The sequence below is a fragment of the Alistipes intestinihominis genome (assembly GCF_040095975.1).
Lineage (GTDB): Bacteria > Bacteroidota > Bacteroidia > Bacteroidales > Rikenellaceae > Alistipes > Alistipes senegalensis.
In genome coordinates this window covers 1-57,671 of record NZ_JBBMFL010000003.1, presented here as the reverse complement: position 1 = coordinate 57,671, position 57,671 = coordinate 1, and the positions used below count along the sequence as shown (strand labels likewise).

Here is a 57,671-nt window from a genome sequence, read left to right as displayed (position 1 = left end):
CATCGACTCGGCGATCGCCCGCCACGGAGTGAGCGAATGGCGTGCGGGCGTGCTGACCAACGAACTGCACGGTCATCTGGGAATATACGCCACGATCGGCGTCAAGATGGGAATCCGCGCCCGTGAATATTTCAATATCGGAGTGGACGATATTCTGGTGACGACTTATGCGGGGCATAACCCGCCGATAAGCTGCATGAACGACGGCTTGCAGGTAGGTACGGGAGCCTCCGTGGGACACGGGCTGATTACCGTCGCGGAAAACGTCACGCCGCGTCCCGAAGCCCGTTTCACCTTCAAGAACAAGACGGTACGACTGGTGCTGAAACCCGGGTACGCCGACCGTATCCGCCGGGACGTGAAACGGGGAATCGAACTTTACGGCAATCTGACAGAGCCCTACTGGCAATACGTGCGGGCCCTGGCGCTGCAATACTGGCTCGACTTCGACCGGCACGAGATATTCGACATGTACGTCGGGGAGAACACGCCCTGAAAACGGGCCGAACCCCGGATACGAAACATTCCCGGAGTCCAGCCCGCTATGCAGCGGTCTCGCTGCGTCGTAAACTCGACCAGCAAGATGTCGCAAAGAAGCCCGGGACGATGCGGCGGAGATCCGGAAACAATCGTACGGCGTTATTCGGACGCCCGGAAACGCCCGGGCAGGAACCGCTCCTGCAAATACCGGAAGATGATGAACAACGCCGGCACGATAAAGAGCAGTGCCAGCGTGCCGGTCAGCATGCCGCCGACCGTACCCACGCCGACCGAAATGTTGCCGTTGGCGCCGACACCCTGAGCGAACATCAGCGGCAACATGCCGAAAATCATCGTGAGCGAGGTCATCAAGATAGGACGCAGCCGGGCTTTGGCCGCCGACATGGCCGCAGCCGCGATACCCATGCCCTGCTGTCGGCGGTCGGAGGCGTACTCCGTAAGCAGAATGGCCGTTTTGGCGAGCAGGCCGATCAGCATGATCAGCCCCGTCTGCATATAGATATTGTTTTCAAGCCCCCACAACTGCGCGAAGACGAAGCTGCCGGCCAAACCGAACGGCACGGCGAGGATGACGGCGAACGGGATGAAGAGGCTTTCGTAAAGTGCGCAGAGAATCAGATAAATGAAGAGGATGCAGACGATGAAGACCATCGTGGTGGCGTTGCTCGTCGAAGCCTCCTCACGCGACATGCCGCCGAACTCGTAGCCGTATCCTTCGGGCAAGGCGCTCTTCGACACCTCCCCGATCGCCCGAATGGCCTGTCCCGAACTGTACCCTTCGGCCGGTGCGCCGTAGACGGCGACAGCCGAAAAGAGATTGAATCGCGAAAGGCTCTCCGAGCCGTAGACCTTCGTGAGCGTCAGGTATTGCGACAGGGGCGACATCCCGCCCGCGGCATTGCGCACGAACAGATCGTTCAGCGCCTCGGTGTCGAGCCGGTATTCGGGCGAAGCCTGCACCATGACGCGGTAGAGTTTGGTGAAGCGGTTCAGATTCGACGAATAGCTGCCGCCCACATACCCCGCAAGGGTGCTGAGGACATCGGCGGGCGACACGCCGTTGCGCTTGCACAAGGCCGCATCCACCTCGACCCGGTACTGCGGGAATTTGGTATCGAACGTCGTGTAGGCGCGCGATATTTCCGGTCGTGCGTTCAGGGCGTCGATAAATGCGCGGGTATATCGCAGCAGATCTTCCACGCTGCCGCCCTTGCGGTCCTGCACGTAAAGTTCGAAACCGTCGCTTTGGCCGTATCCGGAGATCATCGGAGTGGTGGAGACACGTATCTGCGCCGTCTTGATGCCGTCGGTGCGGCGGTAGATCTCCGCCATGACCGAGGCTATGTCATCGCCCTTCTTCGTGCGCTCGCTCCAATTTTTCAGCCGGACGGAAAACGATCCGGCCGACGACGACTGGTTGTGCCGGGTGTCCTTGCCCGTAACGCGCGAATAGATCTGGATTTGCGGAATGTCGCGGATGGCCGCTTCGATTTCGTCCATGATGCGGTCGGTCTCTTCCAGACTGCTGCCGGGCGATGTCTGCACGCCCACGTTGATCGTGCCCATGTCCTCCTGCGGCACGAGGCCCGTTTTGGTAATGCTCATCAGCCAGACCAGTACGCCGCACGCCGCGACGATGCTCCCGACGGCGATTGCCTTGCGGCGGAACAAAAAGGACACGCCCCGCAGGTATTTCTGCTGTACGCGGCGGAACGAACGGTCGAAAGCCGCATGGAATCGGTCGGAGAAACCCGGCATCTCCCCGCTCGCGGCATCGGCGCGGGGCCGCAGGATGAGCGCGCAGAGCGCCGGGCTGAGCGTCATGGCATTGAGCAGCGAGATGGCGACGGCGACGGCCATCGTCAGTCCGAATTGCGTGTAGAACGTTCCGGTCGTACCGCCCATGAAGCTGACGGGGATGAACACGGCCATGAAAACGATCGTCGTGGTCATCAGCGCCGAGGTCAGCCCGCCCATCGCATCCTCCGTGGCCCGATAGGCGGAGACGTATCCTTCGTCGAACTTCGCCTGCACGGCCTCTACGACCACGATGCTGTCGTCCACCACGGTGCCGATGACCAGCACCAAGGCGAAAAGCGTCAGCAGGTTCAGGCTGAATCCGACGACGTAAAGGAATGCGAACGTCCCGATCAGCGACACGACGATGGCCAGCGACGGAATGAGCGTGGCCCGCAGGTCGTGGAGGAAGAGATAGACCACCAGGACCACCAGAACGATGGCGATAAGGAGCGTCTCGACCACATTGGCAATCGAGGCGTCGAGGAAATCCTTCGTGCTGGTGATGTCGGTCAGCACCATGCCTTTGGGGAGCGACGAGGCGATGTCGGCCGACACTTCGTCGATCTCTTCGATGATCTCGTTGGCGTTCGAGCCGGAGGTCTGGGCCATCATGCAGTTGGCGCCGGGGTGTCCGCTCGTCTGACTGAGCATCGTATAGTTCTCGGCACCGAGTTCGATGCGGGCCACGTCTTTCAGCCTCAGCACGCTGCCGTCGGGCAGCGAGCGTATGACCATGTTCTCGTAGTCGGCCTCCTCCTCGTAACGGCCGCGGTATTTCAGCACATACTGAAACGTATTTGCCGATTCGGCCCCCAGCGTCCCCGTCGGGGATTCCACATTCTGCTCGGCCAGCACCGCGGCGATGTCCGAGGGCATCAGTCCGTACTGCGCCATCTTCGACGGATCGAGCCAGATGCGCAGCGAATAGCTGGCGCCCCAGATATTCACCTCGCCCACGCCCGCGATACGCGACATCCGAGGCTCGATGTTGATCTTCATGTAGTTGGTCAAGAAGTTGGCATCGTAACGGTCGTCGGGCGAATAGAGCGATATGGCCTTCAGCGAATTGTTCTGACGCTTGCGCACCATCACGCCCGCCTTCGTGACTTCGGCCGGAAGCAGTCCCTGCGCCGAAGCCACGCGGTTCTGCACGTTGACCACCGACATGTCGGGGTCGGTGCCCTGCCGGAAGTAGACGTTGATGGTGGCCGCACCGGTGTTGGTGGCCGTCGAGGTCATATAGATCATGTTCTCCACGCCGTTGAGCTGCTCTTCGAGGGGCGTGACGACGCTCTTCATCACCGTCTCGGCGTTGGCTCCGGTGTAGGTGGCGCTGACGCGCACGGTGGGAGGGGCGATGTCGGGAAACTGTTCGACGGGCAGACGGCTCAGGCCGATCAGCCCGACGATGACAATGGCCACGGAGATGACGCCCGAAAGGATCGGACGGTTTATGAATGTGCGAACGTCCATGATTGCATTTTTTGTCGTATGACAAAAATAGTCATAAGCGTCACCTCCCGGCCATCGATCCCGCGATCCGGGGGTAAAGCGGCCCGATCCGGGGGTGAACGGCCGGACGCTTTTGCCGGCTTTCCTGAAAAAAGGAAGTATCTTTGCATCACAGGATGCGTCATTCAAAATTACGGAACCATGAAAAAGAGAACTATTTTCACGCTGCTCCTGACAGGAGCCGCAGGTTTGGCGCAAGCCGCCGCCCCGACCGGACACGTACAATCCGCCACGGCCGTCAGCCGCGTACTGGGCGACGGCCGCAAGGTGGAAACCGTCGTGCTGGAGTACGACGCCCCCGTCCGCGACAAGAGCCTGACGGCCGAAAGCTATGCGGTCGAGGGCCGGGAGGTGACGCGCATTTACGCCAACACAGTCCCCGAACGGGCCAAAAAGGGGACGGACGGACGCTATGTCGTTATCGAACTGAAGACGGAAGTCGATCTGAATGCACAGCCCGAGCAGCCCACCGAAGCCGACATGGAAAAGAAGCGGGAGCGCGACCGGATGCAGGGAGGCCCCGGACTGCGGGCCGGCTGGAGCACGGGCGGCGACGACGAATATCCGGGCGACGCCACGGCGTATCAGGTTGCGGACATCAAGACGGCGAAGGGCAAGACCTATGCGGCGAGCGACGCCCCCATCAAGACCACCGAAGAGATCTGCCTGGTGGCCGACGACTTCCGGCAGGAGGAGTTCGTGAGCCCCTATACGGGTCAGACGCTGCCCTACAACATCTACCTGCCCGAAGACTACGACCCGGCGGAAAAATATCCGCTGGTGCTCTTCATCCACGACGCCGGGGCGGCGAGCGGCCCCGTCACGCAGACGCTCTACCAGGGCAACGGCGCAACCTCGTGGGCCGAGCCCGAGGCGCAGGCCCGACATAAGTGCATCGTCGTAGCTCCCGAATATCCGGTCATTACCGTTGACGACAACTGGAATTACAGCCACCACCTCGACACCACGATCGAATTGCTGAAAGACCTGCAAACGCGCTATTCCGTCGATCCCGACCGGATCTACGCCACCGGACAGTCAATGGGCTGCATGTCGTCGATCGTGATGATGCTCAAGGAGCCCGACCTCTTCGCCGGAGCGCTGCTCGTGGCCGGCAAATGGAATCCCGAACAGATGGGCCCGCTCGCCGACCAAAACATCTGGATCATTTCATGCGAGGGCGACGCATCGTCGAACACCCTGCAAAGCCGGGCCGTCGAGAAGTGGCGCGGGCAGGGCCATAGCGTCTCAGAGGCCACGTGGGACCTGACAGCCTCGCCCGAAGAGCTCTCCGCCGAAGCCGACAAGATGCGCGCCGGGGGCGACCACCTGCTTTTCACCCACCTCACGGGCGGCAGCCACCGCGCCACGTGGTTCGTGGCCTACGGCATCGAAGGAGTGCAGGAGTGGCTTTTCGAGCAGCACAAATAGCTTTCTCCGGACGATGAAAAACGCCTCTCTGTATATCGACCTCGCTTTTTGCCTCGGGTTCCTGCCGCTGATGATCTTCGCCTTTCCGGTGGAGCGGTGGTGGGGAACCTATCCCGTGTTTTTCTGCTCGTTCGTCGGCTGGCTCTATGCCACCTATTTCTCCTACAAATACTTCATCGTTCCGCGGCTGTTCCACAAAGGCAGACCGCGCATGTACGCCCTGACGGCGATTGCCGTCTCCCTGCTGGTCACGTTCCTCTTCTCGTCCTACGAAATATCGTCGCCGTTCTACCATGTCCGGCAGCAGCTGGCGGCGATTCCCGTTCCGAGCTGGGGCGCGCGGCAGAATCAGCAGGCCATCTGGCTGCATTATATCATCGTCGTGATCTTCTGCTTCGCCGTCGGCATGCTGACGGAAGCCTACCGCCAGCGGCTGGCCCGCGAGGAGGTGGAGTACGAACGCAACAAGGCCGAACTGGCGCTCTACAAGGCGCAGATCAACCCGCATTTTCTGTTCAACACGCTCAACGCACTCTACGGATTGCTCATCACCCGTTCCGACAAGACCGAAGCGACGCTGGAACGCTTCATCAACCTGACGAAATATATGTACAACAACGCCAATCGAGATTTCATACCGCTCGGCGAGGAGGTGGAGTACATCGACCAGTATATCGCCTTGCAAACCTTGCGGCTGAACGGATTCGCCGAGGTCCGCTTCGACCGCACGGTCGAGCACGACGCGATGTCAGTGCCGCCCATGCTGCTGATTACGTTCGTGGAAAATGCGTTCAAGTACGGCATTTCGTCCAACGAACCTTGCTTCGTCCGTATCCGACTCCGCCAGCAGGGCTCCACGCTCCGTTTCGAAGTGGAAAACTCCGTTTTCGGGCGGGAGTCGCAAAACTCGAAACGCATGGGCATCGCCAACTGCCGTAAACGCCTCGCGCTGCTCTATCCCGACCGGCACCGGCTGGAAACCGGCACGGATGCCGACGGTCTGTTTCGCGTCCGGCTCGAAATTCAATCCCCCGCCCTATGATCCGCTGTATCGCCATCGACGACGAACCCATCGCCCTGAGCATCGTCCGCCAGTACTGCGAACGCCGGGGCGGCATCGAGCTGGAAACTTACAGCTCGCCGCGGGCCGGCATGGCCCGCGTGAAAGAGTGGCGGCCCGACGTGGTTTTCCTCGACATCGAAATGAACGGCACGTCGGGCATCGAACTCGCCCGCGAACTGCCGCCCGCCTGCTGCCTCGTCTTCACCACCGCATACGCCCATTACGCACTCGACGGCTTCGAGGTCGATGCCGTCGATTTCCTGCACAAGCCCTATTTCTACGAACGCTTCGAGCGGGCCATGCAGAAAGCGGAAGAGTGGCTGCGGATGCACGACCTGCTGCGGATCGCGGAGTCGGCCTCCCGCAGTCTGGTTCTGAAAGCGGATTACAAGAACGTATCGGTCGCTGTCGATACGATTCTCTACATCGAATCGCTGGACAACTACGTCCGGGTACACACCATCGACGGCGCGACCGTTACGTCGAAAATCTCCCTGCGCGCCGTCGAGGAGCAGCTTCCGGACGGGGAGTTCATCCGCATCCACCGCTCGTTCGTCGTGCCCGAGAAGCGTATTGCGAAGTTCTCGAGCACCGAAGTCGTGCTGTCGAAATGCGGCAAACGGCTGCCGGTGGGCAAAACCTATTCGGAAGCGGCAATGGCCGTCTTGAGCCGGGAAAAGTGATTTTTCAGACCCTGATGCTTGGCGGGTCGAATATTTTTCGTTACTTTTGTGCCGCAAAGCAATATGTAGTGTCCGAACACGTAAGTCTAATTGGCTTTTATGTGTTCGGACACTCTTTTTTTGTCGGAACCTTTTGATAAACCCAAATAAACAACGAACATGAAATCTTGGATTGTAAAGATTTTAGGAGCCATGTCGTTGACATGCCTCCTTGCGATGTCGTCGTGCAGCAGCGACGAGCAACCGATCGTGGAGAACGGGATTCTGCCCGAGAATGTTCCCGCATCCGTTTATGAAGATTTCCGGGCCAGCTTCCCGGACGCTGCGGATGTCAGCTGGTCCGTGGCCGACGGCTATGCCGTGGCTACTTTTACACTCTCCGAGACCCGGAGCGCCACCGGCAAAACGTCCGTATGGTACGAACTGAAAGATGCGCAGAAGAAGATGCAGTGTCGGACGATTGCGTTCGAGACTCTGCCCGAAGCGGTCAGGGCCGCTTTCGCCGGAAGCGAATACGGTGCGGATGCGGAGGATGCGACGGCCGGCATGCTGACGCGTTACGCGGCCGGGACGGTGGAGACCGTTTACTTCCTGCGGGTGACGACGACGACCGACGGAGCCGAGACGGCGGAAACGACACTGTATTATACAGCCGACGGCGTTCTGGTGAAGCTGACTTCCGAGGTCGTTTACGACAGCAGCTACGGCGACATGGGTCCGAACCACCGCGACTGGCTGCCTCGGACTTCGCCCGACTATGTGGCTGAATTCGTGAGCCGCAACTATCCGCAGGCGGAATACCTCTATATCTACGAGGGCAGGGAGCTGACCAAAGTGAAAATACTCGACGGACGAAAAGCCCGCATGCTGCTGTTCGACGCCGAAGGGAACTGGCTCTCTACCCAGACGCAACTTCATACCGACGAATTGCCGGAGGCTGTGCTCGCCGCTTTCCGCTTTTCGGATTATGCCGATCGGCGGATCGACGGTGCCGAGGAATACTTCACGGCCGACGACGAGCACTACTATGTGCTGACGGTCAAGGATCGCTTCGGCAAGCAGGAGATCCGCATCGACGAGGACGGTACGTTGAGTAACCGGGGAGACCTGAATGATCCCGTGCAACCCGATGACGACGGGCAGGCCGGAAGCACCGGTTATCTTTCGAAAACGGAGATCGGGGCGTTCGTCCGGCAACGCTATCCCGAAGCGACGATCGTCGCGCTGACACACGATGACAAGGGAGCGGAAGCAGAGTTGTCCTGCCCCGGAGCCAAAATTAAGGTTCGCTTCGACTTCCGTCCGCAGGGTTATCTTTGGACGGAGAGCGAATGGGATCTGGATATCCGCGATACATCGGCCGTTCCCGCATCCGTCCGGGCGACGCTCGATGCCTCTTACGCCGATTATCGGCTCAACTTCCTCAAATATGTCGAACCGGCATCGGCCGACAACTATTACGAAGCCGGTCTGAAGTCCGTTCAGACGAAACAGACCGTCAAGGTGAAATTGGACGAACAGGGCAGCATTCTCGCCGAATATGGAAAACACTGATCGGATGAACAAAAAGAGACTCGTTTTCATTTTGGGCAACCTGACGGCTTTCGGGCCATTCATCACCGATTTCTACCTCCCGTGCCTGCCCGAACTGACCGCTTATTTCGGAGGTTCGGCCTCCCTGATCCAGCTGAGCCTGACAGCCGGCATGCTGGGGCTGGCCGCCGGACAGCTTCTCGTCGGCCCCGTTACGGACAAATACGGCCGCCGGCGCCCGCTGCTGTGGTGCCTGCTGCTTTTCGTACTGGCCACGGCGGGCTGCATGCTCTCCACCCGGATTTCGGCCTTTATCCTCTTCCGGCTGTTGCAGGGACTGACGGGAGCCGCCGGACTGGTCATCTCGAAAGCGATCATCGCCGATTCGTTCACCGGGCAGGACGTGGCCCGCTACTTCGCCGTGCTCGCCGCCGTGCAGGGCGTGGCGCCCATCGTGGCACCGGTCGTCGGGGGCGTGGCATTCAGCCTGACCTCCTGGCAGGGGACGTTCGCCGTGCTGGGAATTTGGGCCCTGGGGCTGCTCGCCGTATGCCGCCGCATGCCGGAGTCGCTGGCTGAAAAAGACCGCCTGCAAATGCCCGTCTGGAAAACCTTCCGATGCTACGTACCCGTGGTAACGAACGGCAAATATCTGGTGATGAACCTGCTGCAAAGTTTTTCGGCGGCCGCGCTGATCGCCTACATCTCCGCCTCGCCTTTCATCTTCCAGCAACATTTCGGACTGACGCCCTTGCAGTACAGCATCTGCTTCGCCGGCAATGCGCTGGGACTGGTGGTCGGCAGCAGCGTCGTGATGAAAATCCGACGTTTGGCATCGGCTACGCCGTGGTGCTCCGTCGGGTTGTTCGTCACGGGACTGCTGATGTCGGTCGCCCTGTGGCTGGAGTGGCCGTTCGTTCTCTTCGAGCTGGTTCTCGTTCCGATGCTGTTTTGCGTCGGCATGATTACGCCGGTGGGCATCACATTGGCGCTGAACTCCGTGACGGAGCACCGGGGCATCGCCTCCGCTCTGCTGGGGGCCCTGCCGTTCCTGTTCGGCGGCATCGTGGCGCCGCTCACCGGACTCGGCGATATGATCCGCTCGATGACCACGCTCGTTCTGCTCTGCTCGGTCATCTGCCTGGGGCTTTATCTCTGTTCGCGCCGGTGGGACTACTCGGCGCCGGAAAACTGACCTCCCGGCACCTCTAAAATACCCGTCCCGGGGGAAGGTCATCTGTTTCGCAACCGTAGAACGGTGCATAGCGTTCGATCGCACAAGTCCGGCCGACTTGGCGGTCGGACGTTTTTTTTGCGCCGTATCCGCCCCGCCGCGGACCGGACAAAGCGGCCGGTTATAAATTCGTTCCGGGAAAAGGGCCTGAGATAAGAGATCGAATCTCCTTCTAAGAGATATGATTTCACGGGCAAAAATAGGCAAAAAATCGTTACGATCAATATTCGGACTTATAATTTTGAAGTTCCGGTTGCAGAAATGTTCGCATTAAAGGGCGATTGTTGGCCCAAAATCGGCCTCTGGAATCATTAACAGCCGTCCGTTCAGCGCTTACAATCCGTAATCATATCTCTTAGAAGGAGATATTAAAGGTTTATTAACTCAAACTTCAGGTTTATGAGAAAATTTGTACTATTCTTCATGGCCGTTTTCGGATGTTGCGTCTGCGCTCTCGCCCAGAACGGCAAAGTTTCCGGTACGGTCACCTCAGCCGACGGCAAGCCGATCGCAGGCGCTACGGTCGTCATCGAAGGTTCCCATGTCGGCACCAGTACGAATGCGGACGGCAAATATACGCTGAATGTCCGCCCCGGCGATGTTCTGCAAGTTTCATTTATCGGCATGCAGACTCAGCGCATTCCGGTCAACGGCAAAACGACCGTCGATGTCACCATGCAGGACGATGCGATAGGACTGGACAACGTCGTCATCACGGCTTTGGGCATCACGCGGCAGGAACGCACGCTCGGCTACGCCTCGACCACGATCAAGGCAGATGAGATCGCCAAGGGACACGCCGCCGACGCCATGACCGGTCTGATCGGCAAGGTCGCCGGCATGCAAATCTCCTCGTCGGGCGGCACGGGCACCTCGCAGAAGGTCATCGTCCGCGGCTATTCGTCGCTGGCCGGCAGCAACCAGCCGCTCTATGTCATCGACGGCGTTCCCGTATCCAACTCCACGATGGGAACGCAGGATCTGAACAACTCGATCGACTTCGGCAACCAGGCGGCCGATGTCAATCCGGAGGACATCGAGTCGATCACAGTCCTGAAGGGAGCCTCGGCGACGGCGCTCTACGGCTCGCGCGCCGGCAACGGCGTAATCATCATCACCACCAAGCGGGGACGCCAGAACGAGGATGTCACCGTCACCTACGACGGCTCGTTCATGGCCAGCACCGCGCTGCGCATCCCGCAGTTGCAGAACAAGTTCGGCCAGGGGTGGTACTACGATTACGACGGCGGTCATTTCGGCAACTTCTCGCCCACGGAAAACGGCTCCTGGGGCAACATCCTCGACGGGCGCGAAAACTACTGGCGTCCGGGAGCGACGTGGAACAACGGGGCCGAGATGTCCTACAAACCTTTTTCCTATGCCAAAAATTCGCTGAAAAACTTCTACGACACGGGCTTCGAAACGAACAACACGATCACCGTGCAGGGCGGCACGGCCAACAGCGGATTCGTGGCATCCTACGGCAACACCTATTCGAACGGCATTCTTCCGGGCAACGACGACTACTTCAAGCGCAACACCTTCTCGTTCCGCGGCAACACGAAGATCAAGGGAGGTCTCGCATGGCTGAACTACGGCGTGACCTACGTCCGCAAGGATGTGCGCAACGCCATGACGGGTCAGGGGCAGAACGGTTCGACGATCTATCAGAACATTCTCCAGTATCCGGTTGACATCGACTACGGCGATCTGAAAGACTACAACAGCATCTACAACAACGCCGACAACTATTATTCGCCCTATGCCCAGAACCCCTGGTGGACGCTCGACCACAACTACTCGACCTTCCAGGACGACCGCGTATACGGCAATATCGAGGTCGGCTTCCAGCTCTACAAAGGGCTGTCGCTGATCGGACGTTTGGGCGGCGATTTCAGCAACTCGCTGGAGAAGTACTATAACGACATCTGGGTCTTCTCGCCCGGGTCGTATACGGAGACCGAGGGCGGCAGCGCCGAACAGGGCTCCTACGAGGAGATCTCGCGCAAGAGCAATCAGATCGACGCCAACGTGCTGCTCAACGCCGATTACCGCTTCGGCAGGGACTGGTCGCTCCACGCCGCAGCCGGCTGGAACCTCAACCAGCGCACGGCTTCCTACCTCGACGGCTCGCTGACGGGACTGGCCGTCGAGAACTGGCCGAGCTTCGGCAATACGAGCGGAGCCACTCCGACCTCCGCCTCGCTCTACCAGCGCCGCCGTCTGATCGGTCTTTACGGACAAGCCGATCTGGGCTGGCGCGACGGCATCTACCTGACCCTCTCGGCCCGCAACGACTGGTCGTCCACGCTTCCTATCGACAGCAATTCGTTCTTCTACTGGGGCGTCAATGCCTCGGTGGTCCTCACCGACCTGTTTCCTTCGATGCGCAGCGACGTTTTGAGTTTCCTCAAACTCCGCGGCGGTTACGGAAAAACCGGTAACGACGCGTCCCCCTATTATACGTCGGGTTACTATGTGCTGGGGAGCGCCACGGGCGGCTTCGGCGACCTCACCTTCCCGCTGAACGGCTACTCCGGCCTGCTGCGCTCCACCCGCATGCCGGCATCGGACCTCAAACCGGAAATCTCGACCGAATGGGAGATCGGCGCGGACGTACGTCTGTTCCAGAACCGCATCAACCTCGACGTCGCCTACTACAACAAGGAGACGAAGAACCAGATCATCTCGGCGACGCTGGCTCCCGAAGCGGGCTACACGACCCGCGTCCGCAACGTGGGCAAGATCCAGAACCGCGGTGTCGAACTGACGCTGGGGCTGGTTCCCGTGCGCACCAAGGACTGGGAGTGGAATTTCACCTACACGTTCTCCAAGAACAACAACGAGGTGAAGGAGCTGTGGGACGATGTCACCGAAACGACCATCTACGGCCTCACCTCCGGTCCGCAGCTGAAAGCGATCGTCGGCGAGTCGCTCGGCACCTGGACTTTCTACAAGACCGAGACCGTGCAGGACGAGTCGAGCCCCCATTACGGCAAGACGATCGTCAACGCCACGAGCGGCTATCCGGTCGTCTCCACCACCGAGACGGAGATCATCGGCCATGCCGATCCCAAATTCACGATGGGCTTCAACAACACCGTCCGCTGGAAAGACCTTTCGCTGGGATTCTCGTTCGACTGGCGCTACGGCGGCAAGATGTATTCCGCGACCAAGAGCGTCATCTACTTCAACGGCAATGCGGAAGAGACCATGTACAACATGCGCGATCCGTTCGTCGTGCCCAATGCCGTATATATGGGATCGGACGGAGAGTACCACGAAAACAACATCCCGGTCACCGCCTACTACAACATGAACTACTATTGGTATTCGAACACCAACAGCGAGCGTTACCGCGACGATCTGATCGACAAAACCTATCTGAAACTCCGCGAAGTGAACCTCACCTACCGCCTGCCCCGCAAATGGTTCGCCGGCGTGAAATGGCTGTCGGGCATCGACATATCGTTCGTGGGACGCAACCTGCTGATGTGGACGCCGTCGCAGGGGCTGGTCGATCCCGACATGACCAACTATGGCAATGACCTCGAATCGCAGTTCGGCGAGTATTACTCCGCACCCACGACCCGCACGTTCGGAGGCAGCATCAAAATCGTATTCTAACGTCTAAATTCAAGGAGACTCAATCATGAAAAAGAATATCTTCACATTGCTCGTCTTCGTTTCGTTGACTCTGAGCGGTTGCCGGGATTGGTTGGACATCAACGAAAACCCGAACTATGTCAGCAAGGCGGACAAGACGACGCTGTTACCGACCGTAGCGCTCATGACCGCCGACAAAGTGGGCTATGAACTGACGCTGACGGGCTATTTCTGGGCGCAGTACACCGTTCAGAACAGGAACACCAGCCAGTACACCACCGTCATGAACTACGACCTGAACACGCAGTCGGCCTATTTCACCAGCCCGTGGTCGTATCTCTACGTCCGCGTACTGCCTTCCGTCAGGACGATCCTCGAACAGTGCGAGGGCGAGTCGGGCGTTTCCAATTTCGTGCTCGAAGCCAAGACGATGCTGGCCTACAATCTCTATCTGCTGACCAGTCTGTACGACAAGGTCGCCTATACGGACGGCTATCTGAACCCGGAGAACACAACCCCCGGATTCGACAGCGGCGAACAGATGCAGGGCATCATCACCGGCATCCTCGAAGAGATCCGGTCCATGAACGCCGGGCAGCTCGCAGCCGACGAACAGGCCAATACGTCCGTGAAGGCGGACATGATCTTCGGAGGCGATGTCGAACAGTGGGTGAAATTCGCCAATACGCTCTACCTGCGGGTTCTGCTGCGCGATTTCGACACCAACCGCAGCAAGATCCAGTCCCTGCTGGCGGAAAACAACCTGCTCGACACGCAGGATGCGGCCTTCGACAACTTCTCCAATGAAGCCGACAAGTCGAACCCGCTCTACGAGAGCGACCGCCGCCAGCTCAATACGGATCAGAACATCCGCTGCTGCTCGGACATACTCGGCGTACTGAGCGCAACCGATTCGCGGTTGTCCTACTACTACGAGGGCGGTGCAACGGGCGTCGCCTACGGAACGACCCCGACGCCTGCCGAAGCGAACCGGCTGCAACTCGGCGCCACCGATCCGGTCTATTTCGCCACGATCGACGAGGCTTGTTTCCTCAAGGCCGAAGCGTATGCCCGCCTGAACGACGCGGCCAATGCCAAGAGTAATTACGAAGAGGCCATCCGGGCTGCCTTCGCGCGCTGCGGCTGCACGGGAGCCGACGAGCTGATCGCCGGCGACTACGCATTCACGGACGGAACGGCCGAGCAGATGGTGGAGCAGATCATCAATCACAAATGGGCCTCGAACGTACGCTGCATGCCCATCGAATCGTGGTTCGACATGAACCGCACGGGCTATCCGACGCGCGGCACGACGATCACCGCTTCGGAAGGCGTGCTGGGCGGATTCCCCTGCCGCTTCCTCTATCCCTACAATTCGACGGACTACAACCCCAACGCCCCGCAGGTCGAACCGCTGACGGCCAAGATGTGGTGGCATAAATAGCAGCGACGAAGATTAATATCAAAAATGCAAGGATTATGAACAAAATACTGAAAATGCTGTTTGCAGGCGCTCTCGTCGCAATGGGATGCGCATCCTGCGAAACCTACGACGTGGATGATCCCGACATGACGGCCGTTGCCGATCTGGACGGCCAGTGGATCTGCTTCGCCTACGAATCGTCCGCTCCGGACACCCCCGTTACCGTATTCGACATTCTGGTGACCAATACGACCGACAACGCGGCGGATGCCATGTGGATGACCATCGCCGACTGCGATTATTCGGCAAGCGGAAACCCTCGCTATCTCGACGCCCTGCAATTCAAACTGAGTTGCGACAACAGCGCGCTGACCTTCTCCTGCACTTCGGCAGAGGCCGTTCAGCCCCGGACCTGCCACAACATCTATCTCGGACAGGGCTACTACACGGCCGGATACGCCGGGGCCGTCGCCTCCCAGGGCTATACCGTAACGGTGACCGGGGGCAAGGTGACGAAAAACGGCGTGGACACCAAGACCGGTTACAAAGCCGATGCGATCGAGTTCGGTTACACGCGCACGAATCCGGACGGCTCGACGGTCAGCTATACCGTCAAAGGCATGAAAAACACCGGCTGGGAAGAGGATATGAAAGATTACAGCGATTTCATCGATGCGAACTTTTAGAACGAACTGAACATTTCTTACCATAAGCAATCAAATAAAAAGTTCAAATTTGCAGAAATGTTCATCCGGAGGGGCGCCGCGACGGTAAGCCCCTCCTCTTTTTCATGTCATGGGATATGAGCCCGTACGCAGGGAGCGGCAGCCTACGTTCCCGGCCCCGGGAATCATCGGCTCAATAAAGCCGATTTTGCGGAGCCGGGACGCTTTTTCCGCCCCGGCAATATATGAGTCGCGGTTTCACGCCATGCGGCCCTAAAAGTCCGCTCCGGCGAGCTTCGCTTCGAGCCGCCCGACAGAAGTGTCTTTGAGAAGCACCCGCTTTTCTCGATCCAGCAAATAGAGCGTCGGCATGGCTTTCAGGTCGTAAACCGCCCCGCGCACCAGCCGCTCCCCGACATCGCAGCCGTCCGTCCAACCCTCCGGGACAGCCGCATCGCGCCACGCCCCGCTGTCGCCGGCGACGTTCACCGACAGCACGGCCAGCCGCCCTTCCCCGACCATCCCGCAAACGGCCGGCGATGCCGCCAGCCGCCCTTTCACCCGCCCGCATTCGTCGCAGGAGGGATCGTAAAAGCACAGCAGCGTATATTCCGCCTTCAGATGCGACATGCGCCGTTTCACTCCGTCGCGGCCCAGAAACTCGAAATCGGCCGCCTTGTCTCCCGGGCGATTCTTCGACACCGTCTCCAGCAGACGGCGCGGCCGCAGTTTGTCGGCCTCACCGATCCGGGGATTGGCCGTCAGCGCCCGCAGCACCAGGATGTAAAGCTCCTCGTCGCACATCGGGGAGTTGGGTTCGTAAAGATACTTGTCGCCCAGCCCGATGAAACAATAGAGCGTCTCGCTCCGCACGGCCGCCCGCGAATAGAGCGTATCGACCGCCGCGGCCGCCTCGCGGGCATGGGGCAGCACGCTCAAAAAATCGACGAAAGCCTGTTCGGTGATCTCCGGACACGAAAGCAGGACCGTATCGGCGAAGTCGAAACAGTCCCAATAGTGCAGGGCCAGATAGTCCGCCCGGTCGGCCGGATCGCGCAGGGCCTCCGGCACATCGGGCAGCCGGAAAGCCCGCCGCCCGGGAGTCCCGTCCGCGCTCTCGGAATCCGCCGTGTCTGCGGCGGGCTCCGCGGTTTCGGGGCACTCCGCGGTTTCGGGGCGCTCGGCGGTGCGGATCTCCGGACATCCGGCCAGCATGCACGCTCCGCAGAGCAGCAACAGCAGCAATTTGTCGGCCCGTGTCATGGGTTCAGTCAATCAGCGGCCGCATTCACCAATGTTATATCGGGCGACTGCACCAGACGGGCCAGCGTCAGCGGATTGTTCTCGTCGATCCGGTTCCGGTAAACCGCGCCGTCCTTCGTATAGCGGAGTTCGATGCGATCGAACCACCCGGGGTCATACTCCTTGCGCAACCGCAACTCGTAGCGGCCGTCCGCCGTCACGGTCATCGACCCGATGCGGCTCCCCGTTCCCGACTGTATGAACGACACGAACGCATTGCGCGGCACGGGAATCGCCCCGGTGCCCGGATCGTAGGTGATCCGCCCCGTGACCGACTCGTTCGCCACACGGAAGGTCTTCCGGAAGAAGACGACTTTCTCCTCGTTCGACGAAAGGGTGATGTCGCCGGCGCTCACCACACAGTTCGTCTTGAACGGCAGCCGCTTGCGCTCTCCCGACTGCGAAGGCGCAGGGCTTCCGGCGGCGGCCGGCGTCGTATCGGGGATCAGCGCGTCTGCGACACCGAATTTGCGCTCCTCCTCGCGCGAGGCATCGACCGTATAAACGAAACGCCCCTCGACCTCAGGGTCCGCTTTGAGTTTATCGGGCGTCAGATTGCACTCGGCCAGCCGCGATTCGTCCACGGTCAGCATCGGCGCATCGATATAGACCTCGAACGTCTCGCCGAAAGGATCGGCCGACCGGTCGTCCGAACCCCGGAAACTGGTCACGTCGAATTCGATGTCGATGTTCGTTTCGGCCGGATTCTCATAGTTCCACGTCAATTCCGTCACCGGCTCCGCGTCGCTTCCGGAGGCATCCCCGCCCGCGCCGTCTATGCGTGCCGCAAAACGGAAGGGGTTGTAGTTGGCCAGCTCGAACGAAGTCGAACGATAACCGCGGCCGGCATAGTCCCGGGCGACATCTTTCAATGACTTCTCGCCCGAAATATTGGAGGCTATGCGGACGACCTCGGCACTCTGCGGACGGTTGGTTCGCAGGTAAATCGAATAGACGCCCGTCCCCGACTGCGGCGTATCGCCGCCCGCGCGCGGGTAAAAGAGATACATGCGGCCATTCTCCGTCCACATATCCTCGTTGACGGGCGAGAACGTGCAGTCGAACGTAACGCCGTCGGGCTCCTCTCCGTCGGGAATGTGGTCGAGATACTGCGAATAGATCAGAAACTCGTCGTCGGCCGTGGCGTTGACGAATTCGCCGTAATCGCCGCCGGACGACGTTTCCGCCGAATTATCGTGCAGATGCATGGTGAACTGGACGAAAGCGCCCTTCTTCTGCGGCACCAGCCGGTAGAAGATCTTCTCGTCGTCGGCGAAATCGTCGTCGGGTCTGGCCGTATATTCGTTCAATCCGGCGACCTCGATCACATATCGGAGGCCGGTATAGGTCACCTCCTTCTCCTGCGTGGCGAAGTATCCGGCTTCGACCGAAACCTTGGTCTTCGCTCCGGAACCGCTCTGCGGCAGGATCGTGCGGAAATACACCCGCTGCACGCCTGGCTGTACGGCCGTATAGACGAACTTGTATTCGATCGGCTCCCCCTTTTCGTCGAGGATATTCTCTCCGAAGCCATCCTCGCCGCGGCGGATCACCGGCAGCGACATACCGGCCGCCGCGCGGACATCGAGATCCTCGACGCCGATCAGCACCCGCAGCGGAAACAGCTCCGCCGGACATGTCTCCGGAACGGTGAACATCAACGTCACATGTTCGCCGTACGTGCCTCCGCTCTCTCCGGCAGAGGGTGTGCCGAACACCTGCGACGCCACCCATGCGGGCCGGAACGACTGCGTTTTGATGAGGATGATCTTGATCTTGCGCTGCAAAAGCCCCTTTTTGACCAGCAGCGTCCCTTCGAGTTTTTCGTTGCCGCCCATTTCGCGCAGCACCACGGTGAGTTCGCCGTTCCCCACGCCGTCGCTTCCGACGACGAACGAATTGCCGACATTCTGCCCCGCCACGTTGTTGCCGTCGAGCCACGTCACCGACGGTTTGTCGGCCTCCGAGACCGCCGATCCGTCGTTCCTCCGGAGCGTGTAGCGAAGCGAATACTGCCGCCCCTCGTTGCTCTGGTCCAGCACATAGCTCGTCCGATCGACTTTCAGGGTAAAGGTGCCGTCCGAAACCTCGTCGATATTGTCCCGGATCGAGATCCAGACGTTGTTCGTCGCGGCGGCATCGAGCGCTTCGCCGAACGAACGCTGCCCGTAGGAAAGTTCGCCCTCGATATGGAGAATGTAATGGTGGTTGCGGCGGATGAGCAGCTGTTCGCCCTGCGCATCGATCAGCATCACGCGGTAATAAAGGTCGTCGGCCTCGGTTTCACCGGGGCGGTGTCCGCGCAGGATCACGCTGACGGGTTTGTCGGCCGTATTCTCGCACTCGAAGACATATTGCCGCATGTCGGTCGTCACGTCGAGGATGTCGCTCATCACCGACGTATTTTTCGGCAGCGTCACGAAAGGCTCCGTCCCCGGCCATACGAATCCCTGCTCGGGGTGATAGGGCGCCACGGTGCCGAACGCGCTGGTATTGCAGACGACGAACCCGGTCACGTCCAGACTGCCGTTGCCCGCGGGGTTGTCCACCGAGATCAGCGCATGGTTGCGGACGAGCTCTATCCCGCCCTGCGCTTTCAGCTGCTCGGCGACGGAGCGCGGATCGTCCTCGGCACAGGCGAAACGGGCCCAGTAGATCATCATGCCCGAGGAGCCTTCGAGCGCGGCCATCACCTGCGCCTCCGACTTGTTGTAGAAATCGCGTTCCTGAAATCCCAGCATGTTCTGGTTGCCCAGGAAATGGATCAGGCGCGTATTCTGCGGCACGCGGGCCGTGAACGTGCCTTCATGCAGGTCGTCCGATGTCGGCGCCAGCGTCGCCTGCGTCGTTGCGACGAAAAGTCCGTAGCTGTCGAAACAGAAGAGCGTCATGTTCTGCACGCCCGTGCCGTCGGGATCGACCGAGCGGGTGGCGACCACGGGCATCGGCGGAATATCGGCGTCGAAACGGATTTCGATGCAGCCGTCGTCCGGAACCTCCGCGCCGGGCAGGCCGTCGTGCGTGCAGGAGGTGCATGCGGCCAGCACGAACGACGACACGGCCGCAGCGTATATGATTCCTTTCATCATGTCAGTTGACTTTTATGATTCCTATTCGATGTCATACGCATCGTGAATGCAGCGGATGTTAGCGGAACCGCTTTCCGGCAGATTTTCCCAGTCAGCCCGGGCCACCCGGCCGCTCGCCGACCAATAATAATCGCCGGACATCACTTCGTCCATAGCTGCGGAAGAGTTCTGGAATCTGAGGATGATCCCCACCTCGTAGTGCGTCGGCAGACGCCAGTCGGTCAGTCTCCTCGTGACCTCCTTCCCCGATGCGTCCCTGGTCTTATAGACCTCGACATACTGTTTGCAATGCTCTTCGGCGGTCGCTCTCGCACTGGTCGCAGAGGTAGTTCCCAGCTGCGAAGCAATCAGGAACGAGGGAGATACGATCACCGAATTCTCGGAGCTCCGGTCCGTATTGCCCTCGTCATTCAGCCGCGGACGCCCCAGCGTATATTCGCCCGACGAAGCCGTGATCCGGACATGGTACATGCGGAAATTATCGTTGTTATCGACATTGTCGAACGTCCGGCGATAGGTGTAGGAAGGATTCCACCATCCCGACCTGTTTTGCTCCCAGGCATAGCGGCTGATTCCTCCGCTGTTATCGACGGCTTTCGATTTGAAAAGGCTGTTGGAAGTCGTCCGCTTCTCGGATGAGAACTGCTGCGAATCGTAGGACTGCCCCTCCACCTCCTCCGCCGGAATGCCGTCCAGATACTCCCAGTTCGTCCTGCCGCCGTTGAAATCGTCGCGGTACGAATACCAGCCGTGGATATTGGTGATGTATTCCAGCGGATACTGGACGATGACGATCTCGCGCGGCTGGGAGCCGTCCTCGTTTTCCACTTTCAATTTGACATAGCGCGGCGCATTGTTCGTCGGCACCGGGCTGTGCACTTTGATATGCCCGGACAGCCCCTCGTCCGGAGTCGCCGTGATTCCGGCGCTGCCGACATCGACGGACTGCCGGTCGTCGTTCTTGTCGAAATACCAGGCTTCGACAGGCGTCACGGTCACCTTCGACGACGATGCGAATTCGAGCGTCGTATCATCGTCGGCCATGTTGTGCATCTCCATCGAATCGGTATTCACCATCAGGTAGTGCGGACGTTCGGTTTCGCCGCCGATGCCGATCGTCTGCTCCTCCCAATCCCGGACCGAATAGCGGATCGGGCCCAGCTCGACCGGTTCCGACGCATCGGTGGCCCCCGCGGCATTCACCTCGACGGTCACCTCGTAGCAGCGGTTGCGTTCGAGCCGTTTCACCGACGGACGGCAGATCGGAATCTGGTAGTAGCTGTTCGCATGGAAATTGTCATCCTCCCTATCGGGATTGTACCCGGGCTCTCCCTCCCTGCCGTGGTACCACATCGGCAGGTTGACGACCAGACGGGGTTCCCAGTCGAGGGCGCTCCGGCCGTCCCAGTCGTGGCTGTAAGCATAGGCCGTGACGCGCACCTCCCCGATGAAGCTCTTGTCGTCGTCGATGCCCCACTGGAAATAGCCGGCGCTGTTCTTGCCGGGCGTAGCCACCTCGGCATTCTGCTGCGCTTCGGCGACGAGCGAGGTCGAGATCGGCATGTTGCGCAGGTAGTAGCCGCAGCCGTGTCCCGCCGCGGCCTCATAGTCGTCGAACGTGATGCTCGCGCCCTTCCTGATGCGCACCACGATCTTGGCGGCGGCCCGCCGCAGCGTCACCATCAGTTCGGTGTCGTTCGAACGGACTCCGTCGTACAGCTTCACGGGCGCCGGCGCCGCGGGTTCGGCCGAAGCGCCCTTCGGATAGGCGATGCCGTCCATCAGAAACGCTTTGGGGGCATTCTGCACCTCCGGGAGCCCCGTCATGTGGATGTTCGCATCCCGCTGCGTCATCGTCTGCAACCCCTCGCGCGTAGTCAGCGCCTCGAAATCCGCTTCGGGGTGCGACGTGTTGGCGATCAGGTAGACCCAGTAGTCCGCATTCGCCTCGAAATCGGTCCGCCTGGCCCGGAGCGTCACCACGCCCTGACTCACGCCGCCGGCCGAAACCCGCTCGTAGTGCCGTTTCACGCCCGCCGCATCGAATATCAGCACGTCGAGCCGATCGACGCGCGACTCGACGGCGGTGGATTCGGCGCGCGTCATCCGTTCGATCCCCGAAACGCCGAGGCGGATGCTGTCGCCGCCCGCCGCATCCGCCGGATCGTCGTCCTGCACGCAGGCCGCGAGGCCGCACGCCGCGCAGCAGAAGATCGCCCAATAGGATAAAATACGTTTCATCGTCGTTGAATTGTTTAGTCCCGGGTATCCGGTTCGCTACCCGGTCAATTAGCAACTTGTTTGATCTCGATCAATTCGGGGACCTGCCGGCCGTCGGAGTGGCAAGGCCATTTGATGTCGCCGTCCGAGCCGTTGATAAGCAGGAAACTGCCCGTGCCCATGCCCTCCCATGTCGGCGTGTAGGCGATCCCCAGCCGGATGATTCGGCCCACATAGGCGGGATCGTCGTTCAGCGCGCGCACGACGATCCGGTAGAACTCGTCCGACGCCTCCGGAATATCCGTCTTCCGGCCGGCGGCGTCATAGACCGTCACCGAATAGTCGGCCGCCGAGACATCGAGCAGCGTCGCCGTCCAGACCTGCCCCGAAGGGGCCGACAGCTGGAAAAAGAACGAACAGCTCCCCTGCGCCTCAAGCGCCCCCTCGACGAACGTGTCGTCATCCGAAGGGTCGTAATCGGGATTATAGAAGATCGTCGGGGCCTCTGCGGGCACCGTCGAGGCGGTCGGTTCGGCCGAAAGCGGATTGGTGTAGGAGGGGTAATCGAAGATCAGGTCGTCCCACGAATCGCCCTCCTCCCAGTCGGCCACCATGTACTCCACGGTGAATTTGCCCGTGTTGCTGATCAGGCAGCACACCGTATAGTAGCGGTTGCGCTCCATCGCCGGCAGGAAGATCAGCCCCGTGCGGCTCTCGCCCCCGAACTCGTAGTCGATCTTCAGCACATTGCCCTGTTCGTCGCCCGGGATGTCCCAGCTTCCGCCGTTGCCCCACGGGTTCTCGAAGGGGTAGAACGGCGTGTCGAGCACCGGCGTGTAGTTGGCCGGATTCCGGCGGGCCTCCTCCTCGGTCGCGGTCGCGGGAACCGTCAGTTCGCCGACCGCCGCCGTGACCGGGTCCAGTTCCAAGGGCGCCGACATCGACTGCACCTGCTCCAGCACCGCACGATCCTGCGGCATCAGGTAGTTGTGCATGCGCGTGCCCTGCTCCAGCATCGTCAGTCCGGTGATGCGCAGTTCGGCCGCCTCGCCCGGACGCTTGGCGGCGAAAACCCCCAGCTTCGCCACGGGCCGCCGGAGTTCGAATTCGAGCTTCTGCGCCAGCAGCGTATGGCCTTCGTGCCCCGGTTCGGCGGGAGGATTGTTCGGGTCGTCCGTGGCAACGTCGATCGTCTCCGTCGTCATGCAGTACATCGGCAGCCCCTTCGAAAGGTCGAGCTGCGTGAAGCGGAACTGCCTGAGCTGCGCGGGAGTCGTCGTCTCCGACAGGCCGCCGCTGACGCCGAGGGTCACCATCGCCGCCTCGTTGGCCACGACATAGAAATCCACCTTCTGACCGGATGTCGATTTCAGGGTCATATCCATCAGGAACGCAGCGGATGCCTCAAGGCCGCCGTCGCTGTAATAATAACCGACGCGCTCGTCGCCGATGAAGGCATAGACGCGAAGCGTGTGCAGAGCCGCCTCCGCGTCCGTCGGCGTTCCGTCCGCCGCATCGACGCTGCGGGTGCCGACCTTCATCAGCACCGAGACTCTCTTTTTCCCGGCAGAATCGGAGTCCGCGTCCTCTTTTCCGCAGCCGGACACCGCCCCGCCGCAACAGGCGGCGACGAACGCCGCAAGCAACAGATATCTGACTTTACGCATGGTCGTAATCGCTTAAAATTCGGGTTTCACCTCCTGAACGAACCAGTCCGGCACCGAAACCTCGACACCCGCCGAGGTGAATTCGATGCGGATCGGAATCAGCACCTCCTGTTTCGAACAATCTATGGCCGGATGCTCGGCCAGGAACTCCGCGAGATTGACCTCGACGAAAGTGCTTTCGCCCGAAGCGGTGCGCAGGCAGACGCTCACCGCCTCGTGATTCGTATGCCGCATGATATTGGTCTCGGAGGTCAACAGCATCTTGTCGGCATCGTACCTGGTTTCGAGCGTATAGTCGGCCGCCTCTCCGCATACGCGGTTCTCAAAGTCGGTGCAAGGCGCGACACCGCAGATTTCGAGCTTCGGCAGCAGGCCGGCTCTGACATCGGACCGGGGAATGCCGGCCACTTCGACCGACAGATCGTAGTGGGAGCAGACGAAGGGCACGAGGGTGGTCCGATCCCCCTCTTTTCCGGTGAATCCGGTCACCGTGACAGGCACCGACGCATAGTAGAGCGAGTCGTTGCCCGACGCAGCGCCCGTGTCCACATAATCCGCGTCGGCGAAGCGGATCGCATCGAAACTTCCGGCCGAAAGATTCACGGTCTTCGTGTGGTGCGTGTTGCCCAGACACACCACCCGGTAATCGCCGGGCGCGAGGGGCGGCAGCTCCGCGGTGCGGGCCGCGACCTGGCCGGCGGGAACGACGAAATCGGCCACGCAGCTGTTCATCGCATCGAAAACATACATCTCGACCCGGCAGATCTTATCGCCGAATATCTCGGTCTTCCCGTCCCCCAGGTAGCTCAGCACCAGTTCGTGCGCATTGCGGCACTGGCTCATGTCCTCCCGGATACACGACGCAGCCGCCCCTGCGAGCAACAGGCCCAAAGCGAAAATTCTGAATCTCATAGTCCGTATGTTTTTCGTCCGTAAAAAGTACGGGGGAGGAGGCGGAGCGGCCCCGGCCCTCCCCCGTGAAAATGCCGATGGAAAAATCTCAGAGCTGGGCGATGACCGGTACGACATCCCAGGCAACGACATCCACGCTGACCTCGACGCATTTCTGCGGATTCGCCAGATCGCCGTCGTCGAATTCGAATTTCACCTGATAGATCTTGGCAACGTCGGAGGTCACGGCAGGCGAGAAACCCTTCGTAGCCAGATAGAGCGCGGCCTTGTCGCCGTTGGCCTTCGTCCCGGTCAGCTTCACCACGAGCTGCGGATGGTCGTCTCCGGCGATTTTGGCAGCGTCGGGGAAGAAATGGTAGGCCGGACGTTTGGCGGCAGCCCCGTACGCCATCTTGTAGCCCGCCGCCTCGTCCAGATTGACTGCCGGCAGGTTCGTGCCGTCCAGCTTATCGTTCGTCCAGTCGCTCGCGGCATTTGCGAAGAATCCGAACACCGAACCGGCGTCGATCGTCGTATTCGTCTTAGCCCCCGAAACGGCGCCCGTCACGAACTCGGCCTGGCCGTAGTAGTTGTTCAGCACGATCTGCTCGACCTGAATGCTCTCGTAAAGACGCTCTTTCTCCGCCTGCGTGGCATCGTCCACCTCGGCCTTGTACTCGAAGCCGACCACCTCGATACGTGCGACGCGGGGTTCGAGCACCATCGCAGCCTTGTAAAGCGGGTGTCCGGCGGAGTCCTCGCCCACGACCGTAGTCAGCTCCACTTCGTCGTACAGGGCGAGATTCGCATCGTCCTGCTCGGCAGCGACCGTCAGCGTACGTTTCAGGTCGTCGGTGCTCCCGGCGGAAGCCAGGGCCGTCTTCAAATCTTCGGAAAGATTGCCCACGACGATCACCTTGGTCACCTCGGCGGGCAGGAAATGGAACACTTTGTTCTCGTCTTTGAAATCGGCGACCGCGAAATAGTGCTCCGCATCCGTGTTCTGCAACGTCTTGCCTTTCACCAGCGTCCCGTCGCTCTCGGCGAAGAACACCTGGAAATCGTTGAGCGTCACTTTGCTGTCGCCGGCCACGGGATCATCGGCAGCGCGGGTTCCGGGCACGACATTGGACAAAGTAAGGGTCACGCTTTTCGGCGACTTGTCGCCGTCCGCGCCGTTCTCCCCCTTATCGCAGGCCGCGAACGACACCGCCGCCATAAGGGTCAGAGCCAGATAGTTTTTGATTTTCATAATACGAATGGAATTAATGAATGTGAATATTGAAATGTCCGTTATCTCCGATTTCCGGTCGCGGATCACAGCTGGTCGATGACCAGCCGGAGCTGTTCCAGATTGTGACGCGCCTCGTCCGACCCCTGCCCCGCGGCGCGCCGGAACGCCTCCTCGGCCTTCCGCACCTCGCCGCTGCGGGCGTAGGCCACGCCGAGCGTATTGAGCAGCGAGGGGTGTTTCTCCGACAAGCCGCACTCCTCCAGCATGCCTATCGCAGCGGCGGCATCGCCCCGCCCGAGCGCCGCGAGCGCCCGGTCGTTCAGCACGGCCGGCCGATCGGGGTAGCAGCGTGCGGCGGTTTCCATCGCCCGCTCGTACCCGGCCGATCCCTTTTCATAGGACCCGGCGACCTTGTACATCTCCTCCAGACTCAGCAGGTCGGGCCGCTCGCCGATCATCCGCCGCGCCTCTTCCAGATCGAAATTGCGCACGTTGTATTCGATCCTGTACTCGTTGCGCCGCAGCGGGGGATAGACCTCGTTCAACAGCCGCCGGTAGATCGCCGGGGGCTCCAGCCGGCGGAATGCCAGCTCGCAATAGTCCCGGTTGCCGGGGTATTTCGCAATCAGTTCGCGGATGCGGTCGAGCCCCAGCAGCTGCGGATAGTCGTCCAATGCCTCGACGAACCCGTCCCAGTCCTCGCCGCGCCATTCGACATGCAGCAGTTCGGGGGCGATGCCGTCGTGACGACGGATATACCCGGCGAGCGCCTTGGCGCGGTTCTCCGAAAGCACGAGGTTATGCGCCTCCGACCCCTCGGGCGAGGCATAACCGGTGATGTAGATTCCCGTGATCTCCACGTCGCCGTTTCGCTTCACGAGCAGGATCGAGTTCGACACCGTGTCCAGCTCGGCCCGGTTGTTCCTGAACTCCGGCAGGATCGTATAGCTGTCCTGGCGGAATTGCAGCCGGGCGGTACGGGTTTCGGCACGGGCTTTCACCGGTTCGGGCTCGGGAAGAATCGCCGCGAAGCGGTATTCGGGCACGAATCCGGGCAATACGTCCGACATGAGCTCCTGCTCCGACTCGCCGGAAGCGCAGTTCACGCATCCGTGAACCTCCTCGCGCAGCTCCACCCGTCCGTCGAGCATCCACCGCTCGTAAGGCAGCGCGGCCGCATAGTCGTAGGTCTGCTCCGTGCCGTTCCTGCGGCGGATGACGACCTCCGCCCACCCGTCATGGCAGGGCGGCAGCTCCACGCTCTTCAGACGCTGTGCGCGCAGGTAGACCTTGCTGCGCGTGCCGCCGTCCACCACGACCGGCGGAAACGCCGCCTCGCGCCGTCCGTCGCGGGAGACCAGCACAGGGGTCAGCGACACCGTATGCTGGGTCCGGATACGCGCACCGCTCAGATCGACGACCATCGTCAGCTCCACGCTGCGTCCGTTCTTCCGCACCTCCTGATCCTTCATCCCGATCACCGGAAGATAGCTCACCGTCTTTCCGGTTTTTCCGGCATACGCCCGGACCGGGCCGTATGCCAGCACAACCAACAATATGTAAAAGATATGCTTCATCGCGTCGTCCCTCCTAATCTATGATGTATATGATGGAAATGCCGGCTTTCGTCGGTCCGAAATAATGCCGGTCGCCCGTCCCGCGGAATTTGCCGCAGGTCGCACATTCGTAGCGGTCGTAATTCGTATAGACGTATCCCGCACCGACGGTCGCCTCCAGATTCCAGCGCCGGCCCAGCAGCCACGAGTAACCGTAAGAGATGCCCAGTCCGGTCGCCCAGCCCTGGTAGCGGTGGTCCTTCACGGACTTTTTCAGGAAAGGGATGCGCACACCGCTGATATTGTATTCGCCGTAGCCGGAGTGCAGGCCGAAAAAATGGCCGTTGAAGCGTTCGCAGAGCCAATAGCGGAACTCCGGCATCACCGACCAGAATTTGAGTTTCCGGTTCTCGTCCCTGTCGAGCGTCCAGGGATTGTAATCGCCGGTCAGTTCGAGCGAGGTCCGCTTGCCCAGGCCGGCTTCGAGGCCCGCATTGAGCGTTCCGGCCGTCGCCCAATGCAGCGCATTGGTCTTGACTCCGAACCGCTGCGCAGCAGCCGGACCTGCCGAACAGCACGATAGAAACAATAGGATAAGAAGTTTCCTCATAGATGAATTTATTTGCATCATACGACAACAGACGACACCTTTCCGCCCGGTAACGCCGGGAAAAGACAAACCAGCCGAATGCCACAAAACGCGCCGGACGAACAGATCATGTCCGACAGTCTTTTCGGAAAAGACTGTCGGATGCAGGGGCTCCGATATATACTACTAAGAATCAAATTATTAAGCGATACATTCCGCAAGGAATCGCTTAATCATTGCGAATATTGTCACACGGGATGAAACCATAAATACAAAATGCTATAATTCAGCGAAATAGAAGTCAGACCAAAAAGGATAACGATGAAACAGCCATCAAACGCGGCCCACGACGCATGCGAAGCGCTCCGCACGGTCAACTGCCCTGTCGGTTGCGCGGAATGCTCCTATGACAACGACCGTTTTTCCGCCAGGTTTTCGAAGACGAGGCTCCAAGAGCGCCATTGGCTGCCCGGCGCAGCCCATCGTTCGCATCGGATTTTGTTTCTGCTTTCGGGGCATATCCACGTCTGCATGGACAGCCGCGACAACCATTACCTTTCCGGGGGCCAGTGCATATTCCTCGCAAAAAGCAGGACTGCGACGGTAATGGCACAAACCGAGAGCGAGGTCATCGCCCTCGACTTCAATAACCGGATCATATTTTGCCACAACGACATTCTGGCCCACGTTGCCGTGAAGAGCGGCGGCATGGAGTCGTTCTCTCCCGTGCTGGAGATCGTCCCGGAGCTGCTGTCGTTTCTTCGCGGGCTGGAACCGGCATTCGACCCGCACCGGCTGCACATTCCCTGCTATCACATCGTCAAGGAACATGAACTGTACCTGATGATGATATGTCTATACGGCGACAAACGTCTGGGCTGTTTCTTCCGCGATGTCCTGAAACCCAAAGACGATTTCACGCTCTTCGTCCTGAGTTCCTACCGCCAGGCCAAAACCGTCGAGGACATGGCGGCAATGGGACACATGAGCGGAAGGACCTTTACCCGCAAGTTCCGGGAGGCATTCCACGAGTCCTATCACAAATGGAGGATGAAACAAAAAGCCTCGGAAATAGAACAGGCGGTCCGCAACGGAATCACAAGCAACGAAGAGCTGATGCACATATTCGACTTCAGCAGTTATCTTGCTTTTTACCGATTCTGCCAGCGCCACCTGAATTGCACGCCCGCCGAATTAAGAACGAAGCACATCTCTGACCGATAACGGGTTAGAAATGCGCTTTTGGCATAAACGGGATATAAGAATGTCCGATTCCGGTCAGGGGGGGGGTAAATTCACATTCATATTTTTCCCGTATCTTTGCACCGGGAATTCGAGACGGATTCAGCTCAAAGCCGCAAGAAAAAGAAGCCCCCACAGTCTTTTCCGAAAAGACCGTATTTTTTTCCGCATCCCCGTGAAACACAAGAGCTGCGGTCCGATAGCAAAAATACTATTTTTTCGCTGATTTCAACTTTTTCTCCGCCCTTTTTCCCCGATCCGGAGCCGGAGCTTTCAGCAGTCCCGCCACCATAGCGTTCGCAGCGTCCACGGTGCTGTTGTCCAGTTCGTCGAGGTAAATTTGCGTGGTCTTTTCGGAAGTGTGCCCCAGTCCCGCGCTGATCACGGAAACGGAGACGCCGTGCTTGCGCGCGAGACTGGCCCAACTGTGGCGGGCGACGTTGAACGACAGTTTGACGGGCAGTTCCAGTTTTTTGCTCATATCCCGGTAAAAGCGCAGATAATGCGACAGGTTGTATTTATAGCGCAGATACAACCGCGCTTCGAAGCGCTTGCGGTCCTCCGCCGTCGCGCCCTCGTATACGAGAGGCCGCAAACGGCCCTCTCCGTCGAAGTCGAGCATCACGGGCAGCGCCCACGGAAAGCAGCGATCCCGATAGCGGTCGAGAATCTCCTGCACCTCCGGAATGATCTTGACCGTATAGGTCTGCCCCGTCTTGCGGCGGCGGTAGTAGATCATCCCTCCGTGAATATCCTCCTGCCGCAGATAGGCCATATCCACGAACGACATTCCCCGGCAGTAGAAGCTGAACATGAACAGATCCCGGGCGCAGGTCAGCTTCTCGGAATCCGGGAACCGGGCGTCGGCGACCTTGCGGAGCATCTCCTCGCTGACGGCCAGCTTGCGGGTCTTCCCGATGCGGATGGGCACGGCATCGAAAGGCGACCGGCTGCGGGTCACATACCCGCGTTTCTGGGCTTTGTTATACAGCGCCCGGAAATTGCTCAGGTAGAAGGATACCGTGTTGGGTTGCAGCGGAATCTGATGCAGATACCGTTCGAAATCCAACAACAGGTTCTCGTCGATGTCGTCGAAGTGGACCCGGCGGCTGCCGGCGAACTTCTCGAAAGCCACCAGCGTCGCATTGTATTTGTTCGCCGTACCCTGCGAACCCTCCTTGATCAGCTCCGCGATCTGATGCTGGAAAAAGGTGTGCACGTAGCGGTTGTCGTATCGCCGGCGGTAAGCCGAAGTAATATCGTGGACGGTGAAGGGTTTTCCGTCCCGTTCGAATTCGGCGAGGATGCGCGCGATCTCCTCCCGCTGTTTCTCCAGAAAGGCGTTGACATCCCTGATATGCGCCATGTGCGTCTTGCGCTGGTTGACGGCGACCGCCTTGCGTTTCCGGAGATCGAATTCCTCCGGCAGCAGGCGGTACGGCGTGAAGAGCACGCCGCGGCGTCTTTCGAGTATGAGCTGAATGACGAGCGTATAGCGTCCGTCGGGGCTGCCGGGGCGAATGTTGAGCATCGGCTTGATACTCATGTTCAATCGTTTTTTCGGATCGTTTCCTATGTTCATAATGCCTTCTTTTAACTGGTTTCGCTGTAACCGCAAAGATGGCATTTTGAAACAAATAGTTTGCCGGATGCGACCCGTAGAAAGCTCCCGGCCGAAACTTTTCACCCGGCGCCGTCCGCCGGCGGAGAACGGACGGAGCCGTGCGGAACGCCCGCGGAAGCGGCCGCACGCCGAAAACGCCGGCCAGCCCGGCGAAAACAAAAACCGGATGCCCCGTCGGGACATCCGGTTCTCTCTGATCGGTCCGCAGATTACTTGCGGTATACCTTCGTGTAGCCGTAGATAGCCTCGTCGCCGAGCTCCTCCTCGATGCGGAGCAACTGGTTGTACTTGGCCATACGGTCCGAACGCGAAGCCGAACCGGTCTTGATCTGGCCCGAGTTCGTAGCCACGGCGATGTCGGCGATCGTCGAATCCTCGGTCTCGCCCGAACGGTGCGACGTCACCGACGTGTAGCCGGCGCGGTGAGCCATCTCGATGGCGTCGAGCGTCTCGGTCAGCGTACCGATCTGGTTTACCTTGATGAGGATCGAGTTGGCGCAGCCCATCTCGATGCCCTTCTTCAGGAAGTCCACGTTCGTGACGAAGAGGTCGTCGCCCACGAGCTGGCACTTGTCGCCGATCTCCTTGGTGAGCATCTGCCAGCCTTCCCAGTCGTTCTCCGACATACCGTCCTCGATCGAGTCGATGGGGTATTTGGCAACGAGGCCCTTCAGGTACTCGACCTGCTCCTTCGACGAACGCTTGGCGCCCTTCGCACCCTCGAACTTGGTGTAGTCGTAAACGCCGTTCTCGAAGAACTCCGACGAAGCGCAGTCCATGCCGATCGACACGTCGCCGCCCTCGCACTTGCGGCCGGGCTTGTAGCCGGCCATCTTGATAGCCTCGATGATCGACTCGATGGCGTCCTCCGTGCCGTTGAGCGCGGGAGCGAAACCGCCCTCGTCGCCTACGGCCGTCGAGAGGTTGCGGTTGTGGAGCACCTTCTTAAGGTTGTGGAACACCTCGGCGCCCATGCGGATGCCCTCGTGGAACGAAGCGGCGCCTACGGGACGGATCATGAACTCCTGGAATGCGATCGGGGCGTCCGAGTGCGAACCGCCGTTGATGATGTTCATCATCGGAACGGGCAGCGTCTTGGCGTTCGAACCGCCGATATAACGATAGAGGGGCATGCCGAAGTAGTCGGCGGCGGCGCGGGCCACGGCCAGCGACACACCGAGGATGGCGTTGGCGCCCAGCTTCGACTTGGTCGGGGTGCCGTCGAGGGCGATCATGGCCTTGTCGATGCCCACCTGATCGGCGACGTTCATGCCGATGATGGCCGGGGCGATCACCTCGTTGACGTTCTTCACGGCGTTGAGCACGCCTTTGCCCAGGTAACGGCTCTTGTCGCCGTCACGAAGTTCGAGCGCCTCGTTCTCGCCGGTCGATGCGCCGCTCGGAACGGCAGCGCGGCCGAATGCGCCCGATACAGTCCGTACTTCGACCTCGACGGTCGGATTGCCTCGTGAGTCGAGGATCTCCCTTGCATGAATCTCTACAATCTGCATAGTTGTAATGGTTTGAATAATATGTGTTTGAAATACTAACTTCCTAAACGTCGCGGCAAAGGTACAAAATAATTGCGAATTGCGGTTTCTTTATTGTTAATTTTTTCACGATTGCGGCACGCCTTTTTCCGTTTCCGGCGCAAATATCGTATCTTTGCGCCGCTGCCTACGCGCAAAACCACGTAAACGACCGTCATTCAATGCGAAAAGTTCTTTCGTTCTCGCTCTTCCTGATGCTGGGCCTCGTCGCCTCGCAGCTGCTTCCCGGCGCACTGGGCGCATCCTATGCGGGCTTCAAGGCCGCGACCGACACGCTGCTCTACGTCTGTCTGGGGTTCATTATGATCAACGTCGGCCGGGAATTCGAGATCGACAAGTCCCGCTGGCGCTCCTACACCGCCGATTACTTCATCGCTATGGCCACCGCGGCGCTTCCGTGGCTGCTGATCGCCCTCTATTACGTCTTCGTGCTGCTGCCCTCCGACCTGTGGGGAAGCCCCGCGGCGTGGAAGGAGAACCTGCTGCTGAGCCGTTTCGCGGCCCCGACCTCGGCGGGCATCCTCTTCACGATGCTCGCGGCGCTGCACCTGAAACAGAGCTGGATATACCGTAAAATACAAGTGCTGGCGATCTTCGACGATCTGGACACCATCCTGCTGATGATCCCGCTGCAAATCCTGATGATCGGCCTCAAATGGCAGATGTTCGCCATCGTGGGCACGGTGAGCGTCCTGCTCGCCGTCGGGTGGCGGTGGCAGGCGGCTTGGAACGTGAAGCAGGACTGGAAACGCATCCTGGGCCTCTCCGTCGCGGTCTGCGCCCTGACGCAGCTGCTCTATCTGGCGACGGCCCACTGGTACGGCCCCGAAAACAGCATCCACATCGAGGTGCTGCTCCCGGCCTTCGTGATCGGCATGCTGATGAAGCACCGCGACCACGACACCCCCGCCGAACGCCGCGCCTCGACGGGCATCTCGTTCCTGTTCATGCTGCTGGTGGGAATGAGCATGCCGCTGGTGACGGGCTCCGCGGCGTCCGACGCTGCCGCGGCAGCCGGATCGGTCACCGCCGCGCAGCCGATGATGCCGTGGGGCGTCCTGCTACTGCACGTCATAGCCGTATCGGCACTTTCCAACCTCGGAAAGCTCGTCCCGGTCTTCTTCTACCGCGACCGGCAGCTGAGCGAACGGCTGGCCCTCTCGGTGGGCATGTTCACCCGCGGCGAGGTGGGAGCCGGGGTGATCTTCATCGCCCTCGGGTACAGCCTCGGCGGCCCGGCGCTCATCATCTCGGTGCTGACGCTGGTACTGAACCTCATCCTCACGGGCGGCTTCGTCGTCTGGGTCAAACGGCTGGCGCTCCGAAGCGCCGCCCCCGAAGAATAACCTCTTGCACGCATGAAAAGATACGCATTGATCCTGCTCGTCCTGCTGCTGGCGGGAAGCGTCCGGGCCCAGCAGCGCGAAAAGAACATCTTGGGCGTCCGCGCCGGCCTCAACGTCTCGAAACTCGCGGTTTCGGCCGAAGATATGCCGATCAGCATCGGCTGGCGCACGGGATTCCGTTTCGCCGTCTCGGATCAGGTGCTGCTGACCCGGAAGCTCCCCCTCTACCTCGAAACGGGGGTCGATTTTTCGAGCCGCGGCGGCAAAATCGCCCTTGCGCAATACGGCGAAGTCTACCGGACGACTCCGCGGCCATTCTACCTGCAAGTTCCCCTGCTCATCAACTGCCATTTCAACGTCCGCGACCTCCTCACGATACAGCCTTTCGCCGGCATTTACGGCGGCGTGGGACTGAGGGGCCGCATGGAGTTCGACTACCTCGGGACAGAGGAGCTGTTCGGCGACCGGGGAGTGCTTCACCGGCTGGACTTCGGGGTCCGGACAGGCGTCGGATTCGTCGTGAAACGCATCTATCTGGGCGTAAGCTACGACATCGGCTGCATGAACCAGTTCAAGGGCGGATCGCTCTTCAGTTACGAGTCCCGGACCCGGGCGATCGAAATCCGCAACGACTGCCTGTCCGTGACGATCGGATACAATTTCTGACATCAGAAGCGATCTTATTAATACAAAGGAATTTACGAACGATACCGCCGATTGCCCGTAAAAAAAATCGGGGGGGGGATTTTTCGAAAAAAATTATCCTATATTTGCCACGCAAACACCTCAAACTTTACAGCTATGAAAAAAGTATTACTCATCGTGGCCGCCATCCTGCTGGCGAACGCCGTTTCGGCACAGAATCACGAAAAGAACATCCTTGGCGTCCGCGCCGGTCTCAACCTGTCGAGCTACTCGATTTCAGAGAGCGGCGTATCGGTAAGCACCGACTCGCGGGCCGCATTCCATGTCGCCGTTTCGGACCAAATCCTGCTCTGCGACAGCCTGCCTTTCTACCTCGAAACCGGACTCGCCTTTTCGAGCCGCGGCGGCAAATTATCCGGAGTGAGCTTCCGCCCCTCCTACCTGCAAATTCCCGTGCTGGTAAACTACCACTTCAACATCAAAGACATCGTTACGATCCAGCCGTTCGCAGGTCTTTACTACGGTCTCGGCATCGGCGGCAAGATGAAAGCAAACGGCGAGAAAGACGACATCTTCGGCGACGACGGCATGCTCAAGCGCTCCGACCTCGGAGTGCGTCTGGGCGCAGGCGTCGTCTGGAACCGCATCTACTTCGGACTGGGCTACGACATCGGCTGTCTGAACCTGATTCAGAAAGATCTTGTCAACGGCGACGGCACGATACGCAACAACTGCTTCTCGATCAGCGTCGGATATAATTTCTAATCCGGCCTGCACCAAATAAAACAGGGACGCTGTTTTTCAGCGTCCCTGTTCTTTTTCTGCAAAACGGTCACTCCCGCATCAGCACCGACGAGTCGCCGTAGCTCAGGAAGCGGAAATCGTGCCCGAGGGCGTAGTCGTAGATCCGATGCCAGTCGTCGCCCGCGAAGGCCGAGACCAGCAGTAGCAGAGTCGATTTGGGCTGGTGGAAATTGGTGACGATGTTGCGCACGATGCGGAACTCGTAACCCAGCGGCGTGATCATGATCTGCGTCGCGGCTTTCAGCCGTTCGACCCCGTTCGCATCCATCCACCCCAACAGCTCCTCCAAGGCGTCGCGCCCCGAATAGTCAGCCGGAATGTCGTACAGCTCCCACTGTCCGACCACCCGTCCAGCGTCCGGCGTCCCGGCGGTACGGATGCGCCACGCAAGGGCCGCGAGCGATTCGAGCGTGCGGACCGAGGTGGTCCCCACGGCGGTGATGTGCCCCCACTTCTCCAGCAGGCGGGCCACCGTCGCACGGCGCACCTCGAAATGCTCGGTGTGCATCGGATGCTTCGCGGCATCGTCGTCCTTCACGGGCAGGAAAGTCCCCGCTCCGACGTGGAGCGTCACCTCCTCGAACCCGAACCCGCGGGACTTCATGGCGTCGATCAGCTCGGGCGTGAAGTGCAGGCCGGCGGTCGGCGCCGCCACCGACCCCTCGAATTTCGAATAGACCGTCTGGTAGCGCGTGTTGTCGATCTCCTCGCTCTCGCGGTTCAGGTAGGGCGGAATCGGAATCCGCCCGAGGTGCTCCAGCAGCTGCCCGAAGCTCATCGGGGCGCTCCACTCGAAGCGCACGACGCATTCGCGGCCGTGGTCCTCGACGATCCACGCCCGGAGGTGTTCGCCGTCGAAATTGATCTCCACATACCCCTCTTTCCACTTCTTGCGGTTGCCCACGATGCACGACCACGTGCAGCCGCCCGTGACGGCGAACGCCCGTTCGTAATCGGCCGGGTCGTGCGGCTCGAGGCAGAAGACCTCGATTCGCGCCCCCGAAGGCTTGTGCATGATGATCCGCGCCCGGATGACCTTCGTGTTGTTGAAGACCAGCAGTTCGCCCGCGGGCAGCACGTCGCCGATGTCGGCGAAATGCCGTTCGGAAATCCCGCCGCCGCGCCAGACGAGCAGTTTCGAGGCGCTGCGCTCGGCGAGGGGGAATTTGGCGATCCGCTCCTCCGGAAGGTCGTAGTCGTAGCGGTTTATGTCGATATGTCGTTCCATATTTTGCCGGAAATTATGCGGCAAAGTTACTATTTTTTGTAACTTTGCGGCGCTGCAAGGCAGCAGAAAAAGGAAAAACCCATGAAAACCGACTTTCTGGTTATCGGTTCCGGCGCTGCGGGGCTCTCGTTCGCGCTGAAAGCCGCGGCTCACGGACACGTTACGATCGTCACCAAAGGCGAGATCGAAGAGTGCAACACCAACTATGCCCAGGGCGGTATCTGCTCGGTGACATACGCCCCCGACACATTCGAAAAACACATCCGCGACACGCTGGTCTGCGGAGCGGGCAAGTGCGACGAAAAGGCCGTGGAGCTGGTCGTGCGGAGGGCTCCGGAGCTGATCCGGGACCTGATCGCCTGGGGCACGCGCTTCGACAAGACCCCCGACGGGCGTTTCGAACTCAACCGCGAGGGCGGCCACTCGGAACACCGCATCCTCCACCACGAGGACCTCACGGGAGCCGAGATCGAACGGGCTCTCGTGGAGTCGGTGAAAAAGCACCCGAACATCACGGTCCTCGAACACCGTTTCGCCATCGACCTGCTGACGCAGCACCATCTGGGCGAGTTCGTCACGCGCCACACGCGCGGACTGGCCTGTTTCGGAGCCTATGTGCTGAATCTCGAAACGAACGAGATCGAGACCATGCTTTCGAAATTCACCGTCGTCGCCACGGGCGGCTGCGGCAACGTCTATTCCGCCACCTCGAACCCCGTCGTCGCCACGGGCGACGGCATCGCCATGTGCCACCGCGCCAAGGCCATCACCGAGAACATGGAGTTCATCCAGTTCCACCCGACGACGCTCTACAACCCCGGCGAGAAGCCCAATTTCCTCATCACCGAGGCCATGCGCGGTTTCGGGGCCATCCTGCGGCTGCCCGACGGCCAGGAGTTCATGGACAAATACCACCCGATGAAGTCCCTCGCGCCGCGCGATGTCGTGGCCCGGGCCATCTACCGCGAGATGACCAAGCGGGGTTCGGATTTCGTCTACCTCGACGTGACGCACAAGGACCCCGACGCCGTCCGGAGCCACTTCCCGAACATCTACGAGAAATGCCGCTCGATCGGCATCGACATCACGAAGGACTGGATTCCCGTGACCCCCGCGGCACACTACTGCTGCGGCGGCGTGAAGGTCGATCTCAACGGCGAAACGTCGATCAAGCGGCTCTACGCGCTGGGTGAGACCTCGTGCACGGGGCTGCACGGCGCCAACCGCCTGGCCTCGAACTCGCTGATCGAAGCGGTCGTCTACGCCGACCAGGCCGCACGCCACACCGCGCCGCTGCTGGACAAGGTCGATTTCCAGGAGGGCATCCCCGACTGGGATTTCGAAGGCACGCAGCATACCGAAGAGATGCTGATGATCATCCAGTCGAAGCGCGAGATGCAGACCATCATGTCCAACTACGTGGGCATTGTGCGGTCGAACCTCTCGCTGAAGCGCGCCATGCGCCGGCTGGAGATACTCTGGCAGGAGACCGAGGAACTCTACAACAAGACCAAGCCCAACCGCGAACTGTGCGAACTGCGGAACATGATCGCCATCGCCTACCTGGTCATCAAACAGGGCCGCGAGATCAAGGAGTCCGTGGGATGCCACTACAACGCCGATTATCCGAAAGAATAACGCATGACACAACAGGAAGAGATAACCCGGCGGCGGACCTTCGCCGTCATCGCCCACCCCGACGCGGGCAAGACCACCCTCACCGAGAAACTGCTGCTCTTCGGCGGCGCCATCCACGTGGCCGGAGCCGTCAAGAGCAACAAGATCAAGAAAGGCGCAACGTCCGACTTCATGGAGATCGAGCGCCAGCGCGGCATCTCGGTGGCCACGGCCGTCATGGGCTTCGAATACCGGGGCTGCAAGATCAACATCCTCGACACCCCGGGCCACGAGGATTTCGCCGAGGACACCTACCGCACGCTGACGGCCGTGGACTCGGTCATCATCGTCATCGACGGCGCCAAGGGCGTCGAGACCCAGACCCGCAAACTGATGGAGGTCTGCCGCATGCGCAAAACCCCGGTGATCGTCTTCATCAACAAGCTGGACCGCCCCTCGAAGGAGCCGTTCGACCTGCTGGACGAGGTGGAGAAGGAATTGCGCATCCGCGTGCGGCCGCTGGCATTCCCGATCTCGAACGGCCCGACGTTCAAGGGCGTCTACAACCTCTACGAAAAGAACCTGTCGCTCTTCACGTCGGACGAGAAACTGACGGCCGACGCTTCGACGGCCGAGATTTCGGACCTCGCGTCGCCGGAGCTGGAGAGCTATATCGGCGCGAAATTCGCCGACCAGCTGCGGCAGGATGTCGAACTGGTCGAGGGCGTTTACGACGAATTCGACCGCGAAGCCTACCTCCGCGGCGAACTGGCTCCGGTCTTCTTCGGCTCGGCGGTCAACAATTTCGGCGTGCGCGAGTTGTTGGAGTGTTTCGTACGCATCGCCCCCTCGCCGCGCCCGGCCCCGACCGAGACCCGGCCGGTGGAGCCTTCGGAGCCGAAGATGACCGGCTTCATCTTCAAGATCCACGCCAACATGGACCCCAACCACCGCGACCGCATCGCATTCCTGAAGATCTGTTCGGGCACGTTCGAGCGCAACAGGAACTACCTGCACGTGCGCAGCGGCAAGCAGTTGAAGTTCTCGTCGCCGACGGCCTTCATGGCCGAGAAGAAGTCGGTGATCGATTTCGCCTATCCGGGCGACATCGTGGGCCTGCACGACACGGGCAACTTCAAAATCGGCGACACCTTCACCGAGGGCGAGAAGCTCCGTTTCACGGGCATCCCGTCGTTCGCCCCCGAGCAGTTCCGGTACATCGAGAATGCCGACCCGCTGAAATTCAAACAACTGGCCAAAGGAATCGACCAACTGATGGACGAGGGTGTGGCGCAGTTGTTCACTTCGTCGCTCAACGGCCGCAAGATCATCGGCACGGTAGGCGCGCTGCAATTCGAGGTCATCCAATACCGGCTGGAGCACGAGTACAGCGCTGCATGCCGCTGGGAGCCGATCTCGATCTACAAAGCCTGCTGGATCGACAGCGACAACGCCGCGCAGCTGGCCGACTTCAAACGCCGCAAGCACACCAACATGGCCGTCGATAAACACGGCCGCGACGTATTCCTCGCCGACACGAGCTACGGGCTCGCCCTCGCGCAGGAGAATTTCAAGGACATTCGTTTCCACTTCACCTCGGAGTTCTGAAGCACGAAAAATCCGCCGGAGTCTGCACTCCGGCGGCTGTATAGGCTCACCCGTCGGACCACGGTCCGGCGGGTTCTCTTTTTCATCACTCCCTTCTCCGCTACAATTCCAGATTGCTCATCCGGTCGGTCACCCCGAAATCGAATCCGGGGTATTCGTAAAGCCCGAACCGGGGTTCGGTCTCACCCCGGGTATAGGCCCAGATCGAGGCATAATCCTCGGGGTCCTCACCCATCTTGCCGATCTGCCGCAGGTAGGCGGCCACCGACTTGCTCTCGACGATGAATATCTCGCCCATGCGGTCGATGATCGGGCTGTGGCGGCGCGTACGGTCGTGGTCGAAGCGCAGAATGCGACGCCCCTCGGGCGTGAGGCCCACCAGCCGGAAGGTCATGCTCTTGCCGATGGCCGGAAGATTCAGCACGCTGCGGTCCGTGGCGAGGAACGGCAGACGGTATTTGCGCATGAAGCGGAGGAGTTTGGCCGCCGTGTCGCGTCCGTCGGCCAGCAGCGCGTCGAGCTCCGACGCCTGCCCGGCGGTCAGGCGTCCGTAAACCTTCTCCTCGACCTGCTCCTGCATCGAACGGCTGTTGGGCGTGAAAACCGCGCGGTTCTCCTCGAAGCCCTTGACCGAGAAGGTGTAATAGCACACCACGCCCAGCGAATTGAGCACCTGCCGCAGGCGCGCGGTATGTCCGCGGCGCGAAGCTGCCACGGTGTAAACCAGCTGGTTGGTGATGAGCCATCCCGCCGAAAGGATCTTCCGGATGGCCTCTTCGGCCTCGGGCGTCACCTCCAAGGGCGTCTGGAAATGGGTCTGGACGATGAACTGCTTCACGCCGACGGCCGAGGCTTTCTCGCGGAATTCGCGCAGAATCTCCACCAGTTCGTCGTTCACGCGCATCGGCAGGTAGGCAGGCAGGCGCGAACCGAGGCGCACGCGCTGCAATTCGGCGTATTTCTCGCCGTCGGGACGCCCAGCGTTGGCCCGGCGCTTGCGGCAGGCCATGCGGTAAACCGCTTCGAGCATATTTCGCAGGGTCTTGTTCTGACTCATCAGCGCGTCGCCGCCCGTGATGAGGATGTCGCGCAGCTGGGTGTCCTCCTCGAAATAGTTCATCAGCCGGCGCAGTTTGTGGTCCCACGACTCTTTGGGGCGCAGCGCCTCGAATTCGAAATTGAGGCGTTCGCTCTGGAAATCGTACATCCGCTGGCACGAAGCGCACAGCCCGCCGCAGGCGCGGCCCATCGTGTCGGGAATCAGGATCGCCACCTCCGGATAGCGGCGGTGGATGTTGTGTTCGTCGGGCAGCAGCCACCCGGCGGCATTGGGCTTGCCCGCCTCGACGACATCCTCGCGCTCCCAGGCGCGAATCCGTCCGTAGGTCTCGACCAGCTGCGGCGAATAGAGGATGTAACTGCGGATGGCGGCATCGTCGTAGCCGTCGCCCGTAACGTCGAGCAGCGAGAGGTAATAGGGCGTGGCGAAGAAGGGCATCCCCTTCTTGCGGGCCTTCGAAAGCAGGTACATCGTCTCCGACGAGAGCGACCCGGCCAGAAAGCGGTTCAGCTCCGAAGGGCTTTTCACGGCCATAGCCAGCTGGAAGCGAAAATCGTCCCACCAGGCGGCCACCTGCCGGTATTTTTCGTCGTAAGTCATCCCCTCGGCGAACCGGTAGCGCGACGGGGTTTTCGACTTGCGGTTTTCGATCTTCTGCACCAGCAGGTGCAGCATCCGCTCGCGGTTGTCAGCGCGGATCGCCCGCACCGCCTCGTCCAGCCCCGAAGGCCAGCGTTCGGTGCGGCTGCGCACGCGCTGCGGCGAGGGCAGCAGAATTTCCGCCCCGTCGAGCAGGCGGAACAGATGGAACAGATCGACAAACAGATCGGAAGGCATTTCGGAATTATCGAGCCGTCCGGTCAGGAACTGCCACAACAGCGTCAGGGTCTGTATTTCCAATCGGCAGTCCGTGGATAATTCGTGGACTTCTTGTCCGTCGTAACCGATCAACAGTCGAATCTGCTCCGCAGCTTCGCTCTCCGCAGCGGCATGCCGGTCCACGAACTCCCCGAGGCGCATGCGGAACTCCGCACCGTCGCAGCAGGCGTCGGCGAGGGCCGCAAGATCGGGTAACTCCTGGCGATAGAGCAGTCCGAGCTGGGAAAGGGTCAGTGCAAGCATTTTCTTTTGTTTCATAAGCATTTTTATTTATAAGGTTAAGGCAGGCGCAAAATTGCCGATTCGCACCGGAGCATCACCTCCGGATTGCATTTTGCGGGAACAATATAGTAAAAATTTTTAATATATTCAAGCATATTTCGTGCAAATCTTCCGCATTCGCACGAAACACACAAAAAACAAGAGGCTGTCTGACAAGTCGCAGACAGCCTCTTTCCATTCGGGCCGCGATTCACCGCTGCGGGAGGGATTTCCGTGCAGACATCCGATGCAAACAGCGGCGAATCCTGCCGAAATCCGTTGCAGATCGGCTAATAGTTGGCCACGCACCGGACGTTGTTCGAAGAACCCGTCTCGGCATAGGTCGAGAAATTGCAGCTGTTGTTGCCGATCGTAATGCGGTAATTCTTGTTATCGCTGGTCACGGTGGCAGTCCAATGGAACGAATAGGTCCCGAAGTTGCCGAATTTATCGCCCGTATATTTGCCGCAGGGCAGGATATTGAACCCGATCCGCTCGATTGCATCGGGGAAATACATCGGGTATTTTCCCGCCGGGAAGATGCCGCTGGGTTTCGCCAGATTGAACATCGTGCCGCCGTCCACGGCATTGGCATTCGCCGCCCACAGCCCGCCTTCGGCCGCCGGGCGGCTGCCGCGCAGGTAGGAGGCGATGAATCCGTGATCGACCATATTCATGGCGGCCATCGGGTTCGTCTCGCGGTTGTCGGGCATATAGATTCCCGCCCCCGCATCCACTACGGCCTGAATGGAACTCATGCGAAGCCCGTAATCGTCGGCGACGCCCGCAGCCAGATCGTAGAAATCATAGGCGTTGGGAACGTGCCATCCCTCGGGACAGATTCCGCGGACCTGGATGTTGTAGGAGGCGACGCCGTTATTGAGCGTATAGGAGTTGCCCATGTCGTCGGTTCCCGACGCCCCGTAGACATAGGGATTCTCCCCGGCGGAAAGTCCGGTCATAGCCTCCGCCCACGTGTAGTAACGTCCGTATTTCGAACCGTCGGGATCGTCGGGAGCCGTCCGGCCGACCGAACCGTCTTCGCCGGCGTAGTTGAGGTTCACGGTCATCCAGGTCTTCGAGCCGTATCGCTTGGCCGGATACCCGTCGGTCGGAAGCACGCAGATCATCTTCCCGAAACGGTGGGTTTCCGAAAGCCCCGTCCTGCTGACCGTAGTCACCGAGATACCGTTCGCCGGAATGTTCACCGACTTGCGGTTGGCTTTGAGCACGACGCGCTCCGTATCGCCTCCGCTCACGACGGTCAGCGCCTCAGGGACGCTCCACGCATAGGTCGCCACCTGATCGTCTTCGGGCACGTAGACCGCGAACTCCTCGTCCAGATCCACCGTCAGCGAACCGACGATCGAAGTCTGCACGTAGGCCGGACGCGGCGGCAGCCCCGTCACCGTGATCTCTTTCCACAGGGTGCGGGGCGCACTGGCTCCCGCAGCGTTGCGAGCCTCGACGGTGATGACGCCGGCCGGAATGACGCCCTCGACCAGCCCGGCCACCAGCAGACGCGAGGTGTTTTCGCCCTCGATGACATTGAGCATCTCGGGCAGGCTCCAGAAATAATCCTCCGCTCCGGACTCTTCGGGAACCGAAAGTTCGAACGAATCGCCCATCCGGACGGTATAGGGGGCTTCGAGCCCCACGGCGATAAAGTCGGGTTGTCCCGGGACCGCAGGTTCGTCGTCGCCGCACGCGGCCATAAGAAGTGCGCCCGCAAGAGCCCGGGCCGCATATCCAATAAATCGTTTCATCGTATCGCAGGTTTTTATTTTCGGTTTTCAATCTCTTCGAGGCGCCGCTCCACGGCCCGCCAGGTGTCGGCCACCTGTCCGAAGCTGTCGTAACCTCCGACTTCGAACATGAATACGCCGTCGTAGCCCGTCGAGGCGATGGCCCCGATCACGGCGGGCCAGTCGATCACGCCCTTGCCCATGACCCAGTGCTTTTCATCCACGGCATCGTAGTCCGACACGTGGAGGCTGGCGATGCGGCCGCCCACGGCCCGGGCGAAAGCCTCGGGAGTCTCCTGCAACAAATGATTGGTGTCGAAACAGATGCCGACCGAAGGGTCCAACCGCCCGAACAAGGCCAGCATCTCGTCCGAGGTGTTGCAGAGACAGGTCCGCGGCAGGTCCTCGACCAGCAGCTGGGCGCCGGTACCGCGGGCCGCCTCGGCCAGCGTGTTGATCGAATTCACGCTGTTCTCGAAATGAACGGCGCGCAGCGAGTCGGCGATCGGTTCCGCGCTGGGATGCAGAACCATTTTCCGGGGTCCGAGCGCCTGTACGGCGTCGATGAACCAGGCGATCTGCTCCACGACCGCCGTGCGCAGCGAATCGTTCGGCGAACTGATGTCCCAGGCGCGGCCGAACGGAAGATGCACGGACCAGACGGTCAGTCCGACCCGCCCGGCATCGACGCGGAAACGCTCGATGGCCGCGAGCCGCTCCTCCGTGGATTTCCCGCGCAGCGAATTGAGCGTCACCTCCACATGGCCGAACCCGGCCTCTTTGGCCTGCTGCAATTTGTCAGCCGGCATGGTCAGCGATACCGACAGCCCCTTGGGCCAGCTGCGATAGGCTTCGAGCGCACTGCGGCGCTCCGTTCCGCATCCCGCCGCCACGGCGGCCAGGAGCAGGGGTACGATCCATTTTACGATGTTTTTCATAAGTCTGTCAGATTTCGGGTCGGTGATTTTCGGGATAGCTGAACGTATTGGCAAGCATCCAGCGGCCCTTGTAGATCTGGGCGCCGTCGCGCTGGTAAACGCTGCGGCCGCCGGTGTCGATCAGCTTGTCCGACCAGTAGCTTTGCGTCGGATAAAGCAAGATCGTCTCGTAGTCGGCCGGGCCCGACGACACGCACTTGACGTTGACCGTCGCGCTGGCATTGAAACGGGCGAACTCCTTGGTGGAGACATTGAATTTCCAGATCGCATTGGGCGTAGTGAGCCAAAGCTGGTTGAGCCCGTGCACCGGAAAGAGGTCGTGGGCGTCCTTCTGCCCGTCGGGAAGCGGATAGGTCTCCTGCAACGCCAGCGCCGGCCTGCCGTCGGTCCGGATGTAACGGTAAGCATGGAGCACATCGCCGGCCGTGGCCCACAGCAGTTCGTTCGTGCGGTCCCAGACGGCGTTATGGCCGAAATTCAGCGGATAGACCGCCGCAGGTTCGGAGGCGAACCGCTTCGTGAAATCGACCTCATAAAGGCGCAGCTTGTCGCCGTCGGCCGTGCCGTCGGTCGAGGAGGCCACGACGACATTGCCGTCGGGCAGCAGTTCGGCCGAATGGGGCTGGCCCTTCGGACAGGCGTAGAACATCACCCGTTTGTCCTCGATGCGGATGATCGCCACACCGCCCCGGGTCGCCGTGACGAGCAGATACTCGCAGTCATAGATCGGCTTGACCTCGTCGGGCAGCTCGAACCAAGCCTGCTCGGCGGCCGTCAGGTCCGAATCGGCGGGAGTCCACGACCAGAGCATTTCGCCGCTCGCACGATCGACGAGAGCGACACGGCTCGGGTTCTGTTCGACGAGTGCGATCACCTTATCGCCGGCCGATGCGGGCGGATCGAGCGGCGGCAGGGGAATGATCGGCCGGTCGTCGCCCTCGCAGGCCGCACATAACGCGACGGCCGCGCACACGCCGATGAAGAATTTCGAAAATCTGTGATTGTATGTCATGGTTGTACGTTTTTAGGAATTACTCGACTACCAGCCGGGATTGTTGGGCCGCAGCGTCGGGGCTATTTCGAGCTGGCTCGACGGTACGGGCCACCAGTAATCCCGTTCCTTGTTGAAATTGCGCGTACCGATCAGCGTGCCGTCGCTCTTGTAGATACTGAGGTTGTTCATCGCGTTCTCGGCTTCGCGCCAACGGCGCAGGTCGTTGTAATAGGTGCCCTCGCCCGCCAGCTCGACGCGGCGTTCATAGCGTATCTGACGGCGTATCTCGTCGGCATCGCCGCCCGGATAGGCCCATGCGGAGGAGGTGGTGAATCCCGCACGCTGGCGGATGGCCTTCACCGTCCGGTTCCAGATCTCCTCGGTCATCTCGCCCAGCTCGTTCTTGGCCTCGGCGTACATCAGCAGTATGTCGGCATAGCGCAGCAACATGATGTTCGTCGGCGAGCAGTTCTCGCCCAGGTTCAGTTCCTGATCGCCCGGGACCTTTTCGGTGTACACCGTGTATTTCTTATAGATGAACCCGGTTTGCTTGTTGGTAAAGCGGACGTTGGTATTGTCCGTTTTCACGGTCTCGCCCATCCAGGTCGATCCGGGATAGACGATCGTCTGCGCAAATCGCGGATCGAGGTCGGCATACCCTTCGGAATCGGCATAGGCGGACTCTTCGCGGGGCTTGCCGTCCTTCATCCAATAGCTGTCGATGAAGTTCCGGAGCGGGGCCGCGCTGTTGTACTGGCGCATCACGATGTCCGTGCTGTGTCCCAGCCCGAGGGGATTGGCGACGGCCTCGACGTTGAAGATCGACTCCGAAGAGTGCTCGGCCGCCTCGGTGAAAAGTTTCGCATAGCCGTCCTGATAAAGCGAATAGACGCCCAGTTCCATGACTTCCCACGCGGCATCGGCGGCCTCCTCCCAGGGCTTCGTCTCGTGCCCGGGATTGCACAAGGCGCTGGCCTCGAAATTGAGCACCCGGGCGCGAAGCGCCAATGCGGCGCCTGCGGTGGGACGTCCCTGATCGCTCTTGGCCGTGTACGTGCGGGGCAGAATCTTCGCAATGTCCCCCAGTTCATCGACGATGAAGCGGATCATCTCCGCCCGGTCGGTGCGCGTGCGTCCGACCTGCGAGATGTCGGGAGAATCGACGATCAGCGGCGCCTTGTAGTAATAGGTCGTAAGCACCGAATAGTAAAGGGCGCGGAGGAAACGCGCCTGCGCCTTCATCTGGGTGACGGCTTCGGCCGAAAGCTCCTTGTTGAGGCCGATATGCTGAAGCAACATGTTGCAACGGCCTATGCCGGTGTAGGCATCCTTCCAGCGGCCGGCAAAGATGCTTCCGTCGGCCGTGTGGCTGCCCTTGGCGAGATCGTTCCAGTTGAGCGTATTGGCATAGTTGTAGGCATTGGGCGTCGCGCACTCCTCCATGACGATGGCCATCCCGCCGAACATGCTGCCGTTGCGCAGCGGGAGATAGCAGCCCGTCAGTCCGCTCTCCGCGTTTTTGGCGCTGTACCAGAAAGTCTTGTCGCTGTAAGCGCCCGTCGGCTCGAAGTCCATCGAACACGAGACGGCCGCAGCGGACAGCAGCAGGCTCAGCCCGAAGTATATGATCTTTTTCATTTTCCAGCTTTTTGTCGTTAGAAACTCAGGTTCAGACCGATCGAAACGGTCTTCAGATTGGGGTATTCGTAGAGGTCCGTACGGGTGGTGGTGATCTCCGGGTCCCAAAGATCGAAATCGGAGATCGTCCAGAGGTTCTGGCCGCTGACATAGATCTGCAACGCCTCGATCCGCAGCGGCCTCAGCAGCCGTTTGGGGAAGTCGTAGGTCAGCTGGATGTTCTTCATCCGCAGGTAGGAGGCGTTGCGGAGCCATTTGGTCGAGGGGATGAAGTTCTCCGGAGCGTCGGTGTAGGTGGTCAGCAGCGGCAGTTTCGAATGGCGGTTGCTCTCGGTCCACGAATCGGTGGCCCAGTCCCGGGTCACGCCGGCGCCGTTGTTGAACGGCACCGCGAGATTCGCCCTCGGATAGGTATACACCTCGCCCACGCCCTGAAACTGCGCTTCGAGCGAAAGCCCCTTCCAGCCCATGTGCACGCCGAACGAATAGGTCACCTCGGGGATGGTGTTGCCGACGACGATCTTGTCCTTGTCGTCGATCACGTCGTCGTCGCAATTATTCTTGTACTTGAGATACCCCGGCCGGAGTTTCGTACGGTCGCCGTAAACGACCGCCGCATTGTCGATCTCCTCCTGCGACTGGTAGTAACCGTCGGCCTCATAGACATAGAACGAGCGGATCGGATAGCCCTCGCGGGTGATGAGCGTATTGCTGTTGGCCAGAATCTGCCCGCCGTCGAGCGACTTCACGCGGTTGCGGACGAAACTCACCGAACCGTTCACCCCGTAAGAGAAGTTCTTGACCCGGTCGCGCCAGGCGCCCGAAAGCTCGAAACCCTTGTTGAGCACCGTGCCGACATTGCTCTTGGGACCGCTGAGGCCGCCGACGTGCGACGGGATCGTGCGGGTCATGATGATGTCGAAGGTCTCCTTGTGGAAATAGTCCGCGTCGAGAGTCAGCCGGCTGTTGAAGGCCGCGAAATCCAGACCCACGTTGTACGAACGGGTCTTCTCCCACCCCAGCATGCGGTCGGTGAGCTGCGTCACGGCGAATCCGGCCGCGGGAGTTCCCCCGAACGAATAGTTCTGGTCGATGGCGTCGTAGGTCATCTGATAGCTGTACGGACTCACGGACTCGCTGCCCATCACGCCGTAGGAGGCGCGCAGTTTGAGCAGGTCGATCTGCTTCACCGCGAAGAATTTCTCCCGGCTGAGGTTCCACGCCACCATGACCGACGGGAACATGTGCCAGCGGTTGTCCCGCGAAAGGTTGCTCGAACCGTCATAGCGGAGCGTGCCCTCGATCATGTAGCGGTCGTCGTAGGTGTAGGCCAGACGCCCGTAGACCGAGATCATGCGCTTCATCCACGAACTGCCGGTAGCCTGTGCGTTGGTCTGGTTCGTGAGCGCCTCGAATTCGGTCAGCGTATTGTCGTTGAACCCGTAGTTGTAGGCTTGGAAATTCCGGCTGTCGTTGTGCTGCCAGTCCTGCCCCAGCATGACATGGATGTTGTGACGGTCGTAATCGTTCTCCCAGACGAGGCGGTGGGAGACGGTGTACTGCGCAGCGACGGCATCCCAGTCCTTCAAGCGCGGGGCCGCCGAGTTGAACTTCTTCGTATCGCCCGTCTTGGGATTGACCGTGTACATCTGCGGAATGAAGTTCTTGCTGTAATGGTCCGTCTTGCGGAATCCGACCGTCGCATAATATTTCAGATGCGGGGCCAGCCGCAGGTCGGCATTGATCGTGGCGAGCAGCTCCTGGTAATTCCGGTAGACGAAGCCCTGCTCGACCTCCATGCGCGGATTCTCGATGTTGTTGCGTCCCGGGGTGAAGAGCCACGTCGAACCGTAAAGGCCGTTGCGGTGGTAGTCCGAGAAGATCGGCAGACCGCGCATGATGGTATTCAGCACGGTCCCCGTCGAATACCCCACCTCGTCGAAGGTCCGCAGGTTGCCCTGGAACGTTCCGCTGACGTTGAGCGCGTCGCACACCCGCGCGTTGAGCTTCAGGTCGAAAGCATAACGCTGGGCGTCGTCGTTGTCGATGAAGACGCCCTTCTGGTCGGTGTAGCCGAAGCCCATCGAATAGGTCACGGCGTCGGTGCCGCCCGAAAGGCGCACGCTGTGCTGCTGCACGTAGCCGTCTTCGAGGCAGATGTCGAACCAGTCCGACGCGGGATAGACCGACCGGTCCGTCTTCATGCCCTCCATATATTCGAGTATCTGGCCGTTGCTGTACGACACGGCGCCGGAACTGATGCCGGAATTGATCTCGGCCAGATTGCGCAGCCGCATGTAGAGGATCGGATCGGTGACCACGTCCGGAAGATAGGTGGCCCGCTGCACGCCGTACTTGCCCTTGTACTCGATGCGGGGACGCCCTTTGGAACCCTTCTTCGAGGTCACGAGGATCACGCCGTTGGCCGCTTTCAGGCCGTAGATGGCGGCCGACACGTCTTTCAGCACCGAGATCGACTCGATGGTCGAAGGGTCTATCTCCGAGAAGTCGTATTCCACGCCGTCCAGCAGCACCAGCGGTGCGCCGCCCGTGGAGTTCAGCGAGTTGACGCCTCGGATCGAGATCGTGGCGTTGTCGCGGCCGGGCTGCGAACCGCCCTGGTTGACCCAGATACCCGGCGTGTTGTAGAGCATCTGCGTAGAATTGGTGATGGGCTGGTTCTCCTTGCGCTTGATGTCCACGGAGGCCACCGATCCGGTGAGCGAGAGCTTTTTCACGGTACGATACCCCACGACGACCAGCTCCTCCAGTTCGGTGGACTGGTCTTTCATCACCACGTCGATCTGCGAACGGTTGTTGACAGCCTCCGTGACACTCCCGTAACCGATATAGCGGAACGTGAGCGTCGCATCGGGAGCGACCATCAGCGAATAGGAGCCGTCGGAACCGGTGGCCGTGCCGTCCGTGCCGCCCACGATGACGGTCACGCCGACGAGCGGCTGTCCCTGCCCGTCGCGGACGGTTCCGGTCAGGCGGTATTTCCCGGGAGCCGCCGGGGATTCGGGCCCGGGGCCGGCCTTGCGGCTCAGAAAGATCCGGTTGGAACCCTGCATCCGGTAGTCGATGCCGGTGCCGGCGAGAATCCGGCCGAGAACGTCCTTGACGTCTCCTTCGAGTCGCCCGGCAGCGTTCGAGCGCGTTTTGACCAATTCGAGCGCATACGAAAATTCAATGCCGGTTTGTTTCGAGATTTGCGGCAGGATGTCGGCGAGCGTCTGCTTTTTCGCCGTGACGTTCACGACGATCCGCTGAGCCGACGCCGGGAGGATCACGAGCAGGAGCAACGCCGCCGCCAGCACTGTCCGCAGCCTCCCGACACCGTTTCGAACAGGCAACAGCGTACCCGCCGCGCCCTTGCGGGCGACGTTCGGAATGTAATTCATATAGTGAGATTTTAAGGTTTAAGATTGGATTTCGGATGAGACGGTCGGGATCTCTCCCGCGGTACAAGTCAGGCTGTCGTCATAGGCATTTCCGTTTGGGATTCTTCAAAAATTATCATCGATCGCGCGATTTCTTCCGGGTCAGCGTTTGCGTTTGATCAGGACGCGCCGGTCCTGAACGGTGTATTCGATCGGTACGATCAGATTCAGTATATCGAGCATCTGTCCGAGCGGTTCGTTGTTACCCACGACCAGGCGGTAGGCCGTATCGTCGAACGACGAGGGGTCATAGATGACCGACACGTCGTAACGCTCCTCGATCAGGCCAACGATCTCGCTGAAAGAGATACATTCGTAGACCTTGTGGTTGTAGTGCCAGGCCGTGTATTTCCCCGTCTGCACCTCGCTGACCGACAGCAGACGCCGGCTCCGGGCGTCCACCACGGCCTGCTGTCCCGGGCGCAGCGTGGCCAACTCCTCGCCCGAGGCGCTTTCGAGCGCGATGCGCCCCTTTTCGAGCGTCGCTTCGACCCGCTCGCCCGCCTTGACATTGAACGAAGTGCCCAGCACCCGGATATGCACACCCCGGGTCTCGACCACGAAAGGATGGACCGGATCGGACTTGACATCGAAAAAAGCCTCTCCGGAGAGTTTCACTCGACGTCGGCGCGTGCCGAAATCCTCCCGGAACGAGAGCTCCCCGCCCCGGTTCAGATAAACCCGGGTGCCGTCGTCCAGCACGAAGTCGAGCACTTCGCCCGGAACCGTATTGGCGATCGTATGCCACTCGAAACGCTCCCGGTATCTGTCAACCCCGATCCCGGCCAGTACCGCCCCGAAAAGCAGCGCCGCGGCGACCGCCGTGCGGGCCAGATACTGCAACCGCCGGATACGCCGGCGCTGGTCCAACTGCTGGTTTATCCTGCGGACAGCCCCTTCGACCTCGGGAGCCGAAGCATGTTTATAGGTGTTCTTCAAAGCCCAAAGCTGTTTGATCCGAAAGAACTCGTCCCGGTTCTCCTCGCTTCGCGCCATCCACTCCTCGACCATACTGCGGGTCTGTCCGTCACAGCGGCGGTCGAGATAATCGACGATTTTCTGAGGGCTGATCGTTTTCATCGTTGCCGTTTTACTGAATAAACAATCCAGAACCGGAATTTACGCAGCCGATCCTGGATTTATTTGAAAATCCGTTGAAAAAACTCAGATCATGGGAATCGACGCCAACATCAAAGCGAACAATTCTTCGGCGGAAATCCGGCCCCGCAGGAATTTCAATGCCAGGTAAAGATGCCCTTCGACCGTACGGCGCGGCATCCCGAGCAGTTCGGCGATCTCGGCGTTCGACATGTCGTGCAAAAATGAGAGCCGGAAAACCTCTCGCCGCTTGTCCGGCAGCTCCTCGATGATGCCGAGCACCCGTTCGAGCAGCTCCTTGTTGCAGAGCGTACGGACTATATCGTCGTTATTGGCCCGGAGCCACTCGGCCTCGCTCTGCGCAAGCGCATCCAGCGAATCGCCTCCCGCGAAATTTTTGCTGCGCTTGAGGCTGTTCAGCATGCGGGAATGGCATGCCCGGAAAAGATAGGTCTGAATCCCGGATGAAAAAGTCAGCCGGGAACGATGTTCCCAAACGTAGAGAAAGACATCCTGCACGACATCGCGGGCAGCTTCGTCATCGAGCAGAATACAGGCATACCCCATCAGCCGGGGATAATACTCCTGTATCAGGCTGTCGAAAAGCTCCCGGTCTTCGGTCCCCAATGCATGTATCTTCGTTGCGTCCATTGTTGCGAAAAAGCGAGAATAAAGGTATGAAAAAAATGGGACCGGACAAACCGAAGCCGATGAAATTTCCATGACAGACACAAAAAGCAGAGCTTTCCGATGCAGAGGAAAGGGACAATGCTCCACCAGCCACGGATTCGGATTCGGTTGACTTTACGGCCGATTCATCCGCTTAAAGCGCCCTACCCGCGTTCTCAAAGCCCACAAACGAAAAAGGCTCAGCAATCATCAGATTACCAAGCCTTTCATCAGTTGGGGTGACTGGATTCGAACCAGCGACCACACGCCCCCCAGAATTAAATTTTACTTTTTCCAATAAATTTAACGAACTATATTCCAGCGGATTTCACACACATTCAAAGAGTTGCAGTTTGCCATTATCGGGAGTTGTTGCGATTTCGCGTGTTCCACCTGTGTTCCACGTATCGTTCCCCTCCCGATCAAAATTGAAAAGTGAATCCCCGGCATCCGAAAATGCCGGGGGTTATTCATTCGGACAACCGACCCAAAATTCCTATTTCAGATCGCGGGCCTTGATGCGCACGACCTTTCCGTCGCGCACGACAACCAGTTCTCCGTCCTCCTTCTTCGTCTTTTCAATCAGACGCTTACGGGCGAGCAAAATACCTGCGTTGATTTTTTCTTGCATTTGTTTGATTTCAATCTCGCTCATAATTCGTAATCAGTTTATAGGATAACGCGTCTTCAACATGAATTGTTATGTTTTTCTCACCCGACGCAACTATTTTAATCTCTTCGTCTGCCGAGCTGTTGTCGTAGATTGTCCAGAAATCACAAATCGGGGTATAGAGGGTCGTTAAATTCTTGATGCCGTTCGCATAACGCCGCCGAATCACATCCGACGGAATGTTGTGCCCACCCTCGCTTACTCGTGTCGCAACACGCTCGACGGCCAGTTCGGGTGTCGGCAACCAAAAGAAGAGCAACGACACAAAATAGCCTTTCGCCTGCGCCCGCTCCACGAATTTCACATAGGAACGGGTCGCCAACGTCGTTTCAAACGCAAAATCCTCGCCTTCGGACAAAAGATCGCCCATTCGTTGCAACATCAGCCGTCCTGCCTCGATCGCCACGCTTTCGGGATTGAACGGCGACAGTCCTTTTGCTATTTCGTCGGCATTGACGAACTCCCGGCATCCCAACATTTCGGGCAGCACAGTATAGGATGCAGTCGTTTTCCCTGCACCGTTGCAACCCGCTATGATATAGAGTTTCGGCATATTTCATAACAAAGGTAACTATTTCAGCCGATTTACGGCCAAATGCCAATCTATAAAAATCACATTATACCGAGCTGCGACATTAAAAATCCAGATTTTTCCCATATAATTTATTTATCCACATGGCAAATAATCGGTCGGTTACAGAAAAAACCTTGTTAATCTCGGTGATAAGATCCTTTTCGAGCAATTTCTTTGCGGCCGACTGTACCGAACTGGCCGAAGTAAGACTGTGCCGTTTGATGAAATCGGCAGATGTAATACGCTCGGCTTCGCCCTCCCTGGCGATGGCATAAAGCAACTCCTTCTGCTTTTCGGGAACGTTCGACAGAATCTCTCGGAAAATCGTATCGTTCGAAGCAATCATATTATCGATGGCAGCCCGGATCATCTCCAACGTACATTCGTCGCCTTCGGGCGTATCGGCAAACGATTCGTTGAAGGTCTTTTGGATATAGTAGGTGTGCCCCTGAAAAAGTGCATAAATCTTTTCCACATCGACGGCGGCTATCGAACGGTTGCGCCGCTCGAAATGCCCGACGATAAACGGAATGTAAATCTCCACAGGAATGGCTTTCAGCTCCAACATGTCGGCACTATGGTAGAACGGCCGGGCGGCTGATGCAAACATCTCCTGCATCATGTGGCGTTCGCTCCCGGCAAAGATAAAATGGCTGTTCTCCGACCTTTGGATGTGAGTCCGCAACAAAGCCTCTATGTTCTTCTCCGGATATTTGGCAATTTGCTGGAACTCGTCAATCGCTACGATGCAAGGCTTGTCCGCATGAGCCAAATATTGGAAAATCTCATCGAGCGTATATTCGGGCCGCTCGATATCTCCCAACTCGACATTGAAAGCGGGAAGATTGGTGATGGGGTCGAACCCAAATTTCCCGCTGATGGACTTAATCGTCTGAATGAAAAGAGTCACCATTTTACGACTGCGAGGCAGGAGTGTTTCATAAATCTCCCGGCCGAGCAGATAGGTAAATTCGCGGAGGCTCGACGTATGCAGAATATCGATGAAAAAAGTGTAGTACTCCTTACCGATCTCCGGCTTGTCGTAACAGAACTGAATCAGCCCTGTTTTACCCATACGGCGCGGTGAAATGACAACCAAATTATTGCCGTTGGTAATCGACTTGACAAGCCGGGCTGACTCGCTTACCCGATCGCAAAAATACTCCGGAGCGATCTTTCCGGTCACGATGAATGGATTTATAATCTTCGCCATAGGAATATCATTTTTGCAAAAATAATTATTTTATTCAAATTATGCAAGTCAAATAATTATCAAGCAAAGTAATTGCGCCATTCCGCCGACATAAGATCGATACTGAGAAAATTGAGCAGTGAATAAAATATCAAAATATCGAGATTTTTGCAAAATCTCGATATTTTTATCTATGCAAATGCGAATCCACTGTTTGTAACAACACAATGTACAGATTTATTATTAGATCTACAATTAAAACCAAGAAATATTTGCAATCGCTTTCTCGGCATATTATTTTTGCCTCGTCTACGACAGATGGGCAATTTAGTAATCGCATCATACTCTGCAATTCTCGGGTAGGCGGTTAGTGCTTCAGCCGGATCTATCGAATCCAGCTTTGACAGTATCTTCATTCGCTTGTCGTATGACATTTCGATAACTATCAGCGAATCAAGAAGAAAAACTGTGCAAAGCTATGGCTTATTCCATCCGATTTCCACGTCGCCACGACAAGGCCGACCGCAACGGCCGTTACGCCGTCAGGCTGTGTATCACCAAAAACAAGCGGCGCAAATATATCGCGCTCGATCTCTACGCCGATCCCGCATATTGGGACGAGGCCGGCGAGCAATTCATCATCCTGCGCAACCTGAAAGGAGCCGAGCAGAAAGCCGAGAATAAACAACGCGAAGCCGACAATGCGCTGCTGGTGAAATACAAGGCCCGTGCCCGTGAGATCGTCGAACGCTTCGAGATCGAAGGCATCGACTGGACGCTGAACCAGTTCGAGGACGCCTTTCTGAACACCTCCAAACAGGGAAAGTTCAACGCCTATTTCACCGACCGCATCGCGGAACTGCACGCGACGGGACACATCGGAAACTCCCAGACTTACAAACAGACGCAGGACATGTTGAGAAGCTATGACCGGAAGCTGGATCAACGGCTCTTTTCCGACATCGACCTGCGTTATGTCCGGGGATTCGATATGTTTCTTCAAAAGCGGGGCTGTTGCGGCAACACACGTAAATTCTATTTCAAGGCGTTGCGGGCCATTCTGAACCGGGCCAATGCGGAGGGTGTCGGCTCGGTGGCGACCTATCCGTTCGGACGGGGCGGATTCGAGGTCTCCAAACTCGAAGAGGCGACCGCCAAACGCTATCTGCCTGCCGCCGAGTTATCGAAACTCAAAAGCACCACGGCCAACAATCCGCAATGCGAATACGCCCGCAAGCTGTTTCTCTTCTCCTACTATTGTTACGGCATATCGTTCATCGACATGGCGATGCTCACGACCGCCCATATCAAACAGATGGAGGACGGCGATTATATCGTTTACAAGCGGCAAAAGATCAAGCGGCAGAAAGGAGTCAAACCGATTTCGATCAAAATCACGCCCGCAATCCGGCAACTGATCGGGAGCCTGCAAGCGGCATCGCCGACCGTGGACGATTTCCTGCTGCCGATCGTCACCCGCTCCGGCTATACGGGCGAGCGGCTCTACATGCACATTCGAACCCGTTACAGCAAGTACCAGAAATACCTGCGTCTGCTCGCCGAGGAGCTCGGAATTGATTTCCACCTGACGAGCTACGTCTCCCGCCATACGGCGGCCATGACCTTGCAGCGCAACCACATCCCGCGCGAGGTGATTTCACAGATGCTCGGCCATGCCGATCTGGAAACCACGAACATATACCTCGACAGCTTCGACAACGGAGTGATCAACGAAGCGGCGAAAGTTCTCTAACGGCCGTCACGGTTTAATTTAATTTGTCCTTTGGTACTATAAGTACAAATTTACGATTCAAAATAAACTACGATGAGAATTCCATTCAGCTATCAAGCCTTTTCAGCATTGCTCCCGGATGAAACGAGGGCCATTGTCTACTATACGGAACAGCATTGGACCTATTGTCCCCACTGTAATATCCGGCTCACACGACCTTTGAGGAGAAGAAATCCGCTGCTGTTACGTTGCCCTCAATGCGGGAAAACCGTCTCCGTTTTCACAGGGACCGTCCTTCAGGGGACGCGGACGGACCTCCGATACTGGCTCTATACCGGCATGCTGTTTTATTTCTGCAAGAGTCATTTCCCCCAGTTCCAGCTACCTCATCTGTTGTCCATAAAATCCATAAAGCAGGAGGTCGGAGCCACCTCAGATCAGACCATGCGCCGGATATACACGACCCTCAGGCGGCTTTTCGATAGCACGGATGAAGACGACATAAATTTTCGAAACCTCATATTCCAACCCCTCTATTTACGCGCCCAGCAACTCCGACCATTCTCATTGACCTATACGGGCTGTAATCGTTCATTAAATTCATTATTTTCATTAAGTACCCCTGCAGAATAGCTCTCTCGCAAGGGTACTTTCATTTTAGAGCCTATGTATATTCCATTATCATATTTCAGTATAAAAACTCATCTAAAATAATATTTTTTATGACAAAAATTACTGATGAAACCCCGATCGCCATGCTGACCGTGGGACAACTGAAAGAGATTCTCGGCATCGACCGAATCTTGGGTAACCTTACTGCGAATCAAGCTCCGACTGAGCAAGTAATGACCATCGAGGAGGTCGTGCGCCTGACCGGATACAGTAAGGCGACGATTTACAAATTTACGAGCGATAGAAAGATCCCGTTTCGCAAGCCGGAGCATGGCGGAAGGCGGCTCTACTTTCAGCGTGAGGAGATTCTCGACTGGTTGCAGAGCGAATCACACCCAACAATCGAACAATATTGTAATAACCATATTCATTAGTGTCCCGTTAAAATGGGACGAGTTAAACAATTAATCAAATAGCCCCGGAATAATGGGATTATATAGATC

At 59.1% G+C, this 57,671-nt stretch carries 40 protein-coding genes (1 of these 40 running past the window's edge); 17 read left to right on the top strand and 23 right to left on the bottom strand.

Features of this window, described 5'->3' with window-relative positions; translation table 11 throughout:
- On the top strand, positions 1-496 hold the 3' end of the coding sequence (locus WMO46_RS03390; RefSeq protein ID WP_276715240.1) for a nucleoside hydrolase. The gene continues 995 nt to the left of window position 1, outside the view; 496 of the gene's 1,491 nt are visible here — the last part of the coding sequence; its start codon lies off the left edge, out of view; it ends in the stop codon at positions 494-496.
- Positions 497-639: 143 nt separating this feature from the next.
- On the opposite strand, the gene WMO46_RS03385 is transcribed toward WMO46_RS03390, so the two are convergent.
- A complete protein-coding gene (locus tag WMO46_RS03385) occupies positions 640-3,774 on the bottom strand; it encodes an efflux RND transporter permease subunit (RefSeq protein WP_349093790.1) in 3,135 nt (1,044 codons plus the stop codon).
- Positions 3,775-3,954: 180 nt separating this feature from the next.
- Here WMO46_RS03385 and WMO46_RS03380 point away from each other — a divergent pair, with 180 nt between their 5' ends.
- The 8 genes from WMO46_RS03380 (at position 3,955) to WMO46_RS03345 (ending at position 15,472) form a co-directional block, all read left to right on the top strand.
- The gene (locus WMO46_RS03380; protein WP_349093789.1) at positions 3,955-5,244 is read left to right on the top strand and encodes an alpha/beta hydrolase-fold protein; all 1,290 of its coding nucleotides are present in this window, start codon (positions 3,955-3,957) and stop codon (positions 5,242-5,244) included.
- A 13-nt stretch (positions 5,245-5,257) separates the two neighbouring features.
- Positions 5,258-6,286, top strand: a complete 1,029-nt coding sequence (locus tag WMO46_RS03375) for a sensor histidine kinase (RefSeq protein ID WP_195496928.1) — start codon at positions 5,258-5,260, stop codon at positions 6,284-6,286.
- The gene (locus WMO46_RS03370) at positions 6,283-6,990 is read left to right on the top strand and encodes a LytR/AlgR family response regulator transcription factor (protein WP_129651534.1); all 708 of its coding nucleotides are present in this window, start codon (positions 6,283-6,285) and stop codon (positions 6,988-6,990) included. The genes WMO46_RS03375 and WMO46_RS03370 overlap by 4 nt, the downstream gene beginning before the upstream one ends.
- Positions 6,991-7,149: 159 nt before the next feature.
- The gene (locus WMO46_RS03365) at positions 7,150-8,544 is read left to right on the top strand and encodes a PepSY-like domain-containing protein (protein WP_129651533.1); all 1,395 of its coding nucleotides are present in this window, start codon (positions 7,150-7,152) and stop codon (positions 8,542-8,544) included.
- Positions 8,545-8,548: 4 nt separating this feature from the next.
- Complete coding sequence (locus WMO46_RS03360) at positions 8,549-9,718, top strand: multidrug effflux MFS transporter (protein WP_276762406.1); 1,170 nt, start codon at positions 8,549-8,551, stop codon at positions 9,716-9,718.
- Between the two features lie 438 nt (positions 9,719-10,156).
- Positions 10,157-13,384, top strand: a complete 3,228-nt coding sequence (locus tag WMO46_RS03355) for a SusC/RagA family TonB-linked outer membrane protein (protein WP_349093788.1) — start codon at positions 10,157-10,159, stop codon at positions 13,382-13,384.
- A 25-nt stretch (positions 13,385-13,409) separates the two neighbouring features.
- Entirely contained in the window at positions 13,410-14,807 is a 1,398-nt protein-coding gene (locus WMO46_RS03350) for a SusD/RagB family nutrient-binding outer membrane lipoprotein (RefSeq protein WP_349093787.1), read from the top strand.
- Positions 14,808-14,842: 35 nt separating this feature from the next.
- Positions 14,843-15,472, top strand: coding sequence for a lipid-binding protein (locus tag WMO46_RS03345; RefSeq protein WP_052308452.1), 630 nt, complete (start codon positions 14,843-14,845; stop codon positions 15,470-15,472).
- Positions 15,473-15,724: 252 nt separating this feature from the next.
- On the opposite strand, the gene WMO46_RS03340 is transcribed toward WMO46_RS03345, so the two are convergent.
- The 8 genes from WMO46_RS03340 to WMO46_RS03305 all read right to left on the bottom strand — a co-directional run bounded on the left by WMO46_RS03340 (position 15,725) and on the right by WMO46_RS03305 (position 28,020).
- The gene (locus tag WMO46_RS03340; protein ID WP_349093786.1) at positions 15,725-16,714 is read right to left on the bottom strand and encodes a DUF5106 domain-containing protein; all 990 of its coding nucleotides are present in this window, start codon (positions 16,712-16,714) and stop codon (positions 15,725-15,727) included.
- A gap of 8 nt (positions 16,715-16,722) precedes the next feature.
- The gene (locus WMO46_RS03335) at positions 16,723-19,839 is read right to left on the bottom strand and encodes a hypothetical protein (RefSeq protein WP_349093785.1); all 3,117 of its coding nucleotides are present in this window, start codon (positions 19,837-19,839) and stop codon (positions 16,723-16,725) included.
- Between the two features lie 24 nt (positions 19,840-19,863).
- A complete protein-coding gene (gene fimD / locus WMO46_RS03330; RefSeq protein ID WP_349093784.1) occupies positions 19,864-22,083 on the bottom strand; it encodes a fimbrial tip adhesin FimD in 2,220 nt (739 codons plus the stop codon).
- A 44-nt stretch (positions 22,084-22,127) separates the two neighbouring features.
- A complete protein-coding gene (locus tag WMO46_RS03325; protein ID WP_276715225.1) occupies positions 22,128-23,729 on the bottom strand; it encodes a fimbrial protein in 1,602 nt (533 codons plus the stop codon).
- Positions 23,730-23,741: 12 nt separating this feature from the next.
- On the bottom strand, positions 23,742-24,641 hold the full coding sequence (locus tag WMO46_RS03320) for a FimB/Mfa2 family fimbrial subunit (protein WP_044118768.1): 900 nt from the start codon (positions 24,639-24,641) through the stop codon (positions 23,742-23,744).
- A gap of 88 nt (positions 24,642-24,729) precedes the next feature.
- Positions 24,730-25,872, bottom strand: a complete 1,143-nt coding sequence (locus WMO46_RS03315) for a hypothetical protein (protein WP_129651523.1) — start codon at positions 25,870-25,872, stop codon at positions 24,730-24,732.
- Positions 25,873-25,937: 65 nt separating this feature from the next.
- Positions 25,938-27,431, bottom strand: a complete 1,494-nt coding sequence (locus WMO46_RS03310) for a DUF3868 domain-containing protein (protein ID WP_349093783.1) — start codon at positions 27,429-27,431, stop codon at positions 25,938-25,940.
- A gap of 13 nt (positions 27,432-27,444) precedes the next feature.
- Positions 27,445-28,020 (bottom strand): DUF3575 domain-containing protein, encoded by a 576-nt coding sequence (locus WMO46_RS03305; RefSeq protein ID WP_026076683.1) that lies wholly within the window; start codon positions 28,018-28,020, stop codon positions 27,445-27,447.
- A 300-nt stretch (positions 28,021-28,320) separates the two neighbouring features.
- Here WMO46_RS03305 and WMO46_RS03300 point away from each other — a divergent pair, with 300 nt between their 5' ends.
- On the top strand, positions 28,321-29,223 hold the full coding sequence (locus WMO46_RS03300) for a helix-turn-helix domain-containing protein (RefSeq protein WP_083871115.1): 903 nt from the start codon (positions 28,321-28,323) through the stop codon (positions 29,221-29,223).
- Between the two features lie 229 nt (positions 29,224-29,452).
- On the opposite strand, the gene WMO46_RS03295 is transcribed toward WMO46_RS03300, so the two are convergent.
- Positions 29,453-30,823 (bottom strand): tyrosine-type recombinase/integrase, encoded by a 1,371-nt coding sequence (locus WMO46_RS03295; RefSeq protein WP_349093782.1) that lies wholly within the window; start codon positions 30,821-30,823, stop codon positions 29,453-29,455.
- A gap of 251 nt (positions 30,824-31,074) precedes the next feature.
- Positions 31,075-32,376, bottom strand: coding sequence for a phosphopyruvate hydratase (eno, locus tag WMO46_RS03290; RefSeq protein ID WP_019151478.1), 1,302 nt, complete (start codon positions 32,374-32,376; stop codon positions 31,075-31,077).
- Between the two features lie 200 nt (positions 32,377-32,576).
- Here eno and WMO46_RS03285 point away from each other — a divergent pair, with 200 nt between their 5' ends.
- From WMO46_RS03285 to WMO46_RS03275, 3 genes are all read left to right on the top strand, one after another.
- Positions 32,577-33,761, top strand: a complete 1,185-nt coding sequence (locus tag WMO46_RS03285; RefSeq protein WP_349093781.1) for a cation:proton antiporter — start codon at positions 32,577-32,579, stop codon at positions 33,759-33,761.
- 12 nt (positions 33,762-33,773) lie between these two features.
- Positions 33,774-34,427, top strand: coding sequence for a porin family protein (locus WMO46_RS03280; protein WP_349093780.1), 654 nt, complete (start codon positions 33,774-33,776; stop codon positions 34,425-34,427).
- 135 nt (positions 34,428-34,562) lie between these two features.
- Positions 34,563-35,171 (top strand): porin family protein, encoded by a 609-nt coding sequence (locus WMO46_RS03275; RefSeq protein WP_349093779.1) that lies wholly within the window; start codon positions 34,563-34,565, stop codon positions 35,169-35,171.
- Between the two features lie 67 nt (positions 35,172-35,238).
- Here WMO46_RS03275 and WMO46_RS03270 read toward each other — a convergent pair whose 3' ends face one another.
- Positions 35,239-36,438, bottom strand: coding sequence for an S-adenosylmethionine:tRNA ribosyltransferase-isomerase (locus WMO46_RS03270; RefSeq protein ID WP_349093778.1), 1,200 nt, complete (start codon positions 36,436-36,438; stop codon positions 35,239-35,241).
- 81 nt (positions 36,439-36,519) lie between these two features.
- Between WMO46_RS03270 and nadB the strand changes: the two genes are divergently transcribed.
- Positions 36,520-38,076: an L-aspartate oxidase gene (gene nadB / locus WMO46_RS03265; protein ID WP_129651516.1), complete on the top strand. Its 1,557-nt coding sequence runs from the start codon at positions 36,520-36,522 to the stop codon at positions 38,074-38,076.
- 3 nt (positions 38,077-38,079) lie between these two features.
- Positions 38,080-39,663, top strand: coding sequence for a peptide chain release factor 3 (locus WMO46_RS03260; RefSeq protein WP_349093777.1), 1,584 nt, complete (start codon positions 38,080-38,082; stop codon positions 39,661-39,663).
- Positions 39,664-39,763: 100 nt separating this feature from the next.
- Here WMO46_RS03260 and WMO46_RS03255 read toward each other — a convergent pair whose 3' ends face one another.
- From WMO46_RS03255 to WMO46_RS03205, 11 genes are all read right to left on the bottom strand, one after another.
- Positions 39,764-41,860 (bottom strand): KamA family radical SAM protein, encoded by a 2,097-nt coding sequence (locus tag WMO46_RS03255; protein ID WP_349093776.1) that lies wholly within the window; start codon positions 41,858-41,860, stop codon positions 39,764-39,766.
- A 293-nt stretch (positions 41,861-42,153) separates the two neighbouring features.
- Positions 42,154-43,629 carry an FISUMP domain-containing protein gene (locus WMO46_RS03250; protein WP_349093775.1) on the bottom strand — a complete coding sequence of 492 codons (1,476 nt, stop codon included), beginning with the start codon at positions 43,627-43,629 and terminating at the stop codon, positions 42,154-42,156.
- Between the two features lie 14 nt (positions 43,630-43,643).
- Entirely contained in the window at positions 43,644-44,546 is a 903-nt protein-coding gene (locus tag WMO46_RS03245; RefSeq protein ID WP_349093774.1) for a sugar phosphate isomerase/epimerase family protein, read from the bottom strand.
- Positions 44,547-44,553: 7 nt separating this feature from the next.
- Entirely contained in the window at positions 44,554-45,558 is a 1,005-nt protein-coding gene (locus WMO46_RS03240; RefSeq protein WP_349093773.1) for a DUF6528 family protein, read from the bottom strand.
- Between the two features lie 27 nt (positions 45,559-45,585).
- The gene (locus tag WMO46_RS03235; protein ID WP_195496908.1) at positions 45,586-47,178 is read right to left on the bottom strand and encodes a RagB/SusD family nutrient uptake outer membrane protein; all 1,593 of its coding nucleotides are present in this window, start codon (positions 47,176-47,178) and stop codon (positions 45,586-45,588) included.
- Between the two features lie 17 nt (positions 47,179-47,195).
- A complete protein-coding gene (locus tag WMO46_RS03230; RefSeq protein WP_349093772.1) occupies positions 47,196-50,582 on the bottom strand; it encodes a TonB-dependent receptor in 3,387 nt (1,128 codons plus the stop codon).
- Between the two features lie 141 nt (positions 50,583-50,723).
- Positions 50,724-51,701, bottom strand: a complete 978-nt coding sequence (locus WMO46_RS03225; RefSeq protein ID WP_129651510.1) for a FecR family protein — start codon at positions 51,699-51,701, stop codon at positions 50,724-50,726.
- Between the two features lie 84 nt (positions 51,702-51,785).
- Positions 51,786-52,370, bottom strand: coding sequence for an RNA polymerase sigma-70 factor (locus WMO46_RS03220; RefSeq protein WP_165357757.1), 585 nt, complete (start codon positions 52,368-52,370; stop codon positions 51,786-51,788).
- A gap of 514 nt (positions 52,371-52,884) precedes the next feature.
- Entirely contained in the window at positions 52,885-53,043 is a 159-nt protein-coding gene (locus tag WMO46_RS03215; protein WP_015547366.1) for a hypothetical protein, read from the bottom strand.
- A complete protein-coding gene (locus WMO46_RS03210) occupies positions 53,030-53,611 on the bottom strand; it encodes a zeta toxin family protein (protein ID WP_129651508.1) in 582 nt (193 codons plus the stop codon). Before WMO46_RS03210 ends, WMO46_RS03215 begins: the two co-directional genes overlap by 14 nt.
- 82 nt (positions 53,612-53,693) lie before the next feature.
- On the bottom strand, positions 53,694-54,845 hold the full coding sequence (locus tag WMO46_RS03205; RefSeq protein ID WP_349093771.1) for an AAA family ATPase: 1,152 nt from the start codon (positions 54,843-54,845) through the stop codon (positions 53,694-53,696).
- A gap of 457 nt (positions 54,846-55,302) precedes the next feature.
- On the opposite strand from WMO46_RS03205, the gene WMO46_RS03200 reads away from it, so the two are divergent.
- Both WMO46_RS03200 and WMO46_RS03195 read left to right on the top strand, forming a co-directional pair.
- On the top strand, positions 55,303-56,577 hold the full coding sequence (locus WMO46_RS03200; protein WP_349093770.1) for a site-specific integrase: 1,275 nt from the start codon (positions 55,303-55,305) through the stop codon (positions 56,575-56,577).
- A 701-nt stretch (positions 56,578-57,278) separates the two neighbouring features.
- Positions 57,279-57,602 carry a helix-turn-helix transcriptional regulator gene (locus WMO46_RS03195; protein ID WP_349093769.1) on the top strand — a complete coding sequence of 108 codons (324 nt, stop codon included), beginning with the start codon at positions 57,279-57,281 and terminating at the stop codon, positions 57,600-57,602.
- Positions 57,603-57,671: the final 69 nt, after the last annotated feature.

Bases quoted from the DNA above. Each gene is read 5' to 3' on its own strand.
- WMO46_RS03385 (WP_349093790.1), bottom strand. From the start codon at position 3,774: ATGGACGTTCGCACATTCATAAACCGTCCGATCCTTTCGGGCGTCATC.
- WMO46_RS03380 (WP_349093789.1), top strand. From the start codon at position 3,955: ATGAAAAAGAGAACTATTTTCACGCTGCTCCTGACAGGAGCCGCAGGT.
- WMO46_RS03375 (WP_195496928.1), top strand. From the start codon at position 5,258: ATGAAAAACGCCTCTCTGTATATCGACCTCGCTTTTTGCCTCGGGTTC.
- WMO46_RS03370 (WP_129651534.1), top strand. From the start codon at position 6,283: ATGATCCGCTGTATCGCCATCGACGACGAACCCATCGCCCTGAGCATC.
- WMO46_RS03365 (WP_129651533.1), top strand. From the start codon at position 7,150: ATGAAATCTTGGATTGTAAAGATTTTAGGAGCCATGTCGTTGACATGC.
- WMO46_RS03360 (WP_276762406.1), top strand. From the start codon at position 8,549: ATGAACAAAAAGAGACTCGTTTTCATTTTGGGCAACCTGACGGCTTTC.
- WMO46_RS03355 (WP_349093788.1), top strand. From the start codon at position 10,157: ATGAGAAAATTTGTACTATTCTTCATGGCCGTTTTCGGATGTTGCGTC.
- WMO46_RS03350 (WP_349093787.1), top strand. From the start codon at position 13,410: ATGAAAAAGAATATCTTCACATTGCTCGTCTTCGTTTCGTTGACTCTG.
- WMO46_RS03345 (WP_052308452.1), top strand. From the start codon at position 14,843: ATGAACAAAATACTGAAAATGCTGTTTGCAGGCGCTCTCGTCGCAATG.
- WMO46_RS03340 (WP_349093786.1), bottom strand. From the start codon at position 16,714: ATGACACGGGCCGACAAATTGCTGCTGTTGCTGCTCTGCGGAGCGTGC.
- WMO46_RS03335 (WP_349093785.1), bottom strand. From the start codon at position 19,839: ATGAAAGGAATCATATACGCTGCGGCCGTGTCGTCGTTCGTGCTGGCC.
- fimD (WP_349093784.1), bottom strand. From the start codon at position 22,083: ATGAAACGTATTTTATCCTATTGGGCGATCTTCTGCTGCGCGGCGTGC.
- WMO46_RS03325 (WP_276715225.1), bottom strand. From the start codon at position 23,729: ATGCGTAAAGTCAGATATCTGTTGCTTGCGGCGTTCGTCGCCGCCTGT.
- WMO46_RS03320 (WP_044118768.1), bottom strand. From the start codon at position 24,641: ATGAGATTCAGAATTTTCGCTTTGGGCCTGTTGCTCGCAGGGGCGGCT.
- WMO46_RS03315 (WP_129651523.1), bottom strand. From the start codon at position 25,872: ATGAAAATCAAAAACTATCTGGCTCTGACCCTTATGGCGGCGGTGTCG.
- WMO46_RS03310 (WP_349093783.1), bottom strand. From the start codon at position 27,431: ATGAAGCATATCTTTTACATATTGTTGGTTGTGCTGGCATACGGCCCG.
- WMO46_RS03305 (WP_026076683.1), bottom strand. From the start codon at position 28,020: ATGAGGAAACTTCTTATCCTATTGTTTCTATCGTGCTGTTCGGCAGGT.
- WMO46_RS03300 (WP_083871115.1), top strand. From the start codon at position 28,321: ATGAAACAGCCATCAAACGCGGCCCACGACGCATGCGAAGCGCTCCGC.
- WMO46_RS03295 (WP_349093782.1), bottom strand. From the start codon at position 30,823: ATGAACATAGGAAACGATCCGAAAAAACGATTGAACATGAGTATCAAG.
- eno (WP_019151478.1), bottom strand. From the start codon at position 32,376: ATGCAGATTGTAGAGATTCATGCAAGGGAGATCCTCGACTCACGAGGC.
- WMO46_RS03285 (WP_349093781.1), top strand. From the start codon at position 32,577: ATGCGAAAAGTTCTTTCGTTCTCGCTCTTCCTGATGCTGGGCCTCGTC.
- WMO46_RS03280 (WP_349093780.1), top strand. From the start codon at position 33,774: ATGAAAAGATACGCATTGATCCTGCTCGTCCTGCTGCTGGCGGGAAGC.
- WMO46_RS03275 (WP_349093779.1), top strand. From the start codon at position 34,563: ATGAAAAAAGTATTACTCATCGTGGCCGCCATCCTGCTGGCGAACGCC.
- WMO46_RS03270 (WP_349093778.1), bottom strand. From the start codon at position 36,438: ATGGAACGACATATCGACATAAACCGCTACGACTACGACCTTCCGGAG.
- nadB (WP_129651516.1), top strand. From the start codon at position 36,520: ATGAAAACCGACTTTCTGGTTATCGGTTCCGGCGCTGCGGGGCTCTCG.
- WMO46_RS03260 (WP_349093777.1), top strand. From the start codon at position 38,080: ATGACACAACAGGAAGAGATAACCCGGCGGCGGACCTTCGCCGTCATC.
- WMO46_RS03255 (WP_349093776.1), bottom strand. From the start codon at position 41,860: ATGAAACAAAAGAAAATGCTTGCACTGACCCTTTCCCAGCTCGGACTG.
- WMO46_RS03250 (WP_349093775.1), bottom strand. From the start codon at position 43,629: ATGAAACGATTTATTGGATATGCGGCCCGGGCTCTTGCGGGCGCACTT.
- WMO46_RS03245 (WP_349093774.1), bottom strand. From the start codon at position 44,546: ATGAAAAACATCGTAAAATGGATCGTACCCCTGCTCCTGGCCGCCGTG.
- WMO46_RS03240 (WP_349093773.1), bottom strand. From the start codon at position 45,558: ATGACATACAATCACAGATTTTCGAAATTCTTCATCGGCGTGTGCGCG.
- WMO46_RS03235 (WP_195496908.1), bottom strand. From the start codon at position 47,178: ATGAAAAAGATCATATACTTCGGGCTGAGCCTGCTGCTGTCCGCTGCG.
- WMO46_RS03230 (WP_349093772.1), bottom strand. From the start codon at position 50,582: ATGAATTACATTCCGAACGTCGCCCGCAAGGGCGCGGCGGGTACGCTG.
- WMO46_RS03225 (WP_129651510.1), bottom strand. From the start codon at position 51,701: ATGAAAACGATCAGCCCTCAGAAAATCGTCGATTATCTCGACCGCCGC.
- WMO46_RS03220 (WP_165357757.1), bottom strand. From the start codon at position 52,370: ATGGACGCAACGAAGATACATGCATTGGGGACCGAAGACCGGGAGCTT.
- WMO46_RS03215 (WP_015547366.1), bottom strand. From the start codon at position 53,043: ATGAGCGAGATTGAAATCAAACAAATGCAAGAAAAAATCAACGCAGGT.
- WMO46_RS03210 (WP_129651508.1), bottom strand. From the start codon at position 53,611: ATGCCGAAACTCTATATCATAGCGGGTTGCAACGGTGCAGGGAAAACG.
- WMO46_RS03205 (WP_349093771.1), bottom strand. From the start codon at position 54,845: ATGGCGAAGATTATAAATCCATTCATCGTGACCGGAAAGATCGCTCCG.
- WMO46_RS03200 (WP_349093770.1), top strand. From the start codon at position 55,303: ATGGCTTATTCCATCCGATTTCCACGTCGCCACGACAAGGCCGACCGC.
- WMO46_RS03195 (WP_349093769.1), top strand. From the start codon at position 57,279: ATGACAAAAATTACTGATGAAACCCCGATCGCCATGCTGACCGTGGGA.